Source organism: Polaribacter sp., from assembly GCF_965660385.1.
GTDB lineage: Bacteria > Bacteroidota > Bacteroidia > Flavobacteriales > Flavobacteriaceae > Polaribacter.
On sequence record NZ_CBFHZT010000009.1, the window covers coordinates 1 to 57,671 of the forward strand.

The 57,671-nt window shown below is 30.2% G+C and carries 38 protein-coding genes, 1 other RNA gene and 1 pseudogene (1 of these 40 running past the window's edge); 18 read left to right on the forward strand and 22 right to left on the reverse strand.

From position 1 onward, the window contains the following. The first annotated feature begins 117 nt into the window (after window positions 1-117). Entirely contained in the window at window positions 118-1,389 is a 1,272-nt protein-coding gene (locus tag ACTG3V_RS04360) for an adenylosuccinate synthase (RefSeq protein WP_439130918.1), read from the forward strand. A gap of 77 nt (window positions 1,390-1,466) precedes the next feature. On the opposite strand, the gene ACTG3V_RS04365 is transcribed toward ACTG3V_RS04360, so the two are convergent. Then, complete coding sequence (locus ACTG3V_RS04365; protein WP_439130919.1) at window positions 1,467-3,263, reverse strand: hypothetical protein; 1,797 nt, start codon at window positions 3,261-3,263, stop codon at window positions 1,467-1,469. A 286-nt stretch (window positions 3,264-3,549) separates the two neighbouring features. Here ACTG3V_RS04365 and ACTG3V_RS04370 point away from each other — a divergent pair, with 286 nt between their 5' ends. The 4 genes from ACTG3V_RS04370 to ttcA all read left to right on the forward strand — a co-directional run bounded on the left by ACTG3V_RS04370 (window position 3,550) and on the right by ttcA (window position 7,989). After that, window positions 3,550-4,275, forward strand: a complete 726-nt coding sequence (locus ACTG3V_RS04370) for a DUF542 domain-containing protein (RefSeq protein WP_439130920.1) — start codon at window positions 3,550-3,552, stop codon at window positions 4,273-4,275. A gap of 66 nt (window positions 4,276-4,341) precedes the next feature. Then, window positions 4,342-5,985 carry an OstA-like protein gene (locus ACTG3V_RS04375; RefSeq protein ID WP_439130921.1) on the forward strand — a complete coding sequence of 548 codons (1,644 nt, stop codon included), beginning with the start codon at window positions 4,342-4,344 and terminating at the stop codon, window positions 5,983-5,985. A 2-nt stretch (window positions 5,986-5,987) separates the two neighbouring features. Then, the gene (locus ACTG3V_RS04380; protein ID WP_439130922.1) at window positions 5,988-7,166 is read left to right on the forward strand and encodes an aspartate aminotransferase family protein; all 1,179 of its coding nucleotides are present in this window, start codon (window positions 5,988-5,990) and stop codon (window positions 7,164-7,166) included. A 49-nt stretch (window positions 7,167-7,215) separates the two neighbouring features. Continuing rightward, window positions 7,216-7,989 carry a tRNA 2-thiocytidine(32) synthetase TtcA gene (ttcA, locus tag ACTG3V_RS04385; protein WP_439130923.1) on the forward strand — a complete coding sequence of 258 codons (774 nt, stop codon included), beginning with the start codon at window positions 7,216-7,218 and terminating at the stop codon, window positions 7,987-7,989. Window positions 7,990-8,010: 21 nt separating this feature from the next. Here ttcA and msrA read toward each other — a convergent pair whose 3' ends face one another. Continuing rightward, window positions 8,011-8,685 (reverse strand): peptide-methionine (S)-S-oxide reductase MsrA, encoded by a 675-nt coding sequence (msrA, locus tag ACTG3V_RS04390; protein ID WP_439130924.1) that lies wholly within the window; start codon window positions 8,683-8,685, stop codon window positions 8,011-8,013. Window positions 8,686-8,910: 225 nt separating this feature from the next. Between msrA and dnaX the strand changes: the two are divergent. Both dnaX and ACTG3V_RS04400 read left to right on the forward strand, forming a co-directional pair. Continuing rightward, window positions 8,911-10,600, forward strand: a pseudogene (gene dnaX / locus ACTG3V_RS04395) (DNA polymerase III subunit gamma/tau). A 54-nt stretch (window positions 10,601-10,654) separates the two neighbouring features. Next, window positions 10,655-12,304 carry a MutS-related protein gene (locus ACTG3V_RS04400; protein WP_439130925.1) on the forward strand — a complete coding sequence of 550 codons (1,650 nt, stop codon included), beginning with the start codon at window positions 10,655-10,657 and terminating at the stop codon, window positions 12,302-12,304. Window positions 12,305-12,319: 15 nt separating this feature from the next. On the opposite strand, the gene ACTG3V_RS04405 is transcribed toward ACTG3V_RS04400, so the two are convergent. Next, window positions 12,320-14,173, reverse strand: coding sequence for a cation:proton antiporter (locus ACTG3V_RS04405; protein WP_439130926.1), 1,854 nt, complete (start codon window positions 14,171-14,173; stop codon window positions 12,320-12,322). 130 nt (window positions 14,174-14,303) lie between these two features. Between ACTG3V_RS04405 and ACTG3V_RS04410 the strand changes: the two genes are divergently transcribed. Further along, window positions 14,304-15,137 (forward strand): universal stress protein, encoded by an 834-nt coding sequence (locus ACTG3V_RS04410; protein WP_439130927.1) that lies wholly within the window; start codon window positions 14,304-14,306, stop codon window positions 15,135-15,137. Beyond that, entirely contained in the window at window positions 15,138-17,330 is a 2,193-nt protein-coding gene (locus ACTG3V_RS04415) for a SulP family inorganic anion transporter (protein WP_439130928.1), read from the forward strand. It begins immediately after the preceding gene. 1 nt (window position 17,331) lies between these two features. Here ACTG3V_RS04415 and ACTG3V_RS04420 read toward each other — a convergent pair whose 3' ends face one another. Further along, window positions 17,332-18,645 (reverse strand): DEAD/DEAH box helicase, encoded by a 1,314-nt coding sequence (locus ACTG3V_RS04420; protein ID WP_439130929.1) that lies wholly within the window; start codon window positions 18,643-18,645, stop codon window positions 17,332-17,334. Window positions 18,646-18,768: 123 nt separating this feature from the next. Here ACTG3V_RS04420 and ACTG3V_RS04425 point away from each other — a divergent pair, with 123 nt between their 5' ends. Then, window positions 18,769-19,350 carry a tRNA-(ms[2]io[6]A)-hydroxylase gene (locus ACTG3V_RS04425; protein ID WP_439130930.1) on the forward strand — a complete coding sequence of 194 codons (582 nt, stop codon included), beginning with the start codon at window positions 18,769-18,771 and terminating at the stop codon, window positions 19,348-19,350. Between the two features lie 201 nt (window positions 19,351-19,551). Here the strand turns inward: ACTG3V_RS04425 and ACTG3V_RS04430 are convergent, their stop codons facing one another. The 3 genes from ACTG3V_RS04430 to fsa all read right to left on the reverse strand — a co-directional run bounded on the left by ACTG3V_RS04430 (window position 19,552) and on the right by fsa (window position 22,561). Then, on the reverse strand, window positions 19,552-19,971 hold the full coding sequence (locus tag ACTG3V_RS04430) for a DNA-binding protein (protein ID WP_439130931.1): 420 nt from the start codon (window positions 19,969-19,971) through the stop codon (window positions 19,552-19,554). Then, on the reverse strand, window positions 19,971-21,629 hold the full coding sequence (menD, locus tag ACTG3V_RS04435; protein WP_439130984.1) for a 2-succinyl-5-enolpyruvyl-6-hydroxy-3-cyclohexene-1-carboxylic-acid synthase: 1,659 nt from the start codon (window positions 21,627-21,629) through the stop codon (window positions 19,971-19,973). The genes ACTG3V_RS04430 and menD overlap by 1 nt, the downstream gene beginning before the upstream one ends. 278 nt (window positions 21,630-21,907) lie before the next feature. Beyond that, window positions 21,908-22,561 (reverse strand): fructose-6-phosphate aldolase, encoded by a 654-nt coding sequence (gene fsa / locus ACTG3V_RS04440; protein ID WP_439130932.1) that lies wholly within the window; start codon window positions 22,559-22,561, stop codon window positions 21,908-21,910. Window positions 22,562-22,747: 186 nt separating this feature from the next. On the opposite strand from fsa, the gene ACTG3V_RS04445 reads away from it, so the two are divergent. After that, window positions 22,748-23,788 carry a hypothetical protein gene (locus ACTG3V_RS04445; protein WP_439130933.1) on the forward strand — a complete coding sequence of 347 codons (1,041 nt, stop codon included), beginning with the start codon at window positions 22,748-22,750 and terminating at the stop codon, window positions 23,786-23,788. Here ACTG3V_RS04445 and ACTG3V_RS04450 read toward each other — a convergent pair. Further along, on the reverse strand, window positions 23,785-24,588 hold the full coding sequence (locus ACTG3V_RS04450; protein ID WP_439130934.1) for an SDR family oxidoreductase: 804 nt from the start codon (window positions 24,586-24,588) through the stop codon (window positions 23,785-23,787). The genes ACTG3V_RS04445 and ACTG3V_RS04450 overlap by 4 nt on opposite strands. Before the next feature lie 79 nt (window positions 24,589-24,667). Next, an RNA gene (gene ffs, locus ACTG3V_RS04455) (signal recognition particle sRNA small type) lies at window positions 24,668-24,766 on the reverse strand. 163 nt (window positions 24,767-24,929) lie between these two features. On the opposite strand from ffs, the gene ACTG3V_RS04460 reads away from it, so the two are divergent. The 4 genes from ACTG3V_RS04460 (at window position 24,930) to ACTG3V_RS04475 (ending at window position 30,093) form a co-directional block, all read left to right on the forward strand. Next, complete coding sequence (locus tag ACTG3V_RS04460) at window positions 24,930-25,457, forward strand: DUF4199 domain-containing protein (RefSeq protein ID WP_439130935.1); 528 nt, start codon at window positions 24,930-24,932, stop codon at window positions 25,455-25,457. A gap of 75 nt (window positions 25,458-25,532) precedes the next feature. Then, window positions 25,533-26,489: a glycosyltransferase family 2 protein gene (locus ACTG3V_RS04465; RefSeq protein WP_439130936.1), complete on the forward strand. Its 957-nt coding sequence runs from the start codon at window positions 25,533-25,535 to the stop codon at window positions 26,487-26,489. Window positions 26,490-26,548: 59 nt separating this feature from the next. Beyond that, entirely contained in the window at window positions 26,549-28,264 is a 1,716-nt protein-coding gene (locus ACTG3V_RS04470; protein ID WP_439130937.1) for a phospho-sugar mutase, read from the forward strand. Next, on the forward strand, window positions 28,264-30,093 hold the full coding sequence (locus ACTG3V_RS04475) for an ABC transporter ATP-binding protein (protein ID WP_439130938.1): 1,830 nt from the start codon (window positions 28,264-28,266) through the stop codon (window positions 30,091-30,093). Before ACTG3V_RS04470 ends, ACTG3V_RS04475 begins: the two co-directional genes overlap by 1 nt. A 76-nt stretch (window positions 30,094-30,169) precedes the next feature. On the opposite strand, the gene ACTG3V_RS04480 is transcribed toward ACTG3V_RS04475, so the two are convergent. Both ACTG3V_RS04480 and ACTG3V_RS04485 read right to left on the reverse strand, forming a co-directional pair. Then, entirely contained in the window at window positions 30,170-33,622 is a 3,453-nt protein-coding gene (locus ACTG3V_RS04480; RefSeq protein ID WP_439130939.1) for a pyruvate carboxylase, read from the reverse strand. Between the two features lie 118 nt (window positions 33,623-33,740). Beyond that, window positions 33,741-35,153: a CCA tRNA nucleotidyltransferase gene (locus ACTG3V_RS04485; protein ID WP_439130940.1), complete on the reverse strand. Its 1,413-nt coding sequence runs from the start codon at window positions 35,151-35,153 to the stop codon at window positions 33,741-33,743. A 113-nt stretch (window positions 35,154-35,266) separates the two neighbouring features. On the opposite strand from ACTG3V_RS04485, the gene ACTG3V_RS04490 reads away from it, so the two are divergent. Then, window positions 35,267-36,070, forward strand: coding sequence for an alpha-1,2-fucosyltransferase (locus ACTG3V_RS04490; RefSeq protein ID WP_439130941.1), 804 nt, complete (start codon window positions 35,267-35,269; stop codon window positions 36,068-36,070). Next, window positions 36,067-36,816 carry a glycosyltransferase family 25 protein gene (locus tag ACTG3V_RS04495; RefSeq protein ID WP_439130942.1) on the forward strand — a complete coding sequence of 250 codons (750 nt, stop codon included), beginning with the start codon at window positions 36,067-36,069 and terminating at the stop codon, window positions 36,814-36,816. Before ACTG3V_RS04490 ends, ACTG3V_RS04495 begins: the two co-directional genes overlap by 4 nt. Window positions 36,817-37,004: 188 nt before the next feature. On the opposite strand, the gene ACTG3V_RS04500 is transcribed toward ACTG3V_RS04495, so the two are convergent. From ACTG3V_RS04500 to ACTG3V_RS04550, 11 genes are all read right to left on the reverse strand, one after another. Beyond that, a complete protein-coding gene (locus ACTG3V_RS04500) occupies window positions 37,005-38,684 on the reverse strand; it encodes a hypothetical protein (RefSeq protein ID WP_439130943.1) in 1,680 nt (559 codons plus the stop codon). 190 nt (window positions 38,685-38,874) lie between these two features. Continuing rightward, on the reverse strand, window positions 38,875-39,396 hold the full coding sequence (locus ACTG3V_RS04505) for a hypothetical protein (RefSeq protein ID WP_439130944.1): 522 nt from the start codon (window positions 39,394-39,396) through the stop codon (window positions 38,875-38,877). A 122-nt stretch (window positions 39,397-39,518) separates the two neighbouring features. Then, on the reverse strand, window positions 39,519-41,033 hold the full coding sequence (locus ACTG3V_RS04510; RefSeq protein WP_439130945.1) for a reverse transcriptase family protein: 1,515 nt from the start codon (window positions 41,031-41,033) through the stop codon (window positions 39,519-39,521). 258 nt (window positions 41,034-41,291) lie between these two features. Next, window positions 41,292-42,920, reverse strand: a complete 1,629-nt coding sequence (locus ACTG3V_RS04515; RefSeq protein WP_439130946.1) for an SWIM zinc finger family protein — start codon at window positions 42,918-42,920, stop codon at window positions 41,292-41,294. Then, on the reverse strand, window positions 42,910-45,945 hold the full coding sequence (locus ACTG3V_RS04520) for a WGR domain-containing protein (RefSeq protein WP_439130947.1): 3,036 nt from the start codon (window positions 45,943-45,945) through the stop codon (window positions 42,910-42,912). Before ACTG3V_RS04520 ends, ACTG3V_RS04515 begins: the two co-directional genes overlap by 11 nt. 55 nt (window positions 45,946-46,000) lie before the next feature. Then, complete coding sequence (locus ACTG3V_RS04525) at window positions 46,001-47,236, reverse strand: DUF6638 family protein (RefSeq protein ID WP_439130948.1); 1,236 nt, start codon at window positions 47,234-47,236, stop codon at window positions 46,001-46,003. Between the two features lie 169 nt (window positions 47,237-47,405). Next, window positions 47,406-47,999: an NUDIX domain-containing protein gene (locus ACTG3V_RS04530; RefSeq protein ID WP_439130949.1), complete on the reverse strand. Its 594-nt coding sequence runs from the start codon at window positions 47,997-47,999 to the stop codon at window positions 47,406-47,408. Continuing rightward, window positions 47,986-49,947 (reverse strand): AAA family ATPase, encoded by a 1,962-nt coding sequence (locus ACTG3V_RS04535; RefSeq protein WP_439130950.1) that lies wholly within the window; start codon window positions 49,945-49,947, stop codon window positions 47,986-47,988. Before ACTG3V_RS04535 ends, ACTG3V_RS04530 begins: the two co-directional genes overlap by 14 nt. 177 nt (window positions 49,948-50,124) lie before the next feature. After that, on the reverse strand, window positions 50,125-50,484 hold the full coding sequence (locus ACTG3V_RS04540; RefSeq protein ID WP_439130951.1) for a four helix bundle protein: 360 nt from the start codon (window positions 50,482-50,484) through the stop codon (window positions 50,125-50,127). 124 nt (window positions 50,485-50,608) lie between these two features. Next, entirely contained in the window at window positions 50,609-51,646 is a 1,038-nt protein-coding gene (locus tag ACTG3V_RS04545; RefSeq protein WP_439130952.1) for a hypothetical protein, read from the reverse strand. A gap of 66 nt (window positions 51,647-51,712) precedes the next feature. Beyond that, window positions 51,713-53,056, reverse strand: a complete 1,344-nt coding sequence (locus tag ACTG3V_RS04550) for a microtubule-binding protein (protein ID WP_439130953.1) — start codon at window positions 53,054-53,056, stop codon at window positions 51,713-51,715. A gap of 217 nt (window positions 53,057-53,273) precedes the next feature. Between ACTG3V_RS04550 and ACTG3V_RS04555 the strand changes: the two genes are divergently transcribed. After that, window positions 53,274-57,671: the 5' portion of a T9SS type B sorting domain-containing protein gene (locus tag ACTG3V_RS04555; protein WP_439130954.1), read on the forward strand. 24 nt of this gene lie beyond the right edge of the window; 4,398 of the gene's 4,422 nt are visible here — the first part of the coding sequence; the start codon lies at window positions 53,274-53,276; its stop codon lies beyond the right edge, outside the window.

A 57,671-nucleotide genomic window follows, 5' to 3' on the forward strand; every position in this document is an offset into this window, starting at 1 on the left:
TATTGACATTCATAATCATTCACTTTATTTTTACGGAACTAAAAAGAAAAAATAATTTAGTTTTCACAGACTTTACAATACAACAAACAACACAAAAACAACAAATTAACACAACTAATGGCTGTAGATTTATTATTAGGATTGCAATGGGGAGATGAAGGGAAAGGTAAAATTGTAGATGTTTTAACCAAAAATTACGACATCATTGCACGCTTTCAAGGTGGCCCAAATGCAGGACACACTTTAATTTTTGATGGACATAAACATGTTTTACACACAATCCCATCAGGTATTTTTCATAAAACCGCATTAAATGTTGTTGGTAATGGAGTAGTTATTGACCCTGTAATCTTTAAAAAAGAATTAGAAAATTTAGACAAACACAACATAGATTATACTTCTAAATTATTAATTTCTAGAAAAGCGCATTTAATTTTACCAACACACAGGTTATTAGATGCAGCATCTGAAACATCTAAAGGTAAAGCAAAAATAGGTTCTACATTAAAAGGAATTGGCCCAACATATATGGACAAGACTGGTAGAAACGGAATGCGAGTTGGAGATTTAGAATTAGAAAACTGGAAAGATAAATACGATGCTTTAACTGAAAAGCATATTAAAATGTTAGAGTTTTTTGATGTTCAAATTGAATATAACTTACAAGAATTAGAGGCTGAATTTAAAAAAGGAATTGATAAATTAAAAACTCTTGAATTTATTGATAGTGAGGAATTTTTAAATCAGGCAATAAAAGATAAAAAAACTATTTTGGCAGAAGGTGCTCAAGGATCTTTATTAGATATTGATTTTGGTACGTACCCATTTGTAACTTCTTCTAACACAACTGCTGCAGGTGCATGTACTGGTTTAGGAGTTGCACCAAACAGAATTGGTGATGTTTTTGGAATTTTTAAAGCATACACAACTCGTGTTGGTTCTGGACCTTTTCCTACAGAATTGTTTGATAAAGATGGAGAAACTATGGCAAGTGTTGGGCATGAGTTTGGTGCTACAACTGGAAGACCAAGAAGATGTGGTTGGTTAGATTTAGTAGCCTTAAAATATGCTGTTGATGTTAATGGTGTAACACAATTAATGATGATGAAAGGTGATGTACTTTCTGGGTTTAATACCTTAAAAGTTTGTACTTCTTACAATTATAAAGGAGAAGAAATAACGCATTTACCATACAATATAGAACCTGAAAATGTATCTGTAAATTATACTGAATTTGATGGTTGGGAAGATGATTTAACAAAAATGACTTCTGCTGATGAGCTACCTAAAAATCTATTAGATTATGTAGCTTTTATAGAAAAAGAAACAGGTGTACCTGTAAAAATTGTTTCTGTAGGACCAGATAGAAAACAAACAATTACTAGATAGTATTGTTATTCTTATAAGACAAAAAAGCATCTTTTGAAAATTCAAAAGATGCTTTTTTATGTATTAGTAGACGACATTTAAATTTTATCGATCTCTAAACCAATATGTTGCAATTGTTTTTCTTTTAGTGCTAAAGTTTTCAATACACTTTCTTTTTTATCGTTAAATCGTTCTTGTTGTTTAGAAAATAAATCTGTGTAATAAGTTATTCCTTCTTTAAGATTTCTGCTAAATTTGGTCAAATATCGTTTTTGCTTTTTATCTAAAGTTGTTTTTACTTCATCAACCTTTTGTTCTAAATATTCAAAATACAAGTTTAATTCTTTAATAAACATATTAGGTCTGTTCGTTTGTGCAATAACATTATCTCTTCCGTAAATATGATCTGTCATATTTTTTAGGCTCATTATTTTTGAATAATATGCCATATTTGGACCAGGACAAACCGAAACTCCATCTCCCGTTTTTACAGTACTTGCCTTATTAATCAGTAAAGCTGAAGTACCCAAACCAACACAAATACAAGATTTCTCTACAATTTCGTTGTATTTTTTTAGTTGCTCTTCTTTCGAAATATCTTGTGTTTCTAAATCCTTTATTTTTAAATATTGATATTCTCTAGATGCAGTACACAAACCAGTTTCTTTAAACTCTTTATTTAAAGCAACAAATTTACTTGGGCAAGAGCTACCTGGTCTATTTTTATCAATATTTACTTGTTTTTCAGCATCTTTTGTATTTCCTTTTAAAGTATTAAAAGGCACTCCTAAAGGTGATGTATTGCTCAAATACAAATCGTCTTCTTTAGCTTTTGTTAGTTTTTCTAAAGTATCATGATCTACAGTAGTAGCTTCTGGCACTAATAAAAAAGGACTTCCCCAACCAACAGAATCAATATTATATTCTTCAATAAGAAATTTTTGTTCTTCCTCTGTACCTACTCCACCTTGAGCAGTAATTTTTAAATTTAAATCTGTATTAGGTATGGTTTTGTTTTCGAGCTTAAGGGTTTCATATACCAAATCTTGAATTTGATTTTTTAATTCACTTCGTTTTTCTTTAAATTCTTTTAAAACAGGCCCCATTAAAAAACCATCAGTTGCAAAAGCATGACCACCACAGTTTAAACCAGACTCAATTCTATATTCAGAAACCCACAAACCTTTTTTGGCCAAAATTTTACCTTGAATAAAAGCCGAACGATAATCGCTTACCTTTAAAATAATTTTCTTTTTTATAAAACCATTTTCATCAGGAAAAAAATCTTCAAAATTACTGATATATGAGTATAATCTAGAGTTTAAACCTGCAGAAAGTACCAAAGAAGAAGATAAATTACTTTGTGCGTAACCTCTAAGCGCTGCATGAGCATCATTATATTCTACTGGTAATTTTTCTTTATTATGGTAATTATCTTTATCAATTTTAGTCATGATGTTTACATCAATACTTCCCATGGTTAAGTTATTGTTTGCCCATTTCTTTAATTGGGCAACACTAAAATCTTTAGCCATTAAGGCTTGAAAATCTTTTTTAAGCATTGAATTTTCAGGCAGCATTTCTAAATAATCTTTTAATGCATCTGTAGTTTCTAGGGTTACATTTTTTAAAGAATTAAATTTTTTCTCAGTTTGTTTTTGAATAAAATTTAGGTAAGAAGTAATTCTTTTTGCTCTAAAATCATCTACTTTATTCGTAATTTCTGTGTATGGAATTTCAAATTTTTCACTATAAATTTTTCTTAACTTCTCTATTAAAATATCATCAACTAAAGAAATTACAGAATCTATACCATATTGTGCTACTTTTAAAGGAGAATCTATTGTAAAGCCAATCCCCATAACTGGGATATGGAATGTGTGTACCTTGTTCATTTTTTAATTTAATTGTTCAACTCGTTTTAAATTTTTCGCAATGTATTTATTATGATTTCATCAAAAAATGATTATTATCATAGTACAAAAAGTAACTTCTAAAATGATTTTATCTATCAGTAACTAGAAATTTTTAGAAATTAAAATTCGAAACCGCCAAAAACCAGTTTTTAAAGTAGATATAATAAAGATTCCTAAAGATAATGTAGCTGCTTTTTAACTGACTGATAAAAATCATATTATAAACTAATATTTATTGCAAACTTCGCATAAAATAAGAGATAGCATGATACATTTAGAAAATAAAACCGTTGGCAATATCGTAACCGAAAATGTAAATACTGCAAAGATTTTTCATAAATACAAAATTGATTTTGGTTTTCATGGAGATATTGAGCTTAAAAAGATTTGCAAAAAGAAAAAATTAAACATTGATAATTTAATTACGGAATTAAATTCAGTAAATCAAAATAAATTTTATCTCAAAGATTATAATCATTGGCAATTAAATTTACTCATTAGCTTTTTAATTGAAATTCATCACAATCATAAACAAGATGATATTTTATTGCTAAAAAAACTAGCCAATCAAGTTTATCATAAATATGGAAACATATTTGTAAGCACGCATCGTTTAATTGATACAGTAATTTCGGTTTCTGATGATTTATTGATGAAAATGAATTATGAAGAAACCATAATTTTTCCTCACATTAAAAAATTATTGGCTGTAAATTCAACATCAAAAAATAACGTTTCTATTTATCCTATATTGAATAGCAATATTTCGACAATTGAAAAACAACGCTCAATAATATCTAAAAAATTTAATTCGATTGTAAAGTTTACAAACGATTTTAAGTTGCCCGATAATGTTGATAAAACCTTTCATCTATTTTATCATAAATTAAAGAAGTTTCAATTATACCTTCAAGAGCATAATCATATCGAAAAAAACATATTATTACCTAAAGCATTAAAATTAGAAGAATCTTTAATACAGAAAAAATAAAATATTCACTTTTCTTTAATATCATACACTTATCTTTTCATTATTTTTGTGGCAAAACAACTACTTTTGAAAAGACTATTTTTCTTTTTTTTTACGTCCTCTTTTTTAATGTCATTTTCTCAAGAAAAATTGAATAATGATCAACAAAAAAAAAGAATTGAATACAAAGCAGAAATTCAGGAGGCTGATGAAGACAAATATCCTGGTGCAACTGTACTTATTGGTAATGTAAAAATGAAACATGCTGGCATAAATTTAACTTGCCAACAAGCTTTGTATTACCGAAAACAAAATTTCTTTAAAGCCATTGGTAATGTACTTATAAAACAAGGAGATACCATAACACAAACTAGCGATTATGCAGATTATGATGCTAACAACAAACAGGCACTTTCTTGGGGAAATGTAGTATTAACAGACCCAACAATGACACTGACTACAGATACTTTACAGTTTGATAGAATTAATCAAAAACTGTATTATCAAAGTTATGCCACCATTAAAGATGAAACCAATACCTTAAAAAGTAAAAACGGAAATTATTATCTAGAAAACAAGAAATTTACAGCAACAACAAGAGTAACCGTGGTTAACCCAGAGCATCATTTAGCTTCGAATCATTTAGATTATTATACCAATTCTGGATTAACTTATTTGTATGGACCATCGACCATAACAAACACCGAAAACGAAAATAAATTATACTCAGAAAAAGGCTTTTATAATACTAAAACCGATATTTCTCACTTTACAAAAAACGCAAAATTATTTTTAAACGAACGCACCATAGAAGGTGATAGTTTGTATTACGATAAAAAACGCGGTTTTGCCTCTGCCACAAATAATATTCAAGTTATAGATACAGTTCAAAATTTTGTTACTAGAGGTAATTATGCTGAGTTATTTGAGAAAAAAGATTCCTTGTACATCATTAAAAGAGCTGTTGCAATTTCTATTGTAGACAAAGATTCGATGTTTGTACATGGAGATACGTTATTGGTTACAGGAAAACCTGAAAAAAGAATAGTACGCACCTATCATAATGTAAAAATTTTTAAATCTGATTTACAAGGAAAATGCGATTCTATCCATACCAATCAAGTAACTGGCTACACCAAAATGTATAGAAACCCAGTGATTTGGTCTGATAAAAATCAAATTACTGGAGATAGTATTTACCTACAATCAAATGTTGAAACCGAAAAATTAGACTCACTAAAAGTATTTAACAATGCGTTTATTGTATCTAAAGACTCGTTATCAGAAAATGATTTTAACCAGATTAAAGGTAGAGATATGTTTGGTAAATTCTACAATAACAAACTAAAATTACTCCTAGTTAAAGGTAATGCAGAATCTGTATATTTTAATCGAAATGAAGAAACAAAAATACTAGAAACCATTACCAAAGAAATATCTAGCAATATTGAATTTACTTTAGAGGATGGCGAAATTCAATCTATAAAATACTTAAAAGAGTCTGATGGTAAAACGTATCCGCCATCAAAACTCCCTGAAGATGTTAGAAAATTAAAAGGATTTATTTGGCGAGAAAGTGAACAACCCAAACGCAAAGAAGATATTTTTATTAAAAATGATGAAAATACTGATGATAAAAAAGACGTACCTTTAAAAGATAAAGCATTACGCAAACCTAAAGCCATCTTAGATTCAAAAAAGAAGCCTAAACTTGCCACGAAAAAACAATAGTTTTGAAAACAGATTTCTTTAAATACCAAGCACAGACATCTCCTCATCCTCTTGCTATTGAAATTTCGCATGCCAAAGGTTCTTATATTTACGATGTTACTGGAAAAAAATATTTAGATTTTGTAGCTGGTGTATCTGCAAATAGCCTTGGACATAACCCAAAAAAGGTAACAGAGGCTATAAAAAATCAGTTAGATTCTTATGCACATGTCATGGTTTATGGGGAGTTTATTCAAAAACCTCAAGTAGATTTGTGCAAACTATTGGCTTCTACGCTGCCTGAAAATTTACAATCCGTTTATATTACAAACTCAGGAACAGAAGCAACAGAAGGTGCCTTAAAATTAGCCAAAAGAGTTACCAAAAGAGCAGAAATTATTGCCGCAAAAAACTCATATCATGGCAATACGCAAGGTGCTATGAGTGTTTCTGGGGTTGATAAACAAAACGCTGCATTTAGGCCTTTAATTCCTGGTAATAAATTTATTACCTTTAATTGTGAGTTTTGTTTACAACAAATTACAACCAAAACTGCTGCCGTAATTTTAGAAACTATTCAAGGTGGTGCTGGTTTTATAGAACCTTATAACAATTACTTAGCTAAAGTAAAAAAACGATGTGAAGAAGTTGGTGCATTGTTAATATTAGATGAAATACAAAGTGGCATTGGTAGAACAGGTACATTTTGGGGATTCGAAAATTATAATGTTGTTCCAGATATTATTATTACAGGTAAAGGTTTAGGAGGTGGTATGCCTATTGGCGCATTTATTGCTTCTTATAAATATATGAATTTACTAAAAGAGAATCCGAAATTAGGTCATATTTCTACATTTGCTGGGCATCCAGTAATTGCTGCTGCAGGGTTTGCAACTGCTACTGAAATTTTAGAAAAAGATTTACTTTCAGAAAGTCTTCGTAAAGAAAAAATTATACGAAAACATCTACAACACAAAGCCATTTTAGAAATTAGAGGAAAAGGTTTAATGTTAGCTGCCATGGTTGAAAGTGATGAATTGGCTGCAAAAATTATTTTTAAATGTTTAGACAAAGGGTTAATCTTATTTTTTCTCTTATTTGAAGGCAGAGCTATGAGAATTACGCCTCCTTTAACAATTTCTGATGATGAACTTATTGAGGGTTGTAACATCATTTTAAAAGCTATTGAAGAAGTTGGGTAATTCATCATTTTTACTTTTTTTATAACTGCAAACTGTTATTTTTGCAAAAATGGAACACATCAAAACAACTACAAAAAAATTACAGAAAGCAATAGCTAAGGCCATTCAAGAATTTAATATGATTGAAGAAGGCGATAAAATTATGGTGTGTTTATCTGGTGGAAAAGATAGTTACACGTTGTTAGATATGTTATTGTATTTTCAAAAAGTGGCTCCTATTTCTTTCGATGTAATTGCCGTTAATTTAGATCAAAAGCAACCAGGTTTCCCAGAAGAAGTTTTACCAAATTACCTTAGCAGTTTAAACGTAAACTATAAAATAATAGAAAAAAATACGTATAAAATTGTAATGGATAAAACTCCTGAAGGTAAGACTACCTGCAGTTTGTGTTCTCGTTTACGAAGAGGAACTTTATACGAAGCAGCAAAAGATTTAGGCTGCAACAAACTAGCTTTGGGTCATCATTTAAATGATATTTTAGAAACGTTTTTCTTAAATTTATTTTTTTCAGGAAAATTAGAGACCATGCCTCCAAAATTTAAAAATGATGCTGGAGATTTGGTTGTTTTAAGACCCTTAGCTTTTTGCAAAGAAAGCGACATTGAAACCTATGCAAATTTTAAAAATTATCCTATAATTCCTTGTAATTTATGTGGATCTCAGGAAAATTTACAGCGTAAAAAAGTAAAACAAATGATAACTGACTGGGAAACTGATTTCCCAAACAGAAATGCCATCATGATGAATGCTTTACAAAACGTATTTCCATCACATTTATTAGACAAAAACTTATTTGATTTTGAAGATTTGAGTATTAGTTAAAAGCATTCGTCTTTTAAAAAGCTAACGTTCCTCACCCTCTTTTAACAATTCTGGAAATTTACTTTTAAATTTATTTAATCTAGGAATAGAAACAGCCTTTACATAACCTTGATTTGGATTTCTCTTTTCAAAATCTTGATGATATGCTTCTGCCTTGTAAAATTTAGTATGCTTGGTAACCTCTGTTACAATTTTACCATCATAAACATCTCTATTTAATTGGGCAATCTTATTTTCTATGATTTGTTTTTCTGCATCAGTATCATAAAAAGCAATCGATCTATATTGCGTACCATAATCAGGATGTTGACCATTTTTTGTTGTAGGGTTATGAGAACCAAAAAATACAGTAACTAAAGTTTCAAAACTTACTTTTGTAGGGTTGTAATATACAGCAACCGTTTCTGCATGCCCAGTTGTTCCTGTACCTATAGATTGGTATGTTGGGTTTTTCGTTTGTCCACCTGCATACCCAGAAACAGCCTCCTCTACTCCTTTTACACTTTCAAAAATAGCTTCTACACACCAAAAACAACCACTTGCAAAATAAGCTACTTTTGTATCTTGACTTGGTTTATAAATACTTTTAACTTCATTGCTCTCTTTTTTCTCGTCTTTTTCTTTTTTAGAAAACCCTAAACAAGAAAACAAAGACATAAAAATGATAAATATGGATACTGATTTTGATAATTTCATATATTATTTCGTTTTTTAAAAGTTAAAAATTGCACCTCAAATCTGCATCCTATTTTCGGTGCAATTTTCGGAACTTTTAATTCGAACTAGATTATGAATTCGAACATTAAATAAGTCGTAAAATTACGAATCATTTTACAGATGTTTACAACTTTAGCATTTTGTTAAGAATTGAAGTTGTAGAAACCCAAACAGAATCTTATTTTTGTGAGATTAATTAGAACAATGGAGCATTTTATAGTATCAGCACGTAAATACAGACCTCAAAATTTTGAGGATGTTGTTGGGCAGCAAGCCATAACAAATACGTTGTTGAACGCTATACAAAACAATCATTTAGCGCAAGCACTTTTATTTACAGGGCCAAGAGGTGTAGGTAAAACCTCATGTGCTAGAATATTGGCAAAAAAAATAAATCAACAAGAAGCAAAGGTTTCTGATGATGAAGATTTTGCGTTTAATATTTTTGAGTTAGATGCTGCCTCTAACAATTCTGTTGATGACATTAGAAGTTTAACAGATCAAGTTCGTATACCTCCTCAAACTGGTAAATACAAAGTTTACATTATTGATGAGGTTCACATGTTGTCTCAAGCTGCTTTTAATGCTTTTTTAAAAACATTAGAAGAACCACCTGCTCATGCCATTTTTATTTTAGCAACTACAGAAAAGCATAAAATAATTCCTACTATTTTATCTCGCTGTCAAATTTTTGATTTTAAAAGAATTGGAGTTTTAGATGCCAAAAATTATTTAAAAACCATTTGCGAAAAAGAAAATATTACAGCCGAAGATGATGCTTTGCATATTATTGCACAAAAGGCAGATGGTGCTATGCGCGATGCCTTATCTATTTTTGATAGAGTAGTTAGTTTTTCTGGTAAAAATTTAACAAGACAAGCTGTAACTGAAAATTTAAATGTATTAGATTACGAAACGTATTTTAATATGACGAATTTATTGTTAGAGAATAAAATTCCTGAGGTTTTAAATGCGTTCAATACTATTTTAGGAAAAGGTTTTGAAGGGCATCATTTTATAAACGGATTAGCGAGCCATTTTAGAGATTTATTAGTAGCAAAAGATAAAGAAACGTTAGATTTACTTGAAGTTGGTGATGCAGCCAAAAAGAAATATTTAGAACAATCTACCAAAGCAAGTATTCCTTTTTTAATGCAAGCTATTGACAAGGCTAATGATTGCGATTTGAATTACAGAGCTAGTAAAAATCAGCGATTGGTGGTCGAATTAACTTTAATGCAGATTGCCTCTATCACTTTTGATGGAGAAAAAAAAAAAACCAGCTAACTACATAATTCCTGCTACATTTTTCCAAGCGCTTTCTCCTGTCAAAAAAAATGTGGTAAAACCTGTACAAAAAACGGTTATTACTAATCAACCTAAAAAAGTTGAAGCACCTAAACCGAAACTAAAAACTCCTATATTAAAAACTGCCCAAAGAAGAACCTCATCACTTTCTTTAAAAAGCATCCATCAGAAAAAAGAAATTAAAAAAACGCAGGTTGAAGAAAATTATGATAATCACCCAAAAGACAGTTTTACCGAAGAAAAATTACAAACCCTTTGGGCATCTTATGCAAGTTTACTTCAAAAAAAAGGACAACGAAGCATGGCTTCAATCGTTGCTACAGATGTACCCAAATTAGAAGAAAATTTTAAAATTTCTTTTTCTGTACCTAACAAATTAATGCTAGATCAGTTTCAAAAAGGAAGACCAAAATTATTAGGTTTTTTGAGAGAACAATTAAATAATTACGGTATAGAAATCATACTAAAATTAAACGAAAAGGTAGAAAAGAAGTTTGCGTACACCAATCAAGAAAAATTTCTTAAACTGAAAGAGAAAAATCCTTTATTAGAAAAATTACGACAAACTTTTGAGTTAGATTTGTAACAAACTTAGAATTTAGACTACTTATTTTAGCTTAGTAATAAACAAAACTAACTTATGAATTACTTTTTAGGAATTGCTTTTATTGCGGTTATTTGGTTCTTAATTAGTAATGAAGTCAAAAAAAAGAAGCGTAAAAAATTTAAAGCAACTCTTTTTGAAAATTGGGGTAAATACCAAAAAAAAGCATATTACAATTTTTTTGTAATTGGTAAATATTTTAACAATAATATTCATAAAGAAGAAGCGTTTCACATTATATCTGAAAAAAGCAAAAACGATTTTGATATTGATGAAATCTTTCAATTATTAGACAGAACTTGTTCTAAAATTGGGCAACAATATTTGTACTTTAAATTAAGAACTATTGATTCTTTACAAAATTTACTAAAATTTGATGAACTTGTTACTCTATTTCAAAAAGACAAAGTACTCAGCATCAACTGCCAAATACAACTATCTACATTAAATAATAATGATGCTTATTATTTGGAAGAATTGATAAACGGTAAACAATTAGAAAAGCCCACATACTTGTGGTTAATTAAACTGCTTACGATTTTGTCTATTTTATCGATAGGTTTATCATTTTATCATCCTGCTTTTGGACTTTTGTTGATTCCTATTGGAGCCACAAATATGGTATTTCACTATAAAAACAAACATAGTGTAAGTTATTATTTAAATGGTGTTACACAATTGTCTAAAGCTTTAAAAGTTAGTGAGAAACTCATTAAAAATGAAAAAATCAAACAACATTTTACAGATGTATCATTCATTGGGCGCATTAAATCCATCAAATATAAAACCGAATTTATTTCTTTTGAAAAAAACATAAGCAACGAATTTTTATTTGCAATCTGGTTTGTTTTTGAACTTATTAAAGCATTATTTAATATAGAATATTTGATGTTTAATAGCTTTTTAAACTCCATTACTAAAGAAAAAGGAAATATAGAAAAATTGTTTCTTTTTATTGGTGAAATTGACACTGCTATTTCTACAGCTTCCCTAAAATCAGGAAATTTAAATATTTGTACACCAAGTTTTACTAATGATTTTAGTTTTAAGGCCGAAGAAATACATCATCCTTTAATAGATGATTGCATTGAAAATACTCTAAATTTAAAAAGTAAAAGCTTATTACTAACTGGCTCTAACATGTCTGGTAAAACTACCTTTATTAGAACTGTTGCCATAAACAGTATTTTGGCACAAACGCTACATATTTGCTTTGCAAAAAATTATTCAGCTCCTTTTTACAAACTTTATTCTTCTATTCAAATTTCGGATAATTTATTAGATCAAACAAGCTATTATTTACAAGAAGTATTGACCGTAAAAGAATTAATTGAAGCCTCAAAACAAACTACACCTTGTTTATTTGTGCTCGATGAAATTTTTAAAGGCACTAATACTATAGAAAGAATTTCTGGTGGGAAAGCAATACTTTCTTACCTCAACAAAAAACAGCATACAGTTTTAGTTTCCACGCACGACATTGAACTTACAGCGCTTTTACAAAAAGAAAATTACGAATTATACCACTTTAGCGAACACATAAATAATAACGAACTTATTTTTGATCACAAATTAAAGTCAGGAAAGCTAAAAACCCGAAACGCAATTAAAATTTTAGAAATTTATAATTATCCAAAAGAAGTAGTCAAAAATGCTAAACAGATAGAAAACAATTATTTTTCTTGATTTTTGAGTTTTAAATTAAACCTCATCTGCAACAATTTTTTCTTTGTAAGAATTGCTAATTTCTTTACCTAAGTAAGATAATACCAAGTTTTTCTTTTCCATTTTTTCTTTTTCAACCTCTGCAATTAAGTACAAACCTTTTTCATTTTCAATAAACAAAGGAATCGATTTTTCTTCTTTAGCTAATAAAGCTAAAATAGCATCATACTCTTTTTCGTTATTAATTTTAACTTCCTTAATGGTTGGGTTTTCTCTAAACGCCTCACTTAAATTAATATAATCATCATTAGGCGTAAAAAAACCTAAACGCTCTTTTTCTTTAGCATTAACAACCTCTAAAGAAGAAGCCAATCTAAAAGAACCATGCTCTCCAAAAATATCAGAAAATGTAGATAATGCATATTTATTTACGGCATCGTTTCCTGTCATAGCAATTAAATAGCCCACATCACTCAACTCTATATTGCTGCCCAAATCATCATCATAAATATTTACTGCAATCGCCTCAAAATCATCTTCTTGCGCTTGATCAATAAAGTTTTTATTAGAATCTATCAAAACCACTCTTTTCCCTTTATCTCTTAAATATGAAGCAATTAATCTTGATGGATTAGAAGCACCAACAATTAAAATTGCATTTGAACTCTTTAAAAAAACACCCACCATTTTAGAAAATAATCTTGCTGTTGTTGCATTTAACAAAACAGTACCTAACACAATCATAAACACTAAAGGTGTTATGTATTCTGCACCTTCAACACCTTGTTTTAACAGTTTACTACCAAATAAAGAGGCAATACCTGCTGCTACAATACCTCTTGGTCCTACCCAACTTATAAAAAGTTTTTCATTAAACTTCAATTTTGAGTTTAAGGTGCTTGCAAAAACGGCTAAAGGCCTTATTACAAAGACTACAATAGCAAATAAAGATGCTGTTTTCCATGTATAGAGCAACATTAAATCTTGCATATTAATATTTGCAGCAAGCAAAATAAATAAAATTGAGATGAGTAAAACACTCAAAGATTCTTTGAAGTATAGCAATTCTTTTATATTATTTAGTTTTCCATTTCCTAAAACCATACCCATAACTACTACTGCCAAAAGTCCAGATTCATGAGCAAACATTTCTGATTCTACAAAAACCAGCAAAACCGTAGATAAAGACACTACATTTAATAAATAATGTGGAATTAGTTTTTTGTTAACTGCATAAGCAAGTGCATGGGCAAAAGTAAAACCGAAAGTTGTACCAAAAAGTAGAATTTTACCAAATTCAATCAATGCAGTTTTGGTAAAACCACCACCACCACCAACACTAATAAATTCGAAAACCAATACAGCTACTAAAGCTCCAATTGGGTCTATTAAAATCCCTTCCCATTTTAAAACGGTAGAAATATCTCTTTTTAAAGGGATGTTTCTTAAAATTGGAGTAATTACAGTTGGCCCAGTAACAATAATTAAACCAGAAAAAAGAAAAGACAAATCCCAACTTAAATTAAATACGTAATGCGCAACTATACCTGCACCTAAAAAAGTTATCGCAGAACCTAAAGTGATTAATTTGGTTATTACTGGCCCTACGTGTTTAATTTCACTCCTTTTTAAAGTTAAACCACCTTCAAACAGAATAATACTTATGGCCAAAGACACAAAATAATACAAACTTTCACCTGGAAACAAGCCTTTTTCTCCATTCCAAACGGGTTCAATCCATTTTGTACCATCTTCACTCAAATAGGTTGCTGCAATTGGCCCAACTAATAAACCTACTAAAATTAAAGGCAATATAGCAGGGATTTTAAATTTCCAAGCCACCCATTGTGCCAATATTCCTAAAATAATAATTCCTGCTAATTCTAACATAGTTTAATTAATCTGATGAATGAGTAAATTTAAGAATGTTTAGGCATCATTAAAATAAAAATTATAGTTTTTTTTCTTTCCTATAAAGTTTGGTATCTTGTGCAAATAACTCAATCTCTAAATCTTTTTTTTGCCTAATTTTAATAAAATCTTAATTGGAATCGCTTTTTCTCCAAACCTAAAACCCAACCTTTTTGAAGCCATTCGTTTAGCAAACTTGTTTAATGCTGACTTAATTGGTGTACATGTTGGTGATCAATCAAAAGAAAAAGAAGACAAGCTAAATGTAATTTTAGATAAAGCCGAAGATTTACAAACCAATTTTACAATCATTTGGCAAAGAGGTAAACCTGTAGATGTTATTCTAGAAATTTGTAAAAACAAGCAAATAGATTTATTAATTTTAGGTGCCTTACAACAAGAAAAACGATATAAATATTATGTTGGGCCAGTTGCTCAAAAAATAACAAGAAAAGTACCATGCTCTATACTTTTATTAATTAAACCATCTATAATAAGGGTGCCTTGTAAACACATTGTTGTAAATGGTTTAGAGGATGAAAGAACCGAAGAAACAATTAAAACTGCTTTTGTAGTTTCTGATTATCTAAACTGTAAAAAAATAACTATTGTTGAAGAAATAAAACCACAAGATTTACAAGTTCATATAGATGATGACAAATCGTTACGAAAAGCAACCATTGCAAAAAAACGGATAGAACTCAGAGAAAACAGGCGTGTACAAAATATTTTAAAAGAAATAGACAGTACTGATTTAACCATAAAAACTCAAAGTATTTTCGGGAAAAGAGGGTATTCTATTGGGCATTATGCAAAAATTAAAAGAGCAGATTTATTGATCATGAATGCCCCAAAAAAATTAAGATTTATACACCGTATTTTTCCAGATGATATTGAATATATTTTATCAGAATTACCAGCAGATGTTTTAATTGTAAAATAAATGAAAAAACAAAGTACATTTAAAACCTTCTTGTCAGAAATTCCTCAAAATTTATTTTCTGGTTTTGTGGTCTCTTTAATTGCCTTGCCTTTAGGTTTAGGTTTGGCTTTGGCATCTGGTGCTCCACCAATTTCTGGGGTTATTGCAGCCATTGTTGGTGGTATTGTTGTTTCACTTATTGGAGGCTCTAACGTAACAATTACAGGACCTGGAAATGGTTTAGTGGTGGTAATTTTAGCTGCAATAACTACCTTAGGAAATGGCGATATGCAACAAGGTTTTTTGTACACCTTGGCTGCAATTGTTATTTCTGGTGTTTTAATGATTATGCTTGGTTTTTTAAGAATGGGTAGCCTTGGAGACTTCTTTCCTTCTTCTGCAATACAAGGTATGTTAGCAGCTATTGGTATTGGTATTTTTGCCAAGCAATTTCACGTAATGTTGGGGAATACAGAAGCTAAAGGTAGTATAATTCAATTGTTGATACAAGTACCAGAAGGAATTATCAGTTTTATGAAAGCTGATAATTCTAGTACTTTTTACGCAGGTTTAGTTGGTATTTTTAGTTTATTGATTATGATTTTTTACCCCAAAATTAGAAATCGATATTTAAAATTAATTCCTGCGCCCATGTGGATTGTTTTATTAAGTGTAGGAATGTATTTTTATTTTGATAAATTTTCTGCGTTAAATTATCCAATTGAGAAAAATTTACTCATTAATTTACCTGACGATATTTTATCAAATTTTGCTTTTCCTGATTTTGGAAAAATTTACAAAATCGACTTTATAAGTGCTGTAATTAGCATCACCTTAATTGCTAGTATAGAAAGTTTATTGAGTATTAAAGCAGTAGATAAATTAGATGCTTTAAAAAGAAGATCTAACATAAATAAGGATATTAAAGCTTTGGGAATTGCTACTGTAATTAGCGGATTTTTAGGCGGTTTAAATGTAGTAACTGTAATTGCCAGAAGTTCTGTAAACGTAAACAATAAAGGTAGTAATCGATCATCGAACTTTTTTCATGCATGTTTTTTAGTGTTATTTATCCTTTTATTTGCTGCAGAATTGCGTAAAATTCCTTTACCTGCTTTGGCTGCGATATTAGTGTTTACGGGCTATAAACTGGCCTCTCCTCAAAACATAAAAAAAGTGTTTGATGTAGGTAAAGAGCAATTGTTAATTTTTTTAATTACGCTTATCATTACAATTAGTACAAATTTAATTACTGGAATTTTATCAGGTATTTTTGCCACATTTATCATTCATAGTATCATTACAAAAAATGTTCGATTATTTTTAAAAAATGCTTTAAAGCCCAATGTTTTAATGTTTAAACAAGATGATAAATATTATGTGAGTGTTAAAAATTTTTCGAGCTTTTTAAACTATACCAAACTTAAAGATAAAATAAATCAAATTCCAGAAACAGAGGAAGCCATTATAGATTTTACACTTTGCGATTTTGTAGACGTTTCTGTAATGGAAAATTTAAGCAATTATGCAGAGAGTTTTACAAGAAAAGGTGGGCATTTTGAGGTTATTGGTTTAGATGAAGCTAAATCTGAAAATAATCATCCTTTTGCTTTGCGAAAAATTATTCCAAAACAGATGCAATCTTCAAACTATTTTTTAACCAGAAGACAAAAATCCATTGAAAATATTAGTAAAGAAATTCAATGGAAATATGATGCTTTTTCTGATGTTGAAATGAAAGAATTACCCTCTTTTGGATATTTTAAAACAAGAAGAATTGAAAAAATTTCCAACGTACTTTCTAACGATTCTTGTACACTTTTTGACGCGCATTTCTCTGAAGGTGAGTTAATTGCCAAGCAATTGATTAAAATTACCATGTTACACATTCATACAGATAAGGATATTCCTGATTTTACTTTAGATAAAGAAGGCTTTTTTGAACATTTTCTACATTTTGTAGGATATAAAGACATTGATATTGACAACCATGCAGACTTTAGCAAACGATTTTATTTATCAGGAAAAAATGAAGAAGAAATAAGGACCTTTTTTACAAACGAATTAATTCTCTTTTTTGAAAGTAATAGACAATATCATATTGAAGCCTCAGAAAACGGATTACTAATTATTGGAAATGAACGTTTAAAAAGTGTAAAAGAAATAAAAGCACTCGCCTATTTTGGTATGGGTTTGCAGAAAATTATTCAATAAACTAAATACTTATAACTCGAACCTTTTTATTTTTTAATCTTACATTATTTAAATCCTCAACCAATCTCTTGGCTTCAGAAACTGGTACAGCAACAAAAGCACAATCTTGTTTTAATTCGATTACGCCTAATTGATCTTTGTTTAAATTTCCTTTTTTAAAGAATAAACCAGCAATATCCCCTTTAGAAATTTTATCTTTTCTACCTCCAGAAATAAATAAAGTTTCCCAAAAAACAGGCTTAATTTGCTGTTTATTACTAATATTTGCATTGGTTGCACCTTTTATAAAATCTGGTAAATGTTCTTTATCCCATTTTAAAACATAAGCAGTTCCTTTGGCATTTACCCTTGCTGTTCTTCCATTTCTATGGGTAAATTCCTCAATTCTTTCTGGCAATTCATAATGAATAATATATTTCATTTCTGGAATATCTATTCCTCTTGCAGCCAAATCTGTAGCTACTAAAATTTGGCTCGTTCCATTTCTAAACTTAATTAAAGAACGTTCTCTGTCTCTTTGCTCCATGCCTCCAGAAAAACAACTGTGTGCTAGTTTATTTTTTGTTAAAAATTCGCTTACGCTATCTATACTACTTTTTAGATTACAAAAAATAATTCCAGGTTGATTACCAATATGTTTTACTAAATCTACTAAAGTTTGATTTTTATTTTTTGATGGGGAAGCAACAATTTTAATAGCTAATTTCTTTGATTTTTTTCCTGTTAAATAATTGATAACCTTTGGATTGTTTAACTTAACAAAGTCAGGAATTTCAGCATCTTGAGTTGCAGATGTTAGGATACGCTTGTTGATGTTTGGCAGTTGATTAATAATGCCTCTCATTTCATATTCAAAGCCAACTTCTAAAGATTTATCAAACTCATCTAAAATTAAAGTTTTGATGCTTTCTTTAGAAAAGCGATCGTTAGCAAAATGGTCAGAAATTCTACCTGGAGTTCCAATTAAAATACTCGGTGTATGTTTAATTTCTATTTTATCTTTTGCCATAGAGCGCCCTCCATACACTGCATTTACTTTAAAACCAGTGCCCATTTCGCGAATAACTTGTTCTATTTGAATAGCTAATTCTCTTGAAGGGACTAAAATTAAAACTTGAATTTCCTGATTCTCAGCATCAATTAATTGTAAAGTTGGCAATAAAAAAGCCAAAGTTTTACCTGTACCTGTTGGCGAAAGTATCACTGTATTGTTATTTGAATCTACTACAGAAATGGCTTCGTTTTGCATTTCGTTTAACTCGTAAATATTTAGCTTTGCTAAAATTTCTTCTTGATTTTTAATTGTATTTGCCATAACTATTGTAATATCTTAAGCTCTTTAATAAAAGCCAATCTGCTTAAATTTTTGCCAAAGATAGTTCGTCTTTTGCTATAAAAGACGTTATATTCTTTACTTTTGCACTATCAAATAAAAACAATGTTAGGATTACAGTTCGAAACAGAAACGTCTTGGGCAGAAATTGCCAAAGTAAACTTGCAACAGATATTAACAGACCATGCTTTTTTAGAGCAAAAAGCGGCATCAAATGCAGTATCTATTATCATAAATTATTCAGAAGAAACTGAATTAGTAAAAGAAATGAGTAATATTGCTATTGAGGAAATGCAACATTTTAAAATGGTACATTTATTAATGGTAAAACGTGGAATGGTTTTAGGACGCGAACAGAAAAATGATTATGCTGTTCGATTACAAAAATTCTTTCCGAAAACAAAAGACAGAACTAACGCTTTAATTCAACGTTTGTTGGTAGCTGCTTTAATTGAAGCAAGAAGTTGTGAACGCTTTAAGGTATTTTCTGAAAATATGGAAGATGAAGAATTGCAAAAATTCTATAAGAATTTAATGATTTCTGAAGCCAATCATTATACTACTTTTTTACAATTTGCAAGGCAATATCAAGATAGAACCATTGTAGATGAAAAATGGAATGCATTGTTAGCTTTTGAAGCTGAAATGATGAAAGAGCGTGGAAAATTAGCTAAAATTCACGGGTAAAACTATTTAGCTAATTTAGAATAACAACCTTATAAAGTTAAATAGTTCAATTAATTATTAGGCAATAGTGCTAAAATAGTTGGTAATTTTGATTTCTACTCAAGGTCGAAATGATAAATTTTTGACTTAGAGAAGCTTACCTATACCATAAAAAGAGTCGAACATCGATTATTTACAAGTATTAATTAATTAATCAATTATTTATTTAACCAACTCAATTCTGTCTTCTTTCAGTACGATTATTTTTTGGCGGTATAAATTCCCAACAGCTTTTTTAAAGGCTTTTTTGCTCATTTTTAAATGAAACTTAATCGATTCTGGAGAGCTCTTATCTGTTAATAATAAAAAACCTTCGCTACTATTTTTTAATTTATGTAGTACTTTGTCTACATCAGTTTCAATAACATTTCTAAACCCTTGTGGTCGTAATGAAACATCAATTTTTCCATCTTCTCGAATATTTTTAATGAAACCATCTACTTCCATATCAATTTCAACATCTTCAAAAACCTCATTTCTGTATAATAGCCCTTCAAATTCTTCATTTATCAAAACAACATAACCTAATGCAGTTTCTGTTTCTATTACTAATTCTACTTTATCACCTACTTGTAAATCCATTATTGTATATATTTAAAATAATCTTTTAGTATTTTGTCGTTTTCTGCACTTGGTGTAAAAATTTCTAAGATTTTTGGTTGTTTTGACGATGTATAAAATCCTTTTAAAGCTTCTTCAACAGTTGCTATAGAATATGCTTTTTGATACTCAAAAGCATACATATTGCACAAATGTTCGGCTGTTAAACAATGTGGCGTTTCAAAATATTTAGACGCATTTGTTGTTGACGGACCAGGAATAATTTTAAAAATTCCTCCACCTGAATTATTGATTAAAATAATTCTAAAACTATTAGGAATATTTTTGTTCCAAAGGGCATTAGAATCATAAAAAAAACTCAAATCTCCAGTAATGCATATGGTTTGTTTGTTATTAGTAAAAGCCGCTCCAATTGCTGTAGATGTGGTGCCATCAATTCCGCTAGTACCTCTATTACAATACACCTCTACAGTTTTGTTGATGGTAAACAATTGTGCATATCTAATAACAGCACTATTACTAATTTGCAATTGGCTGTCATTTGGCACGCTTTGCAAAATCTGCTCAAAAACCTTAAAATCTGAATGTTCTATTTTCGATAAATATTCAGCATGTTTTATTCTTCTTTTATCTCTAATGGTTAACCATTTTGATTGATAATTGCTCTCTGATTTTAAAATTTTAGCATTAAAATTGCTAAAAAAATTATTAGGATTCGTTTGAATAAAATCAGTTAAACAAAAATAGGTATTGGTTGCTTTTCGCTCATCAATATCCCAATGATGTTTTGGTGGATATTCTCTTAAAAATTTTTTAACTCTTTTAGAAATAATCATTCCTCCAAAAGTGATGAGAATATCTGGCTGTAAATCTTGAAAACCTTCTTCTTGTAAAGAAAAAATCAGCTGATCTATAGAATCTATTGCTTTTTCATGATGCAAATTAGAGGTTGTTTCTGTAAAAATTAATACAGCATTGTCATCAGCATACAAATCCATTAATTGGTGTAATGCTGCATCAGGATAATTTACACCAACCAAAATCATTTTTTTGGGTAACGTATTCCAAATATTGGCAAACTTGTTATAATCTATATTAGCATTATCTAAAAAACTTGACGATATTCTAGGAAAATGAAAGCTTTTCAATTCCTCTACAGTTTCGTACAAAGGCTCATCAAAAGGTACATTAATATGAACTGGCCCTTTCTGAGAAGTTGCCACTTGCAAGGCTTCGCCAATTAACTGAGCGTTTCTTGGATTAAATTTTGGATTTTCGATTAAGTTTGCAGAGCATAAAATATGATTTTCAAATACGTTTTCTTGACGAATAGTTTGCCCATCACCAATATCAATTAAATGTTTTGGTCTATCTGCAGAAATAACAACCAAAGGAATATTACTATAAAATGCCTCTGCCACTGCAGGATAATAGTTTAAAAGAGCAGAACCAGAAGTGCATAAAACAGCCACTGGTTTTTGTTTTTGTTGGGCAATGCCTAATGCAAAAAAAGCGGCACATCTTTCGTCTACAATACTTAAGGTTTCTATTGCTGCATGATTAGAAAAGCCAATGGTTAAAGGTGCATTTCTTGAACCAGGAGAAATAACAACAGTATCAACATCAAATTGATGACAAGCTGAAATTACTAACTGTGCGAGTTCTTTTTTAGGATACATTAAAAAAGCCCATCCTAACCTTCCCAAAAGAAAGGAACTCCAAACTGGGTAAATTTGAGAGTTTTTATTATTTATTTTATGGCTATTTGCTTCCAAACAAGTTTAGCCCTGATTGCAACGACATCCTTTTTTCTGGTTCTTGAATTTAATTCAGGATCTAGAAAAAAGATATAGTGGAAAGCAGGAAATAGCTTCTAATTATATTTCATAATTTAGTTGTTGGTTTTAAGTAACAAGTGATTATTAAAAACTATATACCAACAACCAAAACCCATTTTTTAATTTCCTTTTTGATAATCTGCCAAAAATTTAGCCAAACCACTATCTGTTAAAGGATGTTTTAACAAACCTTCGATTGCGCTTAAAGGGCCTGTCATTACATCAGATCCTAATTTTGCACAATCTACAATATGCATGGTGTGACGTATAGAAGCTGCTAAAATTTGAGTTTGAAAATTATAGTTGTCATAAACCGTTCTAATTTCCGAAATTAGGTTTAATCCGTCTGTAGAAATATCATCTAAACGTCCTAAAAAAGGAGACACATAAGTAGCACCAGCTTTTGCAGCCAATAATGCTTGACCAACAGAAAACACCAAAGTAACGTTTGTTTTTATACCTTTAGATGAAAAATATTTACAAGCCTTAATTCCGTCTTTTATCATCGGTAATTTTACCACAATCTGAGGGTTTAAAGCGGCTAATGCTTCACCTTCTTTAACCATACCATCAAAATCTGTAGCAATAACCTCTGCAGAAACATCACCATCCACAACATCACAAATGGTTTTGTAATGATTAATAATATTTTCTTGTCCAGTAATACCTTCTTTAGCCATTAAAGATGGGTTTGTAGTTACACCATCTAAAATACCTAAAGCTTGTGCTTCTTTAATTTGTGCTAAATTTGCAGTATCTATAAAAAATTTCATTTTTATTATATTATAATTTATTTACAAAGATAGAAACAAAGATGATTTTTAAATAAAATAAACACGTCAAGTTTTAAAATTAATGTATAATAGAATAGTTTTGTTCACTAAAAATTAAGAAAAATTATTTGACACATAATTGGTCTTAAATTATTTGATAATTTTTAAATTTAACCTTTAATCTCAATGAAAATTTACCAATACATATGCTTACTTTTATTTTCTTTAATCTTTTCATCTTGTGAAGGAGAGGTTGGAACAGAAGGGATTGAAGGAACAGTTATTTGCAATTTTTCTAATCTTTCTATTTCTGAAGCGGATAACATTGTAATAGCGAATGAAAATAAACCGGTTTTATGGCAAGGGAATTATACAGATGATACTGTTACAATACATTTTACCAAACCATTAGATGATGATGGTTTATCTGAGACGCTTAATTTTGTTTTTATAAAAATTGACAGTTGTTTGCAAATAGATCGTGGATATGAATTTTATAACGGAGGCACAGGAGATATTAGTGCCTTAACCGAGGTTAAAGTTTTAGAATTTTATCTTAATGAATGGGAAATCGATAAAAAACTTGCAGGACGGATTGTGTACAGAGATCATCATGATAAATTGATTAAGACACTAAATTTTTGGATAGAATTTACCCCTGATGATTATCTTGTTGAAGATACTAATTTCACCTATTTTTCAGATTGTTTTGGTGACAAACTTCCAATAGCCATCGATTTAGATAATGATGGTACTACCGATTATAATATTTTAGCTGAAGAAGTGGTTGACTTTGCAAATAGACCAAACTTTGTTTCTTATAACATTAAGTTAGTTTCTACAGATGAAAGTATTAACGAAATTCTCTCACCAAAAGGAGTTGGCATTCCTTTTCCTGTTTTGTTTGAACCTCCATTTTCTACAGAAAACACGAGAAGTTATGCCGCAAACAAATTCAATTCAGAAGATGTTAAAAATTCTTTAGATGTTTTTTATGAATTTAGTCCACCTTATGAAAGTTATAACTTTTTTCTTCAAAATAATTTAACCTACAAAAAAGAGTTATCTAATGATAAGGATGATTATTATGCAGTAAGATTAATCAGGAATAATAAAAATTTCTATGGATGGATAAAAATTGAATTTAATGCTTTAGATTGTAAAATAGCAGTTTTGGAAACCTATGTAAACCCTAATGCAGAGGAACACATCAACATAGAAAATTAAAGTTTATAATGATTCATTAATAACTTTTCATATATTCTGTCTGGTAAAATTCGCTTTAGAATAATAGAAAACTTTTGCATAAAATCGCCAACTTTATAATGTAGTTTTGGTTGCTTAGTATTGATAATTTTATAAACAGCTTTCGCCATTTCTAGAGGTGGCATTCCTTGATCTACATGAGCATCCATCAAATCTAAATTTTCTTGATACTTTTCTCTGTAGGCCGAATTTTCTAAAACAGGTGTATGATATCTACCAGCAGCAATATTTGTAGCAAAATCTCCAGGAGCAATATTAGTAACATCAATCCCTAAATTTTTAACCTCCATACTTAGAGCTTCTGTAATTAACTCTAAAGCGCCTTTTGATGCTGAATAAACTCCTCTAAAAGGCAAGCCCATATATCCTGCAATTGAAGTTACATTAATAATAATGCCAGATTTTTGTTTGCGCATTTGTGGTAAAACAGCTTTCATAACATCAATAGCACCAAAAAAATTGGTGTTAAAAACTGCGCGCATTTCATCTGTAGGTGTATCTTCTAAAGGTCCAGTAATTCCCATTCCTGCGTTATTGACTAACACATCCAATCTACCCTCTTTTTGTATGATGCTTTCTACTGCACTTTTAATAGTATCAACATTCAAAACATCCAAAGCTATCAATTCAAAAGAATAATTTTTAGGGTTTTTAGGATTTCTACTAGTTCCATAAACCTGATAACCTTTTTGTTGTAAAAAAGTTGCAATTGCTTTTCCTATCCCTGATGATGCACCAGTAACTAAAACTGTTTTAGACATTTAAAATAAAAGTTTATGAAGTTTCGAATCATACAAATATGCTAAAAGATTATGAAGATATCTAAATTTAGCGCACAAAAAATGGCAAGCTATCTACATCACACTGCTACAACCTAATACCCTTGCTGTGTTCCCACCCTGGGGGATTCAAAGGGAGCTAGTTGTGTAGGACTTGCCACTGCAAATTTACAATCTATTTTTATTTAAACAATTAAAAAAATAAGAATTTTTATGTAACATTATTAAAGTATTGATTACTAATAATATGTTTTTGGATTGTAAAAATTATAATACCAAAATGAAAAACATATATTTGTATCACTAACTAAATTTTAAAAACAATGGAAAATCAAGCAGATAGTAAAGGTATCATTTTAAATAATGGATTATATTTTGGTTTGTTATTAGTTGTAGCAAGTCTAGTGCCTTATGCCTTAGGCATGCACTTAGAGCCAACAGCCGGTTATATCAATTTCGGAGTAATTCTATTAGGAATTATTTTATTCCCAATTCTTGGGATGAACAAATTCAAAAATACCAATGAAGGATTTATGAGTTGGGGACAAGGTGTTAAAATAGGTGTAGGTATTGTACTAATTGGTACAATCATAAGTACTTTATACCAATTGGTTTTTACCTCTGTAATAGAACCAGATTTTTATGCTCAGGTTGAAGAAGTAACAAGATTAGCATTGGTAGATGCTGGTCTTACAGAAGAACAAATTGAAATGCAATTAGAAATGCAAGGTAAGTTTCAAGGAACGGCTGTTGGGTATGGAATGGGTCTTTTGTTTATGACATTTATAGGCTTTATTTCTTCTGCAATTATTGCTGCTGTTAAGAAAAAATCTGAAGAAGATACTTACTAAAATCTAAAGTTTAGCGTTCTATATTTTATAAAATTGTAACTTTGATTTTTAGAATATCAAAATTTGAACCTAAATATGCAAATTTCGGTAGTAATACCACTTCTTAACGAAGAAGAATCTTTACTAGAATTACACGATTGGATTGTATCTGTGATGCAATCCAATCGTTATTTATATGAAATTATTTTTATCGATGATGGTAGTACAGATCATTCATGGAAAGTTATAAAGAATTTATCTTCAAAAAATACTGCTGTTAAAGGAATTCGTTTTCAAAAAAACTACGGTAAATCACAAGCTTTAGATGCTGGTTTTCAAATGGCTCAAGGTAATGTTGTCATTACAATGGATGCTGATTTACAAGATAATCCAGAAGAAATTCCTGAATTATACGATTTAATTATTGATAAAAAATTAGATTTAGTTTCTGGTTGGAAAAAGAAACGTTACGATAATATCATCACCAAAAATATACCTTCTAAATTATTTAATGCAGCCGCTAGAAAAACTTCTGGTTTACAATTACATGACTTTAACTGCGGATTAAAAGCGTATAGAAATGAAGTTATCAAAACTGTAAAAGTTAGTGGAGAAATGCACAGGTATATTCCTGTTTTAGCAAAAAACGCTGGCTTTAACAATATAGATGAAAAAGTAGTACAACATCAAGCAAGAAAATATGGCGAAACAAAATTTGGTATGGAAAGATTTATAAACGGCTTTCTAGATTTAATTACCATTTCTTTTTTATCAAAATTTGGTAAAAGACCTATGCATTTTTTTGGCCTTTGGGGTACATTTATGTTTTTGTTTGGTACTACATCTGCCTTTTACATTGGCGCCTACAAGCTTTATAAACTTTATAATGGCATAAAAACTATATTAGTTACAGACAATCCTTGGTTTTATATTGCATTAACCTCTATGATTCTTGGTACGCTTTTATTCTTAGCAGGATTTCTTGGAGAACTCATTATTAAAACAAAAAGTGATGAAAAACACTATACAATCAAAGAAAAACTAAATTTGTAAATGTATATTTGTATTTCAAAAGTATTTAATTAACTTATTAAACTTAACTTTATCAAACTATGAATGATATTTTAGAAAAAGCAAAACAATGGTTAACTCCAATTTTTGATGCCGAAACTCAAACTGAAATTCAAGAATTAATTACTAATAATCCTGATGATTTAGCAGACAGATTCTATAAAGATATGGAATTTGGTACTGGTGGAATGCGAGGCACTATGGGTGCTGGAACCAACAGAATCAATAAATATACGTTAGGGCGAGCAACACAAGGATTATCAAATTATTTGATTGAAAACGTAGATAAAGAACAATTAAGTGTTGTAATTGCTTACGATTGTAGGCACAATAGTAAAAAGTTTGCTAAAGTTGTAGCCGATGTTTTATCAGCAAATAATATTAAAGTTTTTCTATTTGAAGATTTAAGACCTACACCAGAATTATCATTTGCTGTGCGTCATTTAGATTGTGATGCAGGTATTGTTTTAACAGCGTCTCATAATCCGCCTGAATATAATGGTTACAAAGTATATTGGGCAGATGGTGGTCAGATTGTACCCCCAAATGATAGTGGAATTATCAATAAAGTAAACGCATTAGAGTTTTCAGAAATCAATTTTGATGCTAATGAAGAATTGATTGAAATGATTGGTGCTGATGTAGATAAAGTTTTTATTGAGAATTCTGTAAAAAATGGTTCTTTATCCCCTAATATTGACAGAAAAAATTTAAAAATAGTTTTTACATCTTTGCATGGTACCTCAATAATGTCTGTGCCTGATGCATTGTCTGAAGCTGGTTATACAGATGTTCATATTGTAGAAGAGCAAAGAAAACCAGATGGCGATTTCCCAACCGTAAAATCACCAAACCCTGAAGAACCTGAAGCTCTAGAAATGGCTACAAATTTAGCTAATGAAATTGGCGCTGATATTGTAATTGGTACAGACCCAGATTGCGATAGATTAGGTGTTGCTGTAAGAGATATGGATGGTAGTATGAAGTTGATGAATGGTAACCAAACTATGGTTGTTATGACAGACTTTTTACTACGTAAATGGAAAGAGGAAGGAAAATTAAATGGAAAACAATTTGTAGGTTCTACAATTGTATCTACAGAGTTGGTAAATGACGTTGCTGCCAGTTTTGGTGTTGGTACCAAAGTTGGTTTAACTGGTTTTAAATGGATTGCCAAAATGGTAAAAGATTTTCCAGAACTTAATTTTATTGGTGGTGGTGAAGAAAGTTTTGGTTATATGGTTGGCGATTTTGTAAGAGATAAAGATGCAGTTACAGCCACACTTTTAGCTTGTGAAGTTGCAGCTTTAGCAAAACAAAACGGAAGTTCTTTCTATAAAGAATTATTAGATATTTATGTAAGAGAAAGTTTTTACAAAGAACACTTAATTTCTATCACAAAAAAAGGAATGGATGGGGCTGCTGAAATTCAGCAAATGTTAAGTGATATGCGTAACAACCCAATTACTGAGGTTGATGGAGAAAAAATAGAATCGCTTTGCGACTACCAAGCATCAACCAAAAAGAATTTAATTACTGGTGATGTTACCGAAATTGATATGCCAAAATCTAATGTGTTGATTTATCAAACTGCTTCAGGCACCAGAATTGCAGCAAGACCAAGTGGAACAGAACCTAAAATAAAATTTTATTTTAGTGTTAATGCACCTTTAGATGCAGCTGAAAATGCTGAAAAAGTAGAAGCTGAACTAGATGCAAAAATTCAACGCATTATAAAAGAGATGAAGTTAAATTAATGAGTCACTTTAAGGACATTCTTAAATATGAAAGAGAATATAGAAAGTTTACACTTTTAAATATTCTCTTTAATATTTTTTACGCCATTTTTAATGTTTTATCGGTTTTAGCTTTTATACCTGTACTCAATATTTTATTTGGTGTAAAAAAAGCAATTATAGAAAAACCTGTTTACGAAGGTATAGCCAATTTAGGTTCTTATTTAGAAGGGAGTTTCAATTATTACATTTCCAACAAAATTACTGAAGAAGGGCAAGTAAAAGTGTTATTATTTATATGTTTACTATCGCTTTCTTTATTCTTTTTCAAAAATCTCTTTCGATATTTAGCATCTTATGTCATTACTTTTTTAAGAACTGGTATTGTTAAAGACTTAAGAGACAATTTATACCGCAAAATTGTAGAATTGCCCATCTCCTATTTTACAGAAAAAAGAAAAGGAGACATTATTGCAAGAATGACTGCTGATGTACAAGAAGTTGAAAACTCGATTTTAACATCAATTGAAACCTTGGTTAGAGAACCACTAACCGTGGTTATTTCTATTGGAATAATGCTTTTTATCAGTTTAAAATTAACACTATTTGTTTTTATTTTATTGCCAGTTTCTGGTTTTATCATTTCATCCATCAGTAAAAAATTAAAATCGCAATCTGTAAAAGCTCAAAAAGAAACCGGTACATTTTTGTCTTTTATTGAAGAAACGTTAACGGGTTTACGCGTTATAAAAGGATTTAACTCAGAAAAAATTATTGAACGTAAGTTTAACGAATCGACTGCTACATTTAGAAAATTAATGACTAGTGTTTTTCATAGGCAAACTTTAGCTTCACCTATGAGTGAATTTTTAGGCTCTGCCACCATTATTACCATTCTTTGGTATGGAGGTACAGAGGTGTTGGAAAATACAAGTAGTTTAGAAGCTGGTAAATTTATGGGTTATATTGTACTGTTCTACACGGTTTTAAATCCTATAAAATTAATTACCACTACTTTTTATAATATTAAAAAAGGTGAAGCTTCTGCACAAAGAATTATGCAAGTTTTACAGACAGAAAATAGTATTAAAGACAAACCAGATGCTTTGGTTAAAAACGGATTTAATCATAAAATTGAATTTAAAAACATTTCTTTTAAATATAAAGATGAGTATGTTTTACAAGATTTTTCTTTAACCATAAACAAAGGAGAAACGGTTGCTTTGGTAGGGCAATCAGGAAGTGGAAAATCTACCTTAGCGAATTTAATAACTCGTTTTTACGATGTAAATAAGGGTGATATTTGTATTGATGACATCAACATAAAAGATATTACTAAAAAATCTTTACGAGATTTAATGGGTATTGTAACGCAAGACTCAATTTTATTTAACGATACTGTAGAAAACAATATTAAATTAGGAACAGAAAATGCTACTGATAAAGCAATCTTAGAAGCCTCTGAAATTGCCAATGCTAATGAGTTTATTCAGAATTTACCTGATAAATTTCAAACAAATATTGGTGATAGTGGAGGAACACTTTCTGGCGGACAAAAACAACGTTTATCGATTGCAAGAGCTGTTTTAAAAAACCCACCAATTATGATTTTAGACGAAGCTACTTCTGCTCTAGATACAGAGTCTGAACAATTGGTACAAATTGCTTTAGAAAAAATGATGCAAAACAGAACATCTATGGTTATTGCACATAGATTATCTACCATACAAAAAGCAGATAAAATTGTAGTGCTACGAAAAGGTAAAATTGTTGAGCAAGGCAAACACGAAGCGTTACTTTTACAAAAAGGCGAGTATTTTAAATTGGTAACCATGCAAAGTTTAAGTTAAAATGAATACAGTTTTAAACAAGCTAAAAACGTTTAAAAATAATTATCATCATCAAAAAATAACTTAATTAAAAGTTTTAAGCTAACTCAATTACTAAATCGTCAGAATTTACCATAGTACCTTCTTTTAAAACAATTTTTTTAATGGTTGCATCGTTATTTGCAGTTATTGTGGTTTCCATTTTCATAGCTTCAATAATAAACAAAGGTTGATTTTTAGTGATTTTATCACCATTTTTCACCAAAATCGTTGATAATAACCCTTGTAAAGGAGCGCCAATTTGAGAGGCATCATCTTTATCTATTTTTGTATTCTGAATGGTATTTACTTTAATAGATTCATCCTTAATTAACACTGTTCTTCCTTGTCCATTTACTTTAAAATAAATTGTAACTAAACCTTTATTATTTGGTTTACTGATGGAATCTAATGTAATTAACAAGGTTTTTCCACGATCTAAATCTACTGTAATTTCTTCGCCAATTTCTATACCATAAAAGAAATTTTTTGTTGGTAAATTAGTTAGGTTATCATATTTTAAATGTTTATTGTAAGCATCTGTAAAAACTTTAGGGTACAATTTGTAAGATAAAAAATCGGTAAAATCAATTTTTCTACTTAAATCATTTTCAAATATTTTTTTGAACTCTGCATATTCAACTTCAAAATCTATTGGAGCCAAATGCGCATTGGGTCTTTCATTGTATGGTTTTTGATCTTTTAAAATAATTTTCTGTAATTTTTCTGGAAAACCACCTACAGGTTGCCCTAAATCTCCCTTAAAAAGACTCACTACAGATTGTGGAAAAGAGATGGTCTCCCCTCTTTCTAAAACATCATTTATGGTTAAATTGTTACTCACTAAATACTGAGCCATATCTCCCACTACTTTAGAGCTTGGTGTAACTTTGGTAATATTACCAAACAACGTATTTACCTCTCCATACATTTTTGTGATTTCGTGAAAACGACTTTCCAAGCCAAGTGCCTGTGCTTGTGGTTTTAAATTTGAATACTGTCCTCCAGGAATTTCATGTTGAAACACCTCTCCTGAACCAGCTTTTAAACCAGATTCAAAAGGATAATAATATTCTCTTACAGTTTCCCAATAATTAGAATATTCATTTAATGAAGTTATATTTATTGGATTTTCTCTTTCGTGAAACTTCATCATCTCTACAACTGAATTAAAATTCGGTTGTGATGTTAAGCCAGATAAACCACTTAAAGCAACATCAACTACATCCACACCTGCTTCAATGGCTTTTAAATACGTGGCAGATTGTATAGATGATGTATCGTGCGTATGCAAATGAATTGGAATACTCAATTCTGATTTTAATGCAGTAACCAATTCTGATGCTGCATAAGGTTTTAATAAACCAGCCATATCTTTAATAGCTAAAATATGCGCACCCGCATTTTCTATTTCTTTGGCTAATTCCAGGTAATATTTTAAATTATATTTTGTGTTATTTACGTCTAAAATATCACCTGTATAACAAATTGCACCTTCTGCCAAACCTTTGGTTTTTGTACGTACATGTTCTATGCAAGGCGCTATGGATTTCATCCAATTAAGAGAATCGAAAATTCTAAATAAATCGACTCCATTTTCCCAAGATTGCTCAACAAACTTACCAATTAAGTTATCAGGATAAGCTGTATAACCTACTCCATTTGAGCCTCTAATTAACATCTGTAGTAATACATTTGGCATTTTGGCTCTTAGTAAACGTAACCTTTCCCAAGGGTTTTCTTGTAAAAAACGCAAACAAACATCAAAAGTGGCTCCTCCCCAAACTTCCATACTAAAAATATTAGGATGATTTTTTGCATATCCTTCTGCAACTTTTAGCATATCAAAAGTCCGCATTCTTGTAGCTAATAAACTTTGATGAGCATCACGCATTGTGGTATCTGTAAAATGAATTTTCTTTTCATTTTTTAACCATTTAGAAAATCCTTCAGGGCCTAATTCTGTTAACAAATCTTTTGTCCCTTTTGGATAAGCAGCATGTCTATCAAAAGCAGGAACTTTTGGTTTTATAAAAGTTTTAGATGCATCTATTTTTTTAACGTCTTTATTACCATTCACAGTAATATCTCCCAAATAGGTAATAAGTTTATTAGCTCTATTTCTTGGTGCTTTAAAAGCAAACAAACTTGGTGTTGATTTTATGAAATTTACTGTAATTTCTCCTTTTCTAAAAGAGTCATGTTGCAAAATATTGTCTAAAAAAGGCATATTTGTTTTTACACCTCGAATTCTAAATTCGCTTAATGCTCTTCTAATTTTTCTAGAAGCACCATCTAAAGTTCTGCCATGTGCAGTAACTTTAACCAACATTGAATCGAAAAAAGGTGAAATTTTAACCCCTTGATAAATACTTCCTGCATCTAAACGAATTCCGAAACCAGAAGCACTTCTGTACGTTGTTATGGAACCAAAATCTGGTTTAAAATCATTTTGAGGATCTTCTGTAGTTATTCTACATTGTAATGCATACCCATTAATTGATATCGCTTCTTGACTGCTAATTTTTATTTGTTGATCTGATAATTTATAACCTCCAGCAATAAATAATTGTGTTTTTACCAAATCGATATTGGTAATTACTTCTGTAACTGTATGTTCTACTTGTATTCTTGGATTAACTTCTATAAAGTAAATAGATCCATCACTATCTACCAAAAACTCTACTGTACCAATATTGTTATATTGAACCGCTTTACAAATTTTGATGGCATAAATATACAACGCATCTTTTGTTTCTTGCGATAAACCATAAGAAGGCGCAAACTCAATTACTTTTTGATAACGTCTTTGTACAGAACAATCTCTTTCAAATAAATGTACAGTATTGCCATAATTATCTGCAACAATCTGAATTTCAATATGTTTAGGATTTTCCACAAATTTTTCTAAAAAAACCGTGTCATCTCCAAAAGCATTTAAGGCTTCTCTTTTACTTTCTCCATAGGCTTTTTTCAATTCGCTTTCTTCACGAATTACACGCATTCCACGACCACCACCACCAGAAGCAGCTTTTAACATTACAGGATAACCAATTTCTTGAGCTTCGGTTAACGCAATTTCTAAATTATCTAAAGCGTTTTGATTACTTTGAATAATTGGAATATTATTTTCTATGGCTACTGTTTTAGCGGTAATTTTATCACCCAAAGATTTTAAAACAGATACTTTAGGCCCAACAAAAATGATGTTATTTTCCTCACACTTTTGGGCAAAGTTTGCATTTTCGGATAAAAAACCATAACCAGGATGTATAGCATCTACATCATTTTCTTTAGCAATCTTAATTATGGCATCAATATCTAAATAAGGTTTTAGTGGCTGACTATCCTCGCCAATTTGGTAAGATTCATCGGATTTATATCGATGTAAAGAATACCGATCTTCATAGGTATAAATACCTACCGTTTTTACATTTATTTCTGTACAGGCTCTAAATATTCTTATGGCAATTTCTCCTCTATTGGCAACTAAAACTTTATTAATTTTCATATTTCTTTTGGTTAATTGATGCATTGCTTTAAAGATACAACAGTACAATCAATTTAAGAAATGAAAAATAAACCTATTTGTTTCAACAATGAAATTTCTAGTACTAAAACCAGATAACCTATGATTGTACTAAGCCTAGACTTAAGCCTTTTTGTAACATAAAATCGTATGAAGCTTGATGTTCGTTAGGTATTTTACCATCTAAAATAGCTTCTTTAATGGCTTCTTTAATAACCCCAATTTCTCTGCAAGGTTTTAAGTTAAAGGCTTGCATAATTTCTTCACCCGTAATTGGTGGTTGAAAATTTCTTACTCTGTCACGTTCTTCTACTTCTTTAATTTTGGTTCTTACCAATTCAAAGTTATTATGATAGCGTTTAAACTTTCTAGGGTTTTTTGTGGTAATATCTGCTTCACAAAGTGTCATTAAAGCATTAATTTCATCACCTGCATCGAAAACTAAACGTCTTACAGCAGAATCATTAACATCGGATGCTAAAACAATAGGTCTTGAACTTAATAACACCATTTTTTGTACAAATTTCATTTTGGCATTCAATGGCATTTTTAATCGTTTAAAAATTTTATAAACCATTTTTGCACCCACAAATTCGTGGCTATGAAACGTCCAACCTACTTTTTTAGAAAATCTTTTTGTTGGTGCTTTACCAATATCGTGTAACAATGCAGCCCATCTTAACCAAACATCATTTGTATGTTGTGCAATATTATCTACAACCTCTAAGGTATGGTAAAAGTTATCTTTATGTTTTTGTCCCTCAACCTCTTCTACTCCTTTTAAAGCAATGAGTTCTGGTAAAATTTGAGACAATAACTTGGTTTGCTCTAATAACAAAAACCCTATTGAAGGTTTTGGTGATGCCAATATTTTATTAAGTTCATCAACAATACGTTCTCTTGTAATAATTTTAAGTCGATGTGCATTTTTTGTTATGGCAGCTAAAGATGATGGTTCAATTTCAAAATTAAGTTGTGTTGCAAAACGTATAGCACGCATCATTCTTAATGGATCATCAGAATAGGTAATATCAGGATTTAAAGGTGTTCTGATACATTTATCTGTTAAATCTTGTATGCCATTAAAAGGATCTAACAATTCACCAAAATTATGTTCATTTAAACTTAAAGCCAATGCATTTATGGTAAAATCTCTTCTGTTTTGATCGTCTTGTAAAGTACCAAGAGTAACCTCAGGATTTCTAGTATCCTCAGAATAGGATTCTTTTCTTGCACCAACAAACTCAATTTCTACCTCTTTATAACGCAACATTGCTGTACCATAGGTTTTAAAAACTTGTACTTTTGGTTTATTGGGTAGTAATTTTGAAACCTGTAATGCCAAATCAATTCCACTACCCACAGCAACAACATCAATATCTTTGGCTGTACCTCTTTTTAGAAAAAAATCACGCACAAAACCACCAATTACATAAGCATCGAGATGTATTTCTTTGGCAGCTTTAGAGATAATTTGAAAAATTTCTGATGAAATTGCTTCTGTGTACTTCATAATTTTATTTGCAGTAAAAGCGCAAATTTATTGTTTTACAGACTTTAAAAGAAGAAAAAGTGTGATAACATTTGTATTTTTGCCTCAACTTCATTTATCAAATTGATAATTAAATGATTATTGTTAGAATTGTTGGTGGCCTTGGAAATCAAATGTTTCAATATGCGTATGCAAAAGCTTTGCAAGCAAGAGGCTTTGAGGTACAGATTGATATTTCAAAATTTAAAACTTACAAATTACATGGTGGTTATCAATTAGATAAATATAAAATTGATTTAGAAATTCCTAACGATTTTAATTTGATATTATCAAAACTATATTTGAAAAAAAATCTAAAAGAAAAGAGTTTATTATTTGATGAAAATTTAATGCAATTGAATGGAAACGAATATGTAAAAGGCTATTTTCAAACAGAAAAGTATTTTTTAAATATTAGACCTACTTTATTGCAACAGTTTACTTTAGAAAATTCATTTTCTGAAACTACTATAAGGTATCAAACAGAGATTAAAAATCAACAAAATTCTTGTGCCATTCACATAAGAAGAGGCGATTATATTTCTGATAAAAAAGCAAATAGTATTCATGGCACTTGCGATTTATCTTATTATCAAAACGCAATTAAGCATGTACATAATCAATATAAAAACATTCATTTTTTTGTGTTTTCTGATGACATTTCTTGGACTAGAAATAATTTAAGAATTAACAACGCAACCTACATTAATCATAAAGTCATACCACATGAAGATCTGTATTTAATGAGTTTATGCAAAAATAATATTACTGCAAACAGTAGTTTTTCTTGGTGGGGAGCTTGGTTAAATACAAATGAACAAAAAATGGTTATTTCACCCAAAAAATGGTTTAACCAAAAAGAAAATGAAGTGGCTTGTAAAAACTGGATTCAACTATGATGTCTTATAAAGTATATTACATCAACTTAGACAAAAGCACAGAGAGACGTGCCTTTATGGAAAATCAGTTTAAACAACTGAATATTCCCATTACAAGAATTGCTGCCATTTATGGAAAAGCGTTAGATGCTGACATTCTAAAAAAAGAAAAGAAAAAACACAACCTCTTAGCCCATTTTCCTTATCCAAATGATGGTGAAATTGGTATTTGTTTAACACATTTTAAGTTGTGGAAGTTTTTATCAAAACAACCGGAAGAATTTTCCATAATTTTAGAAGATGATGCACTTGTTCAAGAAGATTTCTTTAAAGATTTAGAACAACTCTTATCACAAATTACTACTAATGATTTTTTAGACATTTCTGGGAAAAAAGGGTTTTATCCAATAGAAAAAAATGAGCTTCTTACAAAATTTTTAATGCCTCCTGTTTTAATGATTGGGCAAATTATAGGTAAAAATGCAACAAAAAAGTTATCTAATAATTTAAGTGATTACTATGCCCCTATTGATGTAATGAAGCAGGATGTTTATAAGCATAGCGTACCTTTATATTCTACCAACAAAAAATATGTGGTTAGTGTTGATAAGAAAATGGGAGGAAGTACGATACAACAAAACAATATGATTGTTTGGAAAAAAGTGATTCGTGAAATTCTACGTCCTGTTTGGCAATTTTTTAGTTTAATAACCTACAAATTACAAAGATGTATTAGAAACTACCTGTTTTATAAATCTTTAAGCTAATTATAGTTTTGTACCATTACCTTAAATCAAAAAAGCCAACAAACAAGTTTAGCCCAGATTGAAATGGCATCCTTTTTCTTTTTGAGATTCCGGCCTTTGCAGGAATCTTAAAAGAAAAAGATATAATGGAAAGCTGGAAATAGCTACAAAAAACCAATACAGGTGCTGAAACTAGTTCAGCATAAACACTACTTGTTCATTTTAATAGAATCTATTCGTTTTTGCAGTCGTTTTATTTCTTCTAACTTTTTTTGTTGGTTAGATAAGAGCTGAATGGAATCTAAAATTGCTCGGTTTTGCTCTAAAATGGTTTTCTCTTTTTCGAAATAAATATTTTGGTTTTCACTGGTTCTCCAGGCTTCATTAAGTTGCAAATATACTTGTTCATTCCATTTGCTGGGGTGTTTGGCATCAATCCAAATTACATCTCTATATTCTGCATCAATTAGCGCCAAATCTGGAGTTGCAGCACCATCAAATTGTGCATTTTCTTTTTTTATCGCAGAAATGGTACTGAGAAAAAACATACGTTTACGACCTGCAATTTCCTTAATATAAGGTCTAAATTCTACAGGTTTGTTTACAGACCAATCGTATTCTTTACGAGATTCAATGACCTTTAATGGCATTGCAGAAACGCCTGCATAACCTTCTTTTTTAGCAGCATGATCGTAAAAATACAACGCATTTGTACCATCTGCAGGAATAAAAACGCTGAAGGTTAAACTGGTTCTTTCTGCACCCACAGGTTCTAAACCAAACCAATGGTATAAACCACTGTAAGCACCAGTTTTGGTATCAGAAAAATCGAAATCGGTTACATAAGGTTGTTGGTTTTGATCGTCTGGTAATTGTGGAATTTTAACTGCAGTTTTCATATTCCAAGGCAAAGGATCTGAAAATCCACCTAAAAATTTTAAACTTTCAGCCTGTAATTTAGATACTTTTTCTGATAAGGTATTTTGTTTGGTTAAATAAGCATAGTTTTGCATTGCTGAAGGCGCAATGTACTTTCCAATACCAATGGTTATTCTTTCAAAATAATTATGATCTCCATTATCAATAACCATTACACCACCAAAAGTTGGATATGGAAAAAAGAAACCTTTCCATTTTATCAAGCTCACCACTTGTACCCAAGCTCCTTTATCGTTTTTCATATAATAGGTATCGCTTGGTTCGTAGTTGAACAACTGCCAAAGGTTAAAACGCTGTACAACTGCATTGTAAGTGTTTCTGCTAAATTTTAAAGATTCTCCGATTGTGAATTTAACCGGAATTCTATTTTCATTAGAAAACCTTGGAAAAGGTGTGGTACTAGAAACCGAAAAAACTTCTTCAGTATCGTCTTTAATGCCTTGCCAAGTATATTTTTCGGTAGGTTGAATAGCCATTGTCCATTGATTGTTATTATCTACTCTTACCAAGTGTGGTAAGGAAACATCTTTGGTTTCGCCTACAGATTCATTTGCCATAGAAAAGATATTTCTTAAAGGCTGAATTCTTTCGTTTTGGGTTAAAGGCAACTCTACAATTTCTATGCGATTTAAGTCGTTGAACACATTATAAGTCTGCATATAATTGTACATTTTGGAATGGAATCCAATATAATATATCAATCCGAAAAAAAGCGCTAAAAGACCTAATACACCAATGCGTTTGCCTGTACTCGCTAATTTCCTGAATTTTCGTAGGCCAAAAAACAAGACCATAAAGCACAATAAAATAATGAAAATATATTTTCTGAAAAATAATAATGCTGGTTGATAATCATCTCTTAAAAAGAAGAGTAACCCAATTATCAATAATGATAAAAGAATGATGTTTCTTTTTTGTTTTGCTCCTTTTTGCCAATATGTTTTGATCATTTTTCTTTTAATGTTTGGTTTAAGATGTTTGAGGTTTGAGGTTTGAGGTTTGATGCTTGATGCTTGATGTTTGATGTTTGATGTTTGATGTTTGATGTTTATAACTCAAAACAATTTATTTTAAATTTTAACTATTTATTGTTGGAATCCTAAACTAACATGTTACATCCAGCATCAAGCTTCCAACTCCCTACAACAATCCTTTATCTTTTAAACGCTCTCTTGCACTTTTTTCATTTGGTTTAGGTGCTTCTTTTTTCTCCTCAATTTCTTCTATTTCTTTAACATCTGTAGTTTGTAAATCTTCAATAAAATCTTTTCCCTTTTCAATGACATCTTGAAATTTGTCTTCTAAAGATTCTGATTTTTGATCAATAACTGTGGATGACTTAAAAATGAATCCTGCAACATAAGTACCTATTAATGTTCCAAAAATCATAGAAGTAAATAAAGAAATGGTTGCCAAATCTATAGGAATTAAAAAACGAGTAATTATAATTGCGATTAAAAAAAATGCTGTAATAAATACCAAACGTAATAAAAAAGATTGTTGATAAACAAAGCCTTTTTTATCTGTTGCTTCCATTTGCAATTCTTTGGAATTCATCAATTTATTAAAAAAACGGTATACTTTATTTCCTTGAGATTCTCTCCAGAAAATAACTGCTCCTAATAAAATGGAGGCTATAAATATGATAAGTTCTAGTGTCATAATTGGTAAATTGATGTACTCTATAAAATTAGTCTATTTTTATTAGAATTTGTTACGTAACATATCAAACTAATTTATTTCGTAAATAAACTTACAAAATTTTGAAACTCTGCAGGAGTATGTTAATTCTTAAAAATTGAACTAACACTCTTAAAAAAGCCACGGATTCGAGAAGAAACTGAACCTACAAAACCTTTATCTTTCTCTTTCACATACTTTTCTCTATGCGTTTCTTTGTAATTATAAGTCCCTAAAATTTTAGCAACGCGTTCTTTATAAAAAGCTCCTTTGGTTTTATCGATTTGATAAATAAAATTCGCAAAACCATCTATTTCTGCCAAAACATTTGAGCCTCCATTCCAAGATTTGCCTTGAATTCCGTCTTTTTCAATATGATGTAATAATGCTCTAAAACGTTTTAATGATTTCTTATTTACATTCGGTTTCTCATTTACAACTACTCCTGTAACCTCTTGTCTTTGATGAGGTTTCATGATACGAAGTTTATCAGGATGCAACACAAAATTTTCATCTTCTACAATTTTCTTAGAATATTTTAAAATTGCAGGAATTTTTTTAACCTGTTCTTTATGCGAAGAAAACGTAAGATCATCTACATATCTAGAATAATTGAATCCGTATTTTTTGGCTAATCCATCTAAACGAAAATCCATTTTTTTACACAATATATTGGTAATTGCAGGACTACAAGGAGATCCTTGAGGTAAAAATCGTTCGCCCCTTTGTGCAAAATAATTTTCGCCTAATAATGATATGTCTAAAATTTTAGGTTCAGAACACAATAACGCAAAAATAACAGCCACTTGTTCTGAATATCCAAAGGACTTAAATACGCCTTTTATTCTTTTGTACGTTATGGTTGGAAAAAAGTTTTTTAAATCTTGATTGATAACCACAGCTTTGTTTACATGAGGTTCTGCATTCGTTAAAATAGATTTTCCAATTACACAACCATTGGCTTTTGGATGCGTTTCAACTTTATTTAAAATTGCTTCTAAAATAAAATGTTGTGCCTTTTTTAATCTTGGCATTGGCGCAGAAATCAATCGAAAACCACCCGTTTTTTTAGCGACTTTAAAACGTTTAAAATGATTTATTTTAGCATTTTTTCTTGAAAAAGTTAAGAATCTAAGTTCGCTTAAGGTAATTTTCATTGCATCTGCGACATCTTTGGCAGATTCTAAAATGGGTAAATTTAAAGATTTAAGCCTGTTTTTATCAGTCTTTTTATCATTTAATTGATGCGAAAAACCCTCACCCAAATAAACAATTTCTTGTTCTTTTTGCAAGCGCCATTTTTCAGCTTTTTCTTTTTTAAGTAAAGCTCTTTTTTCTTTGGTTTCTTTTTGTTTTTCTTTGGATAAGCGCTTGCGTTCTTTGTGTTTATTGACAATAAAAGCATCAATATCTTCAATGCTTTTTTCCTTTTTTAAAAGAGTATTGAGCTCGTTAGAAAGTGTACGTTCTTCTTTAAAAAAAGTATTTACTTCTTCAAAATCAAGGTTTTCATCTGTCCAAAAACCCAAACGTCTCATTTCTGAGAGGATGTATTCCTGTTTAGACGATCCTTTAATTTTATCGTAAATTTCTTGTCTTCTCTCTGTTGAATTGCTCATAAAACAAAAAAGGCAACAATAAGATGTATTTTTTTTCCCTTCGTACTCTCTAATGACTGAATTGAACAACTCCAGTGAAATACGTACTGGTGTATTATTTCACTTCGCAGAAGTTTAACCGGAAATAGTACACCAGTACGTATTTCACAAGTTAAGTTCGAGTCAGTGACGCGTTCGTTGTCTAGTTACAAGATTGGCGATCCACCAATCGAAATGCAAGGTTTTTATCTTATTGTTACCAAGTTTTAAATATATTAATTAATTTTTATCAAAAGCCAATCTTGTTGCTAAAATATGCGCACAAGGCCCTTTTGTCATTTTATTTTTATAATAGTCATTACATGTGCATTTTCCATCTACAATTTTTAAATCGCTGTTGATGACAACACTTGAATTGTATTTATTTTTTACCAAAGCTGACAACTCAGCCTTTTGGTTTAATGAATTCGATTTTAAATTGGAAACTGCACCATTTTCCATCAATTGATAAGCTTCTTTATCAGTTTCGCTAGAAAAACGTAACGCTTCTATATCAATTCCTTCTCTTTTTAATTCTCGAATTCGATACACATTATTCTTTAAATCGTAAATTACTTTCCCTGCTTGCGTAAAAGTTACCAAAGATTGCTGCACAGTTTGCTCATCAATCTTTAAATTTTGAGCAATTTTTGATGCTGTATTCAACCAATCTTTTCGCAACTCTAAATACACAGATTGCATTGTTGTTGCTGGTACTTTTGTTCTTGGCATTAGCAAATCTAATTGCGTTGATTGTGCCCAATCATTGGCTGTCCAACCAGATAAACCTAAAGTAAAATACATTTCATTAGTTAAATGAGCTGTGTAAAATGATGGCAATCCAGAGCCTAATAAATGAACTGTGAATTTAGTGGTTATTGGCAACAAACGTTCTAATAACGTGATTCTTCTTCTTCCCCAAACTCTAATTTCTTGTGCTTTATTTCCTTGATAAATAGACTGTAAACATTCAATTTCTATATTCCAAGGTTCAAAAACGGCGATAATCGGTTTGCCTGGTTTTAAAATATATTTTATGGCTCTTGGACCCGTTTTTTCTTTATTTCGTTTTAAAACAGATATAAAATTCGCAATATCTATAGGATGCAAATCAAAGGAAACTTTATCACTTGTCATTGCTGTAGAAACTTGTAAAAACCCACGAACCCAACTATCAGGTAAATCAATTTTTACTTCTCTGTAGGTTTCTTCTCCTGTTGTCTTTACATCAAATCCTTTAGGATTTATTTTAAATTCGGTGTTTTTATAGGTTCTTATTTTTTGAAATTCGTCATATAATTTCTTAGAATAATCAATATTTGTGGTGCCGCATTTAAATTCGTCAACATTATTAAAAACCTCATAACCACAAGATAATTTGCCGTAAACGGATTCATCCTTACTAAAACATTCAAAAAACACTTGATCTGGATGCACTGTAATTACTGGATCTAACACAAACCAAGCTGCATAATCTCTTTTGTATAAATATTGAAAATAGGCTCTTTGCGCTTTATAATAAGGAGCTGTAATTTTTTCTCTTTTAGAACGAACAATTTTTAACTTGCTTTGTAAACGATTAATTTCGTCTTTTAACTTTGATAATTCTCCTGTAGCTTCTGCGACCCAAACATCTTCCTGACTTTTTAGCCAAGTTAAATAGGCTGTATTGTCTTTTGGCTGAAAATTAAAATCGGCAGTAACAACATTATGCAGTGCTGAAATGGCTTCACGAAATGGAATTTTATTGTCTAAATTCCCCACAAAATACGTAGGTTCTCGTAAAACATCTGGTGCAAAATTAACGCCAGTTGCAGACGAACTGTTTTCTACTTTACTATTTCCACTATATTTAAAATTAAACTTCATCAGCTACATCTTTAATTAATAGTGGAATTTCTAAATTCGGGAATTGTGTTGCAATGGTTAGTAAAATATCTATATTTTTACTTCTATCAATTATGGTTTTTGTGTCTAAAATTGAATGAATTAAACCAATTGTCATTTTTGCAACAGCTTTATTTTTAACAGATTCCTGCTCTAAAAACTGGTATACTCTTGTTTTTGTGGCTCTATTCGTATTGATAGTAAACAAACTTGTTCTAAAATAATTTTCTAATTTTAAAATTACATTTTGATTATCTTTTGCAAAAGAATTCAAATAATTGGTTACAAAAAATTGCATTTCTTTGCTTGGATGTTCTTGTAGTTTTTCTAACAAAGGCAATCCTTTTTCATTAGAAAAATGTTTTGTCATCATTTTAATCGCAAATTGCTGAACTTCTATTTTTACGTTATCCGAAATGTATAACAATACATCTGCTGTCCATTTTTCTGGCTGTATGTGTTTATCAAAATAAACACAAGCCCAATCAATTACATCTTGCCAATTTGCATTAAAAATAGACAAAGCTACTTCTAATTCATAATTAATTTTGGTTGTATTCTTCTCAAAATAATCTTGTACTTTTTTACGAATCGCAAAAATGGCACTATCTGCTAATTGGATTACTTTTTCAATAGGCATGGTAGCCAATTGAATTCTTTTCTCAAATAAAGGCAATCCTAAATTCTGCGCAAACTCATAATCTGAAAGAACAAAAGCAAATATTTGTTCTTCGGATAAAAATGCCAAATCGTCTTTAAAATAAGTAGTTAACAGCTGATAACTGTTTTCGTGCAAACCTTCGTAAACTTCTGATTCTGTAAGTACTTGCAAAAGCTTATCTAATAAACTTTGTTTGAAATTACGATCTAACTTTACCAACCTTTCTATGGTTGGCTGAATGGCTTCGCGAACTTCTTTGTATTCTGAAAAACAGAAACCAACAATTTCTTGTTTATTTTCTAATAAAAAAGAATCTGGAAAATGCGATAAAATTTCAATTCCTGCTTTGCGCAACAACTCATCATCTGCATTAATATACGCTTCAAAAGAGTCTTTAAATAATTTGTAAGCAGGAGTTGTATTGTGTTTTGCTAAATTGATCGCAAACAATTTATTGCTTACTAAAGTTGAATTTGATAATTCTGTGATTTTATTTGCTGATGTTCCTTTTAGCAATTCACCAAACTTCGTATTTCCAATTAAATTAGCGATTGCAATTAAAAACTCTTTGGTAAAATGTGTGTTTTTTTGAAATAATGGCCCTAATTGATGAATATCAATTTTATGATTGTAGATAATTTCTTCTTTATACAATTCACTTAAAAAAGCAATAACCTCAACTTGATTGGTAAACAACAAACTCGAAATAAACTCTTGGTTATTGAATAAATTTATTTCGTATTTCTTTAACCAATAAAAACCTAATTCTAAGGCTTTTTCGTTTCCAGAATTTAAAAGTCCGATTACGATATCTTGTTCTGGTTGTGAGTTTTCGTATTTTGTTTTTAGAATATCAACAATTAAGGCGATTACTTTTGGGTGATAATGATTCGCTAATTTTGAGATTATTTCAGTTGATAAATCTTCTAAAAACTGCGGATTTTCATCGATAATTTTTAATGCAAAATCTATGGCAACATCACTTTTAGCATTGGCCAAAATTTGTAAAACTGCTTTAGAACTAGTATTCCAAATTGTAGATAAAGCTTCTTCTCTTTTACTAACTTTTTTATCATCTATAACATAAAACCACTTGTCTTTTTGTTGCGTAAATCTTGTAGATGCACCATATAAAACATACATTAAAGCTGTATAATTGGCATATTTAGGAAAACATCTTTGTTCATTATTATAGGTTTGAGTTTCCCAATTGTAATTATAATTATACACAATTTCTTCTTTTACATCATCTTCTTTATCATTTAAAGAAAGTAGCATTTGAGTTGCATATTTTACATATGTTTCTGTATCATTTATACTTAAATCATACATTTTTTTGTAAATAGAATGATTAAAATACGACTTCGTTTTTCTAGAAAATGCAACTGAAGGATTTGGTTTTGCCATTTCTTTTAGCACAGAAACCCAATTTCCTTTTTCATCATAAAAGTAATCCGAAGTAAATCCTGGTTTATTTAATGCCAAACGTTTGGAAAGTATCGCAAAAAACGCAACATCATTGGTGATTTGCGCTGTTCTAAAAATATATCTAATCGATTTAAAAGTATTCGCTTTAAAAGGAATTCTTTCAATTATTTCGAGAATTTTTCCACGAAGCTGTTCATCATCAAAAGCAAAAATATACGCATAATATAAAAGTGATGCTTTAGTAGCATCAGCATTTAAAAACTGAATGGCTAGCGATGTAAAAGTATCTTTAGTAATGTAGTTTTCTACCTCTTTTTTAATTTCTTTTTTATCAGTTTCATTTCCGAATTTTAAGAGAAATGCACAGGCTGCTCTACCACCAATTGTACTAAATTTAGCAGTTTTAAAAACTTCTAAAATCTTGTTTTTGTATTCTGTAATATTAAAAGAAGCCAAAACTGTAATGGCATTATATTGCTCAAATTGGTCTTTAGAGTCAATAAATTCAGCAATTAAAGCTGAAGCCTGAATCATTTTTAAATTGCCTGCTCTTAAAATAATTCTTGAGACTTTCCAGTTCCTGGCATAAGTGTTTTTTACAGCTTGTTCTAAATATTTTAGGATTGTTTTTTCTCGAACTGTATTTATATGAACTTTTGGTGTAGCTTTTTTTTCTAGTTCTAAATTTTCAGAATATCCCTTCTTTTCTTTGCTTTCAATTAATTTATCGAAGATTTTTACAGCTTCTTCATACCCAACAGGAAAAACTGTTTTTGTGCCTTCTCTTAAATTGGCACCTCTTCTTCCATATCTAAAATTTACGACAAATAAATCTTGATTTTCACAAATATCAACTTCATAAACCTTATCAGATTTGCCTTCAAAAAAATAGAGTGTTTTTTGTTTTACTAGTTTCAATTTGCTAATTTTTGTTTTAAAAATAAGGAATGTTGATTACAATTCAGTGATTTTCTTAAAAATTATTTCTTATCGTTTCAACAACCCAATCTTTTTTAGAATCTTGCCAAGTTTTGAAATTTTCGTAAAAATCTTCTTTATCATACCAATACCAAAACAGCACATCTTTTGGAGCAATATTTATGAGTAATTTCCAGATTAAATCTTGATGATGTGGTCGTAAAGAAGAATGTGGTTTGTGCAAGGCAAAATAAAATTCTTGATCTACAAAATCCTTGATTTTTGTATCGCTATTTGTTGTTTTTTTCTCTAAATAACGTTCAACACTCATTACTTTTTTACGATTATTGATATCGAGTTTGTTCAAGTAACTTTTGAAAAGCATTTTATCTTCTAAAATTTCATTTACAGGATGTTGTGTTTCCTGAAGCGCTTCTCCGAAAATAAATTTTTTAATGCGTTCATATCGTTTTGTAGTAACTTCTTTTGCCAAATCACACTCAATAATAAAATGATCTTTTAATTGCATTATCAACTCAGGTTGTAAAATATGAAACATTAAAACATCATAAGCAGTGTCATCAATCGCTTCTTGATACGCTTCCCAGTTTTCGAAAACTAAAATTGGTGTGATAAAATTTCTTAATAAATATATTCCTCCAAATGCTTTGGTATAAAAAGAATCTGAGGTATAAATAATAGAATCTAAAGTGATGTTTCTATTTCTTAAATCGCCATATTTTTTTGCTGATGTTAATAATTGTTGATGAATGTTTTCATCGATAAAATTATTACCTCTTTTAAAAATTTCTATCAGTTTTAATTGTTCTTCCTTTGCTTTTTTTAAATTATCTATCAAATGAAACCTGATTGTAACCTCTTCATATTTTAAAACTTCTAACGGTTCGTAAAACACATCAATATTCTGATCAAAATCGATACAAATGGCTGAATCTCTAGTAATATCTTGAATTTTTTGTTGATGCGTTCTAAATACCAACTTCATTAATTCTGTATCAAAAGAATGAAATGGATTGTAAATTGGTAAGCCTTTTTGCAAAGGTGTAATTAAAATTGCATGCGGATTTGCTTCACCATTGTTTAAATAGAATATTTCGTTTTTTTCTTCAGCAATTTCTGGACTCCAACCAATTCCATCAATAGAAAATGAGGTCAATTTGGTTTTAGTAAAACCCAATTTCACCAAACATTTATTGTAACGTTCAACTAATTTTCCACTGATGGGAATTAGTTCGCTTCTGTATAAATTTGCTTGTTTTAGTTTGTTCATAAGGCCTATCCTAAATCCATTTCAAAAGAAAGGACTTTTATGCTTTTGATTTAATTATTTGAATGATTCTTAATGAAACATTTATTGCCGTATTTAATTTTCTGAGTCTTTTTATTTCAATTCAAAATAATCTAAGACCTCACAGGTTTTAAAAACCTGTAAGGTCTACTTAATTTATTAACTTATTTATCTGCAAGTACTGTAGCAACATAATTGTTCTTGCATCTACAATTTCTTCATTTTCAATCATTTTTAGAGCATCAGAAAAATTAGTTTCTAAAACTTCAATTTCTTCTCCTTCTTCAATTAATCCTTCACCTTTTTCCTCTTTATCATTCTCAGAATATTCTGCGACATAAATATGCACTTGCTCCCACATTAAACCAGGTGATAAAAACACTTTAGCAACTTTTTTTAAGTTTTTAATATGATACCCAACTTCTTCTTTCGTTTCACGAATTGCGGTTTCTTCTGCTGTTTCATTTTTATCAATTGCACCACCCACCACTTCAACACAAAAACCATCAGCAACACCAGCAACATACATTGGTGTTCGAAATTGCTTTGAAAGCACTACTTTTTTAGTTGATGGATTATATAATAGCACTCCAACTCCGTCATTTTTGCCAAAAACCTCGTGCGTTAAACGTGCGGTTTTTCCATTTTTAAAAGTAAAATCGAAACTAACTTGTTCTAATTTTGCCCAAATGTTGGAAATTACTTTTGAGCTAACATTTTGTATTTTATTTTTAATTTGCATCATTAAAATTCTTTCTTGCTTCCAAATCAATATTTAATTGATTCACTCTTGCATCCACTTTTCGTTTAAAATCGGTATCTGCAATCGTGGCAACATTGTCTAAATACCTTACTACTTCTTGTCTTCTAATTTCAGAAAAATCCAATCCTCTCATATTGCTTTTCATCAATTCTTGCAACATATTCAACTTTGTTTTGTAATCTTTTTTGAAGTAGATTTCTGGATTTTCAAACCAATCTTTTTCCAAATCAAAATCTGTTAATCGCAATGAAATTGCAGATTGAATGTTTCTAACATCTCTGGAAGAAAAGAATGGAAAAATCTTTTGAATCTCTTTGTATAAACTAGCAAAAAACAAATGTTCGTTGGTTTTATGTTTTTGAGTGGCTTTGTCATACGCTTGTAACACCCTTTCTTCTGATGGTTTTTCTACGGAATTTAAAACGTCTCCCATATTTTTTACAAAACCTTGATCTTTTAAGAAATGATAATTCTGCGGATTTTGCATATTCACAAAATCTGGAATGGTTTTTTCAAACTTTTTCCACCATATATAATCTTGATCTAAAAAGTCATGTGCGGTTCTTGCTCCATCAATTTTAAATCTACCTTGCACTCTAGAAATTACAGCTTTATCGAGCATTTCTGGCAAGTTTGTAAATAAACCCACTGAAGAATTTCCGTAATTTACTGCGTAAGCACCTTCTGTATAACGTAAGAAAACACCAATCACTTCTTTAACTCCAGCAGAAACCCCTTGTGCAGTTCTTTCTTGTAAGTTATTTTCTGCATCATCAATGGGCGCAAAAATAATTTTTGTTGGGTCTTGCATTGGTTTCATCCATGCTACCATTTTTTCTGCTGATCCTCCTTGAAAAGTAGAAATCAACGTATCTGGCATTGGGTGAAATAAAAACGGAATGTCTAAATGATCACAATGTTCTTTTAAACGAGTAGCAATGGCTGCAATTAACATCGATTTTCCTGTTCCTGGAATTCCATATCCCATAAAAACAGGCATAAATCCACCTAATTCTTGAAACGGATTTTTCTGCGCCTCAAAATCGTAACTCAACATTCTTTCTGTTAATCTACGTGCAAAATGTTTGGCATCTTTATTTCCAACAATTTGTTCGAACTGAATTTTATTGAAGGCTACACTTTTTGCGTTTCCTTGAAAAACATTCTCCCAACCTGAAATTGAAAAATCGGAATTTTCTAATTTATAAGTTCTATCTGTAATGGTTTCTATGTATTCTAAACTGCTTTTGCGTAACTGAATTTCATCAATTAAAGCCTCAAAATAGACTACTGTAAAATCTACTACATCTTTGTCTGTTTTAATGATTTCTGGGTGATCTAAATATTTATCATAATAAAACAAAGCACAAGCAATTCCTTTTAAAGGTGATAAAAAAGATACTTCTGGAATGCCAGCAAATTTTTGTTTCATCACAGACAAATCATTACTAACAAACGGTTTTAAATCGTGTAGAATTTTATAGGATAATGCAAATAATTGAAAAGCTGTCGCAGTTTGTAATTTACTCTCAAATTCTCTTTTTTGGGATGAATTTAACGCTGATTTTCGCTCATTTAAAGATGATAAACCTGAGGCATCATAATAAGCATCTTTAATCCAAATACCCAAAGTTAAGCCTTCTTGAACCGCGAATAAGGTTTGATTTAAATGTACAGGAATTGCAATGGAATTTGGTAATAATCGCTTTTTTAAGGCTAGAATAGTTTTGGAAACTGAAGTAACTTCAATATTGCTTCCATTATTTGCTCTTGACAAATAGAATAAAATTGATTCATCTTTTGCATCTTTTTCCCTGCTTTTTGCTTTATTACCTTGCTCCCATTGAACAGATTTAATATAATCTGTTGCTTCATCACGAAGTACATCTAATTCGTTTAGTTTTATTGGAAAAGTTGAAGTGTGTTCCATTTTAGTTAGCAGTTTTTCAGTTTGCAGTAAGCAGTCATCATCTGACTTTTCTTATTGTAATTTTTTTGTATATCTCTTTTCTTCTAATATTTAATATTAAAAATATTTTTTTTATTGGTTTACTTTTGAGTATTGACTGCTGACTGAATACTGTTTTACTGCCAACTAACTAATATCTCACCTAAATTTACCAGGGTTATTTATCATATAATTTAGAAGTTTTCCAACTTCTTCACTTTTGGCTTGTAAATCTAATTTCTTTTCTTCTGTTATATATTCACAAGCTAAAGCAAAATCTAACCATAATTGAGTTTCAGAGTTTTCGCTATCAGCATCAGACATTTTACTTTTAAAATGTTTTTCATATTGTCTTTTTCTATATCCTTCAGAAATATTAGAACAAACAGACCTACTAGAACGAATAATTTGAGAGGTTAAACTAAATAGTTCTGATTTAGGAAATATTTTTGTTAAATGAAAAATTTCCATTGCTAAACTAAACCCTTTTTGATATACTAATAATGATTTAAAACTCATCTTTTTTTAGTCTAAAGTCTAAAGTTATCTATTCATTTTACTACTCTTTGTTAACTTAATATTTTATTTTTTTTACTTTTATTTCACAAACAAGCTGACTGAATACTGGCTACTGAAATACTGTTTACTTAATCTCGCTCATTAAAATTGGCTCTTTTTCAAGTGTATCTAATGCTCTAGGTACTTGATTGTACAATAATTGTATAATTCTATGAGGCGCAAAAAGGTATTTTTTATTTTCCACTTCACTCCATTTTTGCATGGTTTGTTTGGTAAAGAACCCACCTTCTGTAAACGTATTTCCTGAGAAAACTTCATCAATTTTTAGCGATAAAGCATACGAATCTAAAGACACCGTTTTTTCAGCTATTGCTTTTAAAATAGTATGTGTTATTTGGTTTTCATCTTTAGCAAAAACATTATGTAATGGCCCTAAATCGATTCTTTTGATATGTTTAGGACGAATTTCCTCTAACTTACGATCAATATTATACGCCATTGTATCTAATGGCATTTCTCTATCAGCACTTTCTTTTAGTACTTTATAAATGGTTTCTTTATCTTTTATGGCATCTTTTTTATCATAATCGAAATACATAAAACACACAAAAGGCCTATTATGACTTACATCATAAAAACTCCAACTTGTCATATATTCATAATTTGCATTTTCTGGACCTTCTAAAATTTTTCCTTGTACAAAACGATTAAAAATTAAATTTTTATCGACAGAAGTATAGTAAATAATTGATGATGCCTTTTGTAATTCTCTATTTTTTATGGGTTGTTTTTTACGCAGAAGTGTATTTAAAAACTGTGATTTTAAAGTATCTGTATCTACTAAATCGTCAATATAATTTTCACGTAATTCTAAATCGTTATATAAAAAACGAAATTCTAAATAATTTGGAAAACCAGAATCCGTTAAATCAATTTTCAGGTCATCTTCTTCATCATACATATACTTAATACGCATTGCATCAATAGAATATAATAATAAATCTGAATATTGTTTAAAGAAAATCAACTCTTGTTGAGTGCATAAATGTTCTTGTTGCATGCTTACAATTAATTCTTTCAACACAAAATCTACCATTTTATGATAAAAAATGTATTGTTCTTTGGAATTTAAAACGGCAGAGTCTAAAGGAGTTGGAATCATAGTTTAGTTAACAGTTGATAGTCATCAGTCTAAAGTTTACAGTAAAATACTGACTGCATACTTATTTTAAGATAACATATCATCATTAGAAACATTTTTCTTTGGTGCTACTGTATTTTCAGCATCATCTAAAGTTGGTGTTTCTTTATCAGCTTTATAATAATCTTCAAAGATTTCTTTCATATCAATTCCATATCTGTCTGCAAAGTTTTTCTGAATATCTTGGTCTTTTCCTCTAATTTCCTGAAGCGCTTCTGCATAAGTACTGTACACACCTTTCATTACTTTTTCATGAACAGGAATATTATCCATCATTTCTTGACGAGCTCTAGCACTTGCAGAATGCATTGATGCTAAAGTAGCACCAATATGCTCATCTGTTTTAACACCTAAATGTTCTAAAATCGCAGCAAATTCTTGATCTGTTCTTGCCTTTAATGCAACAACATAACCATCATAATACTTTAACCTTTCTTCAGTATCTGATTTTAGTTTAGCTCTATGCGTTTGTAAATTTGATCTTAAAGAAGTTAACACTTTAATCGTTAAATTATGCTTGTGTACAAAACTATCTTTACTGGCAGCTAACGTTGTATAGGCATTTTTTAAACCTTCTAATTCCTCTACTTTTTGCTCAATTGAGGTCATTTTTCCAATCGCCTCAGAATATGCTGTAGATTGTTTGTCTGCAATTTCATCTAACTCTTGACGAGATTGTTTTAATAAGGCATATTGCTCCTCTAATTGATCTTCAATTGCTTTCTTTTTTTCTAATGCTTTTGTGTGATTTTTAGAAGCCTCAACAATGGCTGTTTTTAATTTTTCTTCTACTTCTTTAATTTCGACCTCCCTATTCTTTAAACGCGTTACAGCAGCTTGAGATTTATAAGAAAGTTCGCTTAATAAAGTTTCTACATCTGCACTTTCTATACGCTCTTGAAACATTGCTTTTGCCTTATTATCTGCACTTGCCCTTATTTTTTCAGCTTCAGCAAATTCTTGTTCTTCTTTTTTAATTTTACTTTTTCTTCCCCAAAGGTTATTCCACCAAGTATCTGGTTTATTTTGCGCATCTTCTAACTCAATTCTTGCACGTTCTAACTCTTTTTGAGCGTCATCAATAACTTTTTGTTCTTTAGCATTTAGTGATGAAAACTTTTCAAATAAAATTCCAACTTCATCTTGATAATCGGTTAGGTCTTTTATGGCATCTAATAGTGTAGTTCTATCTTTTTCTGCCATATGTACAACATCATCTAAAGTGGCATTCAATATTTTTTGACGCTGTTGAGGGTCATCTTCTTGCGCTAATTTAGATTTCATGGTATCTACAGCTTTACCCCAATTTACTTCTACTTTTTCAGTTTTTTCATTAGAGTTTGTTTCTAATAAATCAAATTCTTCTGCCATATAGTTTAGTTTTTTAGTTTAACAATTTTTAAATAAGCAATTTCGTTATTTTTTTTAAGTATATAAAACATAACTTCATTTATATGTAGCTTGAATTACAGAATTGTTACAAGTTTTTCATTTTTTCATTAATATTATTAATTTAATCTATGTTAAAAAAAATGAGTTACGATAGTTTTTAAATATCTTTGAGACTTTTTGAATTTAAATGCGCTTAATGAATAAATATATCACCTTTTTAGTTCTGTTTTGTACATTACATCTATTTGCACAAAAAGAAGCTAACTTTTGGTATTTTGGCGAAAATGCAGGAATAAAATTTGAAACTAACACACCCGAAAGTATTAATGGAGTATTACAGACAGATGAAGGTTCTGCTTCAATATCTGACGCAAATGGTGTTTTACAATTTTATACTGATGGAACAACAGTATTTGACAGAAATAATACTGTAATGCAAAATGGCACAAATTTATTAGGTAATTCTTCAAGCACACAATCAGCCATTATTATACCAAAACCTCTAGATGATAAAAAGTATTACATTTTTACAGTAGGAAATCAAACCAACAATGGAGGAAATGGTGTTGCCTACTCTGAAGTTGACATGCAGCTAAACAATAATTTAGGAGCTATTACTACAAAAAATAACTTTTTAAAAGGTTCTAGCAACGCTAGAGAAAAAATTACTTCTGTAATTGGCAAAGAATGTAATACTTACTGGGTAATTACAACAGACCTTAGTAATTTTTATGCCTATAAAATAACTAAAGATGGTGTTGATAATAATCCTGTTATATCAAATCATAGCTTTTTTTCAGGTCTTAGAGGGTATTTAAAATTATCGCCCAATGGAAAAAAATTAGTGAGCGCAACTCAAAATGGAGGTTGTTATATTTATGATTTTGACAATAGCAGTGGAATTATAACCAATGAAAGAGGTTTTGATTTTTCCCCACTTGCTTATGGAGTTGAGTTTTCAAGAGATAGTAAAAAGTTGTATATTAGTTATGGCGATTTTAGTCAATTTAATTTTCAAGGAGAAAGAAATCCCCCAAGCGATGCAAGTATAGTTCAATTCAATTTAGATGCTAATAATGATAATATTACAGATAGTATAGATGACATCTCAAATAGTCGTAAAACAATTTACGAAACAATTTCAGGTTACAGAGGTGCCTTACAATTAGCAACTAATGGAAAAATTTATTATGCTAGAAGTCGTACCAATTTTTTGGGTGTGATAAACGCTCCAGAAAGAGATGCTAATCAGGTTAATTTTAATGAAAATGGGGTAGATTTGGGTCAAGGTATAAGCACTGAAGGTTTACCACCATTTATCCAATCTTTTTTCTTACCCATAGAAGTTAGAGATTCTGATACAAATGAGGTAATCAACGATAAAAATTTAAAGTATTGTATTGGAGACTCTAAAATAATTATTCCTGAGCCAGTCACTGGTAACAATGTTCAATACGAATGGAGTTTTCTCAATGGAATAAACACTGTCTTCTTACAATCTTCAGAAACTTTAACTCTATCCAATTTAGATTTAAATGATTCAGGTTTATATTTATTAAAAATCACATTAACAAATGAATGTGGAATAACTACTGAATTAAACGCCAAATTTAGTATTCAAGTTTTCGAACCTGCAAGCGCTACAAAACCTGTTGATATTTTTTTCTGTGATACAGATAGAGATGGTTTTCATCAATTTAACTTACAAGATTTAAAAAGTGCTGAAGTTTTAAATGGATTGGATACTAATGTTTTTGAAGTTTTATATTTTAATAATATTAATGATGCTAATACAGGCAACAATGCTTTAGACAATCTTTTCACGAACCCTAATGAGTTTAGTTCACAAACTATTTATGCTAGAGTTCAAAATAAAAATGCACCAAATGCTTGTTTTGCAATTACCGATTTTATCTTAGAAGTTAATAATTTACCTAGTCCTGTTGAGCCAACACCTTATCGAATTTGTGATGACAATGAAAGCGGAAGTGATACTGATGGCGTTGTAAATACTTTTATTTTAAATACAAAAGATGATGAAATTCTTGGCACACTCAATAAGCAACAATACGATATTACTTATCACACCTCTCAACTTGGTGCAGAAACAAATGATTCTACAACATTAATCGATAAAAATGCTAACTTCAGTGTTACCAATTCAAGAACTGTTTTTGTAAGAATTGAAAACAAGGACAATACAGATTGTTACGATGCCAATACAACTTTAGAATTAACAGTTGATTCGTTACCGGTTTTAAAGGCTAATCCTTTATTAGAACAATGTATAGCCGAAGGAAACACCAACCCAACCGTAAACTTAACTTTGGCCGAATTTAGCATTTCAGAAACTCCAAACGTTATTTTTACTTATTTTGAAGATGCTGCAACTACAGTTCAAATTAGCAATCCAACATCATTCCCTGTTCAAGTAAATACTACCCAGTCAGTTTATGTTATTGTTACAACCGAAAATAATTGTAGTAGAGATGTTATTGAGTTGAAAATTAATGTTGGTCAAACTCCAGATAACGCCTTCAACACCCTACAACCTCCAGTTTGTGATGACTTTTTAGATGCTGATGGTAATGATACTGATGCTAATTCTGATACGGATAATATCACCAATTTTTCTTTGGATAAAGATGCAATTCTCAATAGTATCAACTCTCCTGTAAACACCGAAGTTTTCTTCTATGAAAACGAAAGTGATAGAAATAATTCTTTAAATGCTATTGATATTACCAATTTTAGAAATGACATTTCTAAAAATGATGTAACTAATGTTCCTGAGGGAATTCAATTTCCTATTTATTATAAAATTTTAAGTACTATTAATAATGATTGTCAAGGTTTAGGGCAATTTTTCTTACAGATAAATGCAGTACCTTCTGCTGCTAATGTGCCTGATTTAGAACAATGTGATGATGTACTTGATGGTGATAATACAAACGGAATTGTACAAAACTTCGACTTAGCAGCTCAAACTTTAGCCATTTTAAATGGGCAAAATCCTAATGATTTTACAGTTACTTATCACGATTCTGCTGCCAATGCAAATACTGGCATGGCTCCTTTGCCTTCTCCATATGCAAATACTACTCCTAATTTGCAGACTATTTTTGTTCGTGTTACCAACAATGCAACTGGCTGTTTTACAGATCATACTTCGTTTCATCTTATTGTAAATTCAGTTCCTTTTGCCAATTTTGTGCAGGATTTAGAAATTTGTGATGATACTTCTGATGGTTCTGCAAGAAACGGATTTTCACAAGCTATTGATTTAAGTTCCCAAACTAATGACATTCTTGGTACGCAAGACCCAAGTGTACATAATGTTAGCTATCATCGTTCTTTTGCTGATGCGCAAAATGGAAATAACCCTTTGGTTTCTCCCTATTCTAACGAAACTCCAAACAGAGAAACCATTTATATAAGAATCGAAAACACAGCTACAGGTTGTGTAAATAGTATTTCTAATTTCGATGTCATTGTAAATCCAGAACCTACTTTTGTGGCACCTACAAACTTAGCGTATTGTGATGATGCTTTAGATGGAGATGATGCCAATGGAATCATTCAAACTATAGATTTGGATAGTAAAATCCCTGAAATTTTGGGAGCCACTCAAAGTATCAATGATTTTAATGTTACCTTTCATAAATCGCAAGCGGATGCTACTTCTGGTGATGACCCTGTAGCTTCTCCTTACGAAAATACAAGCCCAACTGAAACCTTTTTTGTGCGCATTCAAAACAAGCAAACGCTTTGTATTAATGATGATGTTTCTTTTCAATTGATTGTAAATCCATTACCTGATTTTGAAGTAACAACTCCTCAAATTTTATGTTTAAATGATTTGCCTTTAAATATTGCTGTAGAAAATGCAAGAGATATCTATTCGTATCAATGGAGAGGGCCTAATGGAAACCCTATCAACACCACTTCTGTTGATAATATTGATGTAACTGTGGCTGGAAAATATACAGTTACTGCAACCGCAACAAATGGAACGCTTTGTGAAAGAACGGAAACCATAGCTATCAATGCATCAAATATTGCCATTTTAGAACGGAGTTTTATCACCATAATTGATGAAGCTAACAATATTGGGAGTGAAGCAAATATTTCTATTGCCATTGATACCATCAATAATAATTTAGGCCCTGGAGACTATCAATTTGCAATTTTTAATCAAGATGAAAACCAAAGAATACCAAGTATTGGTTTTCAAGATGAACCTCTTTTTGAAAATTTAGAAGGTGGAATTTACACCATTATTGTAAACGATAAAAATGGATGTTCTCCTGATACTACTTTAGAGGTTTCTGTAATTCAGTTTCCAAAATTCTTTACGCCAAATGCAGATGGAAAAAACGATACTTGGATTGTAAAAGGAGCTAATGAAGAGTTTTATCCAAATTCAAGCATCAATATTTTTAACAGATATGGAAAATTAGTAGCGCAAGTGCCTATTGATAGCCAAGGTTGGAATGGAATTTATCAAGGAAACTTACTTCCTGCTGATGATTACTGGTTTAATATCACTTTAATTCCACCTGAAAATTCCAACAAACCTGTCATCAATAAAAAA

Coding starts and splice junctions, on each gene's coding strand:
- ACTG3V_RS04465 (WP_439130936.1), top strand. CDS start 25,533: ATGCAAATTTCGGTAGTAATACCACTTCTTAACGAAGAAGAATCTTTA.
- fsa (WP_439130932.1), bottom strand. CDS start 22,561: ATGAAATTTTTTATAGATACTGCAAATTTAGCACAAATTAAAGAAGCA.
- ACTG3V_RS04450 (WP_439130934.1), bottom strand. CDS start 24,588: ATGTCTAAAACAGTTTTAGTTACTGGTGCATCATCAGGGATAGGAAAA.
- ACTG3V_RS04550 (WP_439130953.1), bottom strand. CDS start 53,056: ATGGCAGAAGAATTTGATTTATTAGAAACAAACTCTAATGAAAAAACT.
- ACTG3V_RS04480 (WP_439130939.1), bottom strand. CDS start 33,622: ATGAAAATTAATAAAGTTTTAGTTGCCAATAGAGGAGAAATTGCCATA.
- ACTG3V_RS04500 (WP_439130943.1), bottom strand. CDS start 38,684: ATGATCAAAACATATTGGCAAAAAGGAGCAAAACAAAAAAGAAACATC.
- ACTG3V_RS04460 (WP_439130935.1), top strand. CDS start 24,930: ATGGAAAATCAAGCAGATAGTAAAGGTATCATTTTAAATAATGGATTA.
- ACTG3V_RS04370 (WP_439130920.1), top strand. CDS start 3,550: ATGATACATTTAGAAAATAAAACCGTTGGCAATATCGTAACCGAAAAT.
- ACTG3V_RS04495 (WP_439130942.1), top strand. CDS start 36,067: ATGATGTCTTATAAAGTATATTACATCAACTTAGACAAAAGCACAGAG.
- ACTG3V_RS04505 (WP_439130944.1), bottom strand. CDS start 39,396: ATGACACTAGAACTTATCATATTTATAGCCTCCATTTTATTAGGAGCA.
- ACTG3V_RS04360 (WP_439130918.1), top strand. CDS start 118: ATGGCTGTAGATTTATTATTAGGATTGCAATGGGGAGATGAAGGGAAA.
- ACTG3V_RS04405 (WP_439130926.1), bottom strand. CDS start 14,173: ATGTTAGAATTAGCAGGAATTATTATTTTAGGAATATTGGCACAATGG.
- ACTG3V_RS04545 (WP_439130952.1), bottom strand. CDS start 51,646: ATGATTCCAACTCCTTTAGACTCTGCCGTTTTAAATTCCAAAGAACAA.
- ACTG3V_RS04470 (WP_439130937.1), top strand. CDS start 26,549: ATGAATGATATTTTAGAAAAAGCAAAACAATGGTTAACTCCAATTTTT.
- ACTG3V_RS04525 (WP_439130948.1), bottom strand. CDS start 47,236: ATGAACAAACTAAAACAAGCAAATTTATACAGAAGCGAACTAATTCCC.
- ACTG3V_RS04490 (WP_439130941.1), top strand. CDS start 35,267: ATGATTATTGTTAGAATTGTTGGTGGCCTTGGAAATCAAATGTTTCAA.
- msrA (WP_439130924.1), bottom strand. CDS start 8,685: ATGAAATTATCAAAATCAGTATCCATATTTATCATTTTTATGTCTTTG.
- ACTG3V_RS04400 (WP_439130925.1), top strand. CDS start 10,655: ATGAATTACTTTTTAGGAATTGCTTTTATTGCGGTTATTTGGTTCTTA.
- ACTG3V_RS04485 (WP_439130940.1), bottom strand. CDS start 35,153: ATGAAGTACACAGAAGCAATTTCATCAGAAATTTTTCAAATTATCTCT.
- ACTG3V_RS04535 (WP_439130950.1), bottom strand. CDS start 49,947: ATGGAACACACTTCAACTTTTCCAATAAAACTAAACGAATTAGATGTA.
- ACTG3V_RS04475 (WP_439130938.1), top strand. CDS start 28,264: ATGAGTCACTTTAAGGACATTCTTAAATATGAAAGAGAATATAGAAAG.
- ACTG3V_RS04420 (WP_439130929.1), bottom strand. CDS start 18,645: ATGGCAAATACAATTAAAAATCAAGAAGAAATTTTAGCAAAGCTAAAT.
- ttcA (WP_439130923.1), top strand. CDS start 7,216: ATGGAACACATCAAAACAACTACAAAAAAATTACAGAAAGCAATAGCT.
- ACTG3V_RS04530 (WP_439130949.1), bottom strand. CDS start 47,999: ATGATGCAAATTAAAAATAAAATACAAAATGTTAGCTCAAAAGTAATT.
- ACTG3V_RS04540 (WP_439130951.1), bottom strand. CDS start 50,484: ATGAGTTTTAAATCATTATTAGTATATCAAAAAGGGTTTAGTTTAGCA.
- ACTG3V_RS04425 (WP_439130930.1), top strand. CDS start 18,769: ATGTTAGGATTACAGTTCGAAACAGAAACGTCTTGGGCAGAAATTGCC.
- ACTG3V_RS04430 (WP_439130931.1), bottom strand. CDS start 19,971: ATGGATTTACAAGTAGGTGATAAAGTAGAATTAGTAATAGAAACAGAA.
- ACTG3V_RS04510 (WP_439130945.1), bottom strand. CDS start 41,033: ATGAGCAATTCAACAGAGAGAAGACAAGAAATTTACGATAAAATTAAA.
- ACTG3V_RS04365 (WP_439130919.1), bottom strand. CDS start 3,263: ATGAACAAGGTACACACATTCCATATCCCAGTTATGGGGATTGGCTTT.
- ACTG3V_RS04445 (WP_439130933.1), top strand. CDS start 22,748: ATGAAAATTTACCAATACATATGCTTACTTTTATTTTCTTTAATCTTT.
- ACTG3V_RS04415 (WP_439130928.1), top strand. CDS start 15,138: ATGAAAAAACAAAGTACATTTAAAACCTTCTTGTCAGAAATTCCTCAA.
- menD (WP_439130984.1), bottom strand. CDS start 21,629: ATGTATCCTAAAAAAGAACTCGCACAGTTAGTAATTTCAGCTTGTCAT.
- ACTG3V_RS04515 (WP_439130946.1), bottom strand. CDS start 42,920: ATGAAGTTTAATTTTAAATATAGTGGAAATAGTAAAGTAGAAAACAGT.